Source organism: Yersinia similis (assembly GCF_001053095.1).
GTDB classification, from domain to species: domain Bacteria; phylum Pseudomonadota; class Gammaproteobacteria; order Enterobacterales; family Enterobacteriaceae; genus Yersinia; species Yersinia similis.
The window spans coordinates 1-57,671 of sequence record NZ_CGBP01000014.1 but is presented as its reverse complement, the minus strand read 5'-3'; the positions used below and the strand labels follow the sequence as shown (position 1 = coordinate 57,671).

The following is a 57,671-nucleotide window of genomic DNA, read 5'->3' as shown; positions in this document are numbered from 1 at the left end:
ATCCAACGGCGGCCCACATTCACTAAATGTGCTACCCCCAGCCCGGTACCTGCGCCATACACCGCCACCGGTTTGCCGGGCTGTGGTTGAGTGCCGCCAAATTGCAGAACGTCTTGGGTGGATAACACGGGGATCGCCATGGAGACCGCGGTGAAATCATTAATCACTTCCAAATTATCCAGACCCAGATTCTGTTGCATGGCCGCAATAGAAAATGCCCAAGTATGGTTCGTCATTGCGACCCAGTCCCCGGTAACCGGGCAGGCAATCGCGATGCAAGCGTCGGTGACCTTGGCCTGATGCTCTGATAGATATTGTTTGATTACATCCTCTAAACTTTCATATTCCAACCCTGAATATGTCTTTGCTTGCAATATCTCACCCGTAGCAACAGCGCAAAGCGCCAACCGGGCATTCGTACCGCCAACGTCACCCACCAGGGCATAAGTCGTCATCAAAATCTCTCCATTGCAGGATGCTTAGCTTTAATTATGCCCACTGTAAAATCACGCCAGAAAAACAACAATCTCAATACGGTAAACCACTTTGTTTTGTGACTGATATCTCATAAAAACGTTTCAGTTTTACCCAATCAACGCGATTGAGCAGCGTGAAAATAGGGACAAAGAAAAAATTTAGCGTGAGCTACGCCGATTTTCTGAGGCGAGTTTCAATTCAGTTGCCTGGCGGGAGCGAATAATCCGCATCCGCAAACTGTCATACATCCAGTTATAAAACATCGTATAGGGCAGGAAGAACAGGAAGAAACCAATCTCAAGCACTAACGCCTGCCACATTGAGACCCCTAACGCAAAAGCAGCAACAGGTAAGCCCATCAGAATAAAGCCACCTTCAAACCCCAGAGCGTGGAATACCCGTACCTTGAGCGTTTTTGTTACCCGGCTGACAGGCCAAAAATAGTCAAACAGGCTGTTGTAAACAATGTTCCACAACATCGCGATTGAAGAGAGAAGCACCGCCAGCGTACCCATTTGTAATATTGAACGATCTAATAGCCATGCCCCGACCGGCGCACAAATAGCGACGGCAATCACCTCAAAGCCGATAGCATGGATAACCCGTTCAACCAAAGATTTGTGATGGACTTGCATAAAATACCTACTTAAATAAGTTTAATAACACCTTGTTGCAGGTGATTATCATCGCTTTTTAAGATAGATTAAAAATAGAATCCATCGATAAAATAGATACATTATGCATTATTCTCCTGAAGCATTGATTGCTTTTGTTGAGGCTGCGGCCCTTGGCTCTTTCTCAGCGGCAGCCCGTAAGCTACGCAAAAGCCAATCAACCATCAGTACTGCTATCGCAAATCTGGAGGCGGACCTTGGCTTAACCTTATTTGACAGACAAGCCCGTCAGCCAGTGTTAACCGATCATGGCCGCCGAGTATTAGCTCACGTACAAGAGATTTTGGCCGCCAGTGAGCGCCTGACTGATTTATCTATCCGTCTGGCCGGTCAAGTTGAGACACGATTAACATTCGTCCTGTCAGACACTTATTATCAGCCAGCACATCATGAAAATCTGCTACACCGTTTTGAGCAGTGCTACCCTGATGTCGAATTCGAGTGTTTGGTTGCCGAAGATGAGGATGTCATTGACCTCTTGCAGCTCAAGCGCGCCCATATTGGTGTCGTGGAAATGCAGGAACGCTATCCCCCTGATATTGCGTCTATTCGGCTGGCCGCACAGACTGAAATGGCGGTGTTTGTGCTACGCGGTCATCCTCTGACAGCCCTTCCGCACCTGAAAAATGAGCAATTGGCCACCACGCGTCAGCTATGTCTGAATACCTATAACCGTACTGATCATAATCAATCTCAAGGTTTGACATGGTCCGCCCCCAGTTATTTGATGTTGCTAGAGATGGCTGAGCAAGGCTTTGGCTGGGCTATCTTACCCCGTTGGCTAGTCGAGCAATTCGGGCGTCAGAAACTGGTGACCTTGCCAGTGCAAGGTTGGCCAAAAATGATCTCTATTGATGCGGTTTGGTCGAAAAAAAACCCACCAGGACCTGCAGGCTATTGGCTATTAGATCAATTAACGGAAAGCACTAACTCACCACGCTAATTACGATAACGCTCTGATTAGCACTGTGATCGCCACAACTTACACAACCGACGAAAGCGCATACACTAAAATATTGCTTATTTTTATTATTGTTTGCTATCACTAATGCCGTTCGCTATCACTAATAGAGGCCATCATGGTTTATCAAGCAGGTTCCTCTCGCTATCAAGAGATGGAGTATCATCGTTGTGGCCGCAGTGGGTTAAAGCTCCCAGCCATTTCTCTCGGTCTTTGGCATAATTTTGGTGACAACACGCGGTATGAAAACAGCCGTAACCTGATCCACCGAGCGTTTGATCATGGCATCACCCACTTTGATTTAGCTAATAATTATGGGCCGCCCCCCGGCTCTGCTGAGCTGAATTTTGGCCGCATCCTACAACAAGACCTGCGCCCTTATCGTGATGAACTGATTATCGCCTCCAAAGCAGGCTATACCATGTGGCCCGGCCCTTACGGTGACTGGGGGTCGAAGAAATATCTGGTTGCCAGTATCAATCAAAGTCTGCAACGCATGGGGTTGGATTATGTCGATATCTTCTATCACCACCGCCCTGATCCCAACACGCCGCTGGAAGAAACCATGGCAGCATTGGACCTACTGGTGCGTCAGGGCAAAGCACTATATATAGGTTTGTCTAATTATCCCGCAGAGCAAGCACAACAAGCGTGTGAAATTCTACTCGCACTCGGCACTCCTTGCCTGATTCACCAACCGAAATATTCGATGTTTGAACGCGGGATTGAAGCAGACTTGCAAGATACGCTGGATGAATATGGTGTTGGCTCTATTGCCTTTTCTCCGTTGGCAGGCGGTTTATTGACCGATCGCTATCTGGCAGGTATACCAGAAGACTCACGTGCAGCCAGTAACAGCAAATTCCTGAGTCCTGAACAACTCACACCTGAAAAACTGCTCAAAATACGCCAACTGAATGAGTTGGCCCTCGATCGTGGACAAAAATTATCACAGATGTCTTTAGCCTGGGTGTTACGTGGTGGGAGAGTCACATCTGCGCTGATTGGTGCCAGCAAAATCAGCCAGATTGATGATGCTATCGGCATGTTAGCCAATACAGACTTCAGTGATGAAGAAATCAACGCTATCGAACGTATTTTAGCCTAGACACTTTCCCATCAAACATATTATTAGGGCACTTCAGGTGCCCTGACTGCTGGCTATCGCCCATGCAGATAAATCTTAAAACTTTATTTTACAGTTTTATCCGAACGTCAATCGTCAATGCACTGTTTAAGATGACATCATTGCCAATAAGGCCGAGCAAGGATAAAAGATGTTAAATACGGGTATTTTTAAACCGACAATATTGAAGCCAATAATGTTAAAGCCGTTATTATTGGCCACGATACTCGCCTGGTTACCGTTAACCCCCGTGGCGAATGCGGAAAGCATTGAATTGTTACCCAGCATTTCTTTGCAAATTGGTGAACAAGATCGTCGTGGTAATTATTGGGATGGCTATGATTGGCGCGATCGCCAATGGTGGCAGGACCATCAGGGACGAAATTTAGGTGAACGTAACCGCAATGGGCATTACTGGGATGGTCGCCGCTGGCAAGACAGGGGATGGTGGAAGAAAAATTATTACAACCATGAGGGCCGTTACTGGAAATACGACAAGCATGGCAACAAACATGGCAAAAAGCATTACAACAAGAAAGGGCGAGGTCATCGTCATGATGACTAAATAGACGTTGTCATGACTCGATAAAGACTGTCAGGCAGTTTTCATGGAATTATTACCGGGGCAACGCGCCTGACACGGTTTATTATTGGGTCTAAAGTAGGCTAATCAGTAAATAAGCATTTAATCCAACCACAACCAAGACAACCAGTTTACCCAAAACCTGGGTGGTTTTTGTATCAACCAGATCCCCCATCAATTCTTTATTACCGGTGAAAACCAATAATGGCACCAGTGCCAACGCAATACCAAAGCTCAGTAAAACCTGGCTCATCACCAATATTTGTGTCGCATCCATCCCGGCTAAAATGACGATAAAAGAAGGCAACATGGTGACCGTGCGGCGCACCCACATTGGTATATAAAACCGCACAAAGCCTTGCATGACCACTTGCCCCGCCAGCGTACCCACGACCGTTGATGAAAGCCCGGCGGCGATTAAGCTCAAACCAAAAACAGTGGCCGCAGCATTACCCAACAGAGGCTGCAAGGTTACATAAGCCTCTTCGATTTCAGCAATGCTCTCATAACCATTGAAATGAAAAGCCGCAGCGGCGGTCGCCATCATAGCTAAATTAACAAAGCCTGCAATCGTCATGGCAATCGCTACATCAAACTTGGTTGAGGCATAACGTTCAGCTTTAGACTCTTTCCCCCCTGTTTGTGTTAATGCTGAATGCAGGTAAATAACGTGCGGCATGATAGTCGCCCCTAACACCCCTGCGGCTAAAAATACGGCGTTACCATCAGGTAAATTTGGGATAAGCATCCCACGGCCAAGAGCCGCAATATCTGGCTGAGAGAAAATCAGTTCAATAATATAAGCCGCGGCGACAAACAATAGCAGCCCACCAATTACCAATTCGAGAGGCTTTTGCCCCCTATTTTGCAACATAAGAATAAGAAAGGTGGCAATACCGGTCAGCACCGCTCCTTGCAGTAACGTCACACCAAACAGTAACTTAAAACCAATAGCCGCCCCGATAAACTCAGCCAAATCGGTCGCCATCACGATAATTTCGGCCTGCACCCAATAAGCCCATACGACTGGGCGAGGGAACCGGTCACGGATATGCTCAGCCAGATTTTTACCGGTAGCAATACCCAGTTTGGCGGACAGCAGTTGGACTAACATCGCCATGACGTTGGCCCACACGACAACCCATAGCAAAGTATAGCCAAACGTGGCCCCCGCCTGAATATTAGTCGCGAAATTACCGGGATCGATATAAGCAATGGCAGCAATAAAGGCAGGCCCCATCAAGGAGAGTTTAATCTTCCTTAATGGGCGACGAGATGTATCGACAGCACGGCCATTCAGCATATCAGGCTTACCCCTTGGAAAGTGCACGGTTATTGTTTTACTCCTACTATCATTTAAATGAGAATAATTATCAAGCGCATTTGTAATGGTAAAATTACTTTTTTTTGCTAGTAGATGCCAAATGAATAGCCGCACTGAATAACTTGCCGTTCCTGATCGTTACTACCTGATTTTTGAAAAAATTATGTTAATTACTACATCGCTACTAGATCGCTATTTTCAGAACGGATTACTACAATTATTTATAACTACAATCATTTATAAATTGCGTGATTATGCTACTTACCATACAGATTATTAACATAATTTTTTATGTGATCAAGCCCACTAATTTGTTTGCATTTATGAAAGTGAGTTTTTATATTTGTGGCATACATCTCGTTTTTAATGTGGCCGTTACATAAAATGACCACCAAAATCTCGCCTGCCTCAAATTTGGAGCACATATGTCCCATATTCTGCAGTTTGCGTTAGCCCTCGTTTTGGTGGCTATATTGGCTTTGGCAATCTGTAAAGATCGTAAAAGCATCCGTATTCGGTTTGTTATTCAATTGTTGGTTATAGAAGTGTTGCTGGCATACTTCTTCCTCCATTCGGAAGCTGGACTGGGTTTTGTGAAAGGATTCGCAGGGTTTTTCGACACATTGCTAGGATTTGCAGCCGCCGGTACCGATTTTGTCTTTAATGATATGGGTGATAAAGGTCTCGCGTTCTTCTTCCTAAGAGTGTTGTGTCCTATTGTCTTTATTTCTGCATTAATCGGTATTTTGCAATATATCAAAGTCTTGCCAATCGTCATTCGTGTGATCGGTACATTACTGTCCAAAGTTAACGGTATGGGCAAACTGGAATCATTCAACGCCGTCAGTTCACTGATTCTCGGGCAATCTGAAAACTTTATTGCCTATAAAGATATTTTGGGCAAGATGTCTGAAAAACGCATGTACACCATGGCGGCAACAGCAATGTCGACCGTTTCCATGTCCATTGTTGGCGCTTATATGTCCATGCTGGATGCGAAGTTTGTAGTCGCCGCCTTGGTACTCAACATGTTCAGTACCTTTATCGTGTTGTCCTTGATCAACCCGTACAAAGTGGGCGAAGAACAAGATTTGCAACTGAGTAATCTGCACGAAGGCCAAAGCTTCTTTGAAATGCTGGGAGAATATATTCTGGCCGGTTTCAAAGTCGCCATTATCGTTGCCGCCATGTTGATTGGTTTTATCGCGTTGATTGCTGCGGTGAATGCTCTATTCACCTTACTATTCGGTATTAGCTTCCAGGGAATTTTGGGTTATGTGTTCTTCCCGTTTGCTTGGGTGATGGGTATCCCTGCCCATGAGGCCTTACAGGTCGGGAGTATCATGGCAACCAAACTGGTTTCTAACGAATTCGTGGCAATGATAGATTTGCAGAAAGTCGCTTCTCAACTTTCACCACGCAGTGTGGGTATTCTGTCCGTATTCTTGGTTTCATTCGCCAACTTCTCTTCTATCGGTATCGTCGCCGGTGCGATTAAAGGCCTGAATGAGCATCAAGGTAACGTGGTTTCCCGTTTTGGTCTGAAGCTGTTGTATGGCTCCACGCTGGTCAGTGTGCTGTCTGCTTCTATCGCGGGCCTTGTGCTCTAAGTACCGATGAACTATCTCTTAACGAGGCGCTACGGCGCCTTTTTTGTATCTATAATTCAGCATCAAATTATTTTTCCGAGTGATTATCCTCGGGGGCGAAAGGTTAGGGTATTTAGGTCGGTAAGCTGAAAATCATGGGGCAGTGAACAGGAAATAGGTAGAGACGGAATAAGTGAGATTGATAGGCTTTATAATAATGGGTCGTGCGGGATTACCCGGCCTCTGGCCTCGCCCTTCGGGTCAACGCTGACGCGTTGCTGTCTCGCTTCGCTCGGCTCGAACCTGAACGCAGGTTTTACTCGTATCATCCTGATACTCGCCCTGCGGGCCAACACAAGTGTTGTTCAAAATTGTTCCATACAATTTTGTCACCCACACGACATGTATAGTATGCGATTTTTAAGTTTGTGGGGAGTTTTTGAGGTACTAGATATAATGGTGGGTCGTGCGGGATTCGAACCTGCGACCAATTGATTAAAAGTCAACTGCTCTACCAACTGAGCTAACGACCCATTATATAATCTGATAGGTAAAAGAAGTGGTGGGCGATACCAGATTCGAACTGATGACCCCCTCCGTGTAAAGGAGATGCTCTACCAACTGAGCTAATCGCCCACTTCTACTACTTATTTCTTACTATTTCTATCAATGAGAGATGAGTGGTGGGCGATACCAGATTCGAACTGATGACCCCCTCCGTGTAAAGGAGATGCTCTACCAACTGAGCTAATCGCCCTCATCTATCTCATTCTACTGCACAACACGTCGAGCTTGGTGGGCGATACCAGATTCGAACTGATGACCCCCTCCGTGTAAAGGAGATGCTCTACCAACTGAGCTAATCGCCCCGCCGTGTTGTTGGAGTCGCATTATAGGGATAGTTCGAAGTGAGTCAACGGTTTTTAAAACGAAAACAATCGTTCGCCGCAAATTTAAACAGGATGCGAGATTTATCACCGTCACAGACGTCTCTTTAGCCATGTATGTCAGTAATCATCAATTGCAGGTCGGTAACGTCGTTGAGGAATTACCACACAGTGGTAGAATGTCGCCTACTTTTTAGAATTTCGAACAACTGTCAGCCTCTGCGGGCAGGCGTAGCGTAATAAGGCATCAATCCCAATGAAAATCAAAACCCGTTTTGCACCTAGCCCTACCGGCTATCTCCACGTTGGTGGCGCGCGTACTGCGCTCTACTCCTGGCTATTCAGCCGCCATTTAGGCGGCGAATTTGTGCTGCGTATTGAAGACACCGATCTTGAACGCTCTACACAGGAAGCTATCGACGCCATTATGGATGGTATGAACTGGCTGAACCTGGATTGGGATGAAGGCCCGTATTTCCAAACCAAGCGTTTTGAACGCTACAACGCCGTTATTGACCAAATGCTTGATGCCGGTACTGCTTATCGCTGCTATTGCTCTAAAGAACGTCTGGAAGCATTGCGTGAAGCTCAAATGGCTAACGGTGAGAAGCCCCGCTACGATGGTCACTGTCGTGACAGCCAATGTACTCATGGCGCTGATGAGCCGTCAGTAGTGCGTTTTCGTAACCCGCAGGAAGGCTCTGTTATTTTCGATGATAAAATTCGTGGGCCAATCGAATTCAGCAATCAGGAACTGGATGACTTGATCATCCGCCGGACTGATGGTTCCCCAACCTATAATTTCTGCGTGGTGATTGATGACTGGGATATGGAGATCACCCATGTTATCCGTGGTGAAGATCATATTAACAACACACCTCGCCAGATTAATATTCTAAAAGCATTAGGTGCACCAGTACCTGAGTATGCTCACGTCTCAATGATTTTGGGCGATGATGGCAAAAAACTGTCTAAACGCCACGGGGCTGTTGGCGTCATGCAATACCGTGATGATGGTTATTTACCGGAAGCGTTGTTGAACTATTTAGTCCGTTTAGGGTGGTCCCATGGCGACCAAGAGATTTTCTCTATTGAAGAGATGACCCAGTTATTTACCCTGGATGCCGTTAGTAAATCAGCCAGTGCCTTTAATACCGAAAAACTTCAGTGGCTGAATCATCACTATATCAACAGCCTGCCACCTGAACAGGTTGCAGTACATCTTTCATGGCATGTTGAACAACTGGGTATTGATACACGTAATGGCCCTGAACTCGTTGAGATAGTAAAACTGCTGGGCGAACGTTGTAAGACACTGAAAGAAATGGCGGAGTCCTGCCGTTACTTCTATGAAGAGTTTGACGAATTTGATGTAGATGCCGCTAAAAAGCACCTGCGTCCCGTTGCCCGCCAGCCTTTGGAAGCCGTTAAAGTTAAACTCGCCGCCATCACCGAATGGACCACAGAGAACGTCCACAACGCCATTCAGGGTACTGCGGATGAATTAGGTGTCGGTATGGGTAAAGTGGGGATGCCATTGCGTGTTGCCGTGACAGGCGTTGGTCAATCACCCGGCATGGATGTGACTGTTCATGCTATCGGTCAAGCGCGCACGCTGGCACGTATTGATAAAGCTCTGGCCTTTATCAGCGAACGCGAATCTCAACAGTAGAATTTATCATTTTCAGTGTTATCAGGCGGCCACGCTGGTCGCCTTTTTGGTATTTGATAGCAGCAGCGGTGTGACAGCAAAGTTGTGAACATCATTCCATTTATTATGTTATTTGCAGGCTGATTTGACCGCTTTTTCAGCGCTTAACGCGAGAAATCGATTTAGCCGTTGACACAGTTTCGGGTGTCTCATATCATGCGCCCCGTTCACACGATTTATTATGTGCGCATTGGGGCTATAGCTCAGCTGGGAGAGCGCTTGCATGGCATGCAAGAGGTCGACGGTTCGATCCCGTCTAGCTCCACCACATTTCTTGGTTTGATTGAACAATCAAATGAATAAATTGGGGACACATAGATAAATCAGTACGAACAACCACATTTGTGGGGCTATAGCTCAGCTGGGAGAGCGCTTGCATGGCATGCAAGAGGTCGACGGTTCGATCCCGTCTAGCTCCACCACCCTTTAAAAAACCGGCTTCTGGCCGGTTTTTTGCTTTTCAGCGCCGACAGGCCCTTCCCTCGTTACATCATCGATAAACGTAAAACCGAACCGCTAAAACTGACTGTGAAAATTAACCAGTCCTCTATACCGTTATCGATTACTGCTATCCTGTCTTCATATTAATGATATTGATTACTATGAGGATTAAGAATGGATCCACATCAACAAATTATTCAGTGGCTACGAGCTGACCCTTATCGTATGCAGGCACTGTATGCGGCTCGTGAACTAGGGTTAAACCAGTGGTGCCTGGCGGCAGGTTTTGTCCGTAATCTGGTGTGGGATCAATTGCATGGATATCTTTCCCCAACTCCACTGAATGATATTGATTTGGTCTATTTCGATAAGAAAGATATCAGTAAGCAGCATGATTTACAGCTAGAGGCGCTATTGCTTCATAAGCAAACGGCTCAGAAAAACAGATTACCTTGGTCTGTGAAAAACCAGGCGAGGATGCATCTGCATAGCGACCGCCTGCCATATACCAGCACTGAAGATGCCATCAGCTATTGGATTGAAATCGAAACCGCTATTGGCGCCAGACTCACAGATAAGGGCGACATTGAGTTAATTTCCCCTCTTGGTTTAGCTGCGCTTTTTGCCCTAACGGTCACACTAAATCCAAAAAATGGCGAACTAACGACCTTTTATCAACGGGTCAACAGCAAAAGCTGGCTACAACATTGGCCAAATTTACATGTAGTTCCTTAGCTATCCCCAAAATAGCCAAGTGATAAGATTGTGTAAAAGTCACTTCAAACGTTAAAGGTTAATATCTGCCCGTCGATAAGCATTATTCCACTCATGTATTTCTGAGGAATAATAATGTCGAATACAATCTCTGCATCATCAGTTTCAGTCACCAGTAGCAGCACTTCTGAGAGCAGTACAGCGGCACAAATTAAGTCCCTTAATCAGCAGCTCCAAAAACTGACAGAACAATTAAGTGCCTTAAAAGATACGGATCTGAGCACTGATGAATTACAAAAACAGCAGCAACTGATTGAGACCCAAATTGCTGCGCTACGCGCTGAAATTGCCAAAATTCAGTCTGATGACGTAGATAAAACCAAAGAAAGTGACAACAATACGGTGAGTACACCTACAGCTGATGGGGTAAATCGCCCCTCTGCGCAGAATCAGATTAACGTTTATATCTGATGGCGTTTTGTACCTTACTATGTGGTGAAGTACGATACTACGTGGTGAAATGGCGATGGCTGGCCTACTATAGTTCATCATTTCGAGTTGGTCTTTCCATCGCCATTTGTTAGCCAGATTTAGCCAATTTTCAGCGGATTCACTAAGCTGTCTAGCCCTTCTATCTTGATCGCTAATGTCATCTCCATCAGCATCCCCAGTTTGCCTTGCGGAAATTCACCTTTGCGCGCAAACCATAATAGGTACTCTTCCGGCAAGTCGATCAACACCCGCCCTTGGTATTTACCAAAAGGCATTCGGGTATTCGCAATCTCAATCAAATTCTCTTTTTCCATATCGCCCCCGGCGTTAGGATTATTCACCCAGCAAACGGATCATTTCAGCTTCATCAATAACTTTAATTCCGAGTTCCTGCGCTTTCGCCAGTTTAGAACCAGCCGCCTCGCCGGCGATCACCAGATGCGTTTTTTTAGAGACACTGCCACTCACTTTTGCGCCTAATGCTGTCAGGCGGTCTTTCGCTTCATCCCGTGAAAGGATCGTCAATGAGCCCGTCAGGACTACAGTTTTTCCAGCGAATGGGCTGTCGATCTCCTCGACTACGATTTGCTGCGGCTCAGGCCAACTGATCACTTTCTCCAGTTCTTCGATGACTTTCTGATTATGTTCCTCACTGAGGAAGTTCATCACATGTTTAGCCACCACCTCGCCGACATCCGGCACACTTTTTAACGCCTCAATATCTGCTGCACGCAGATTATCCAGAGTACGGAAGTGAGCGGCTAAATTCGCGGCCGTCGCTTCGCCCACTTCGCGGATCCCCAAGGCATACAAGAAGCGTGCAAAGGTGGTCTGTTTAGCCTTCTCCAGCGCCGCAATCAGATTTTGCGCAGACTTTGGCCCCATCCGGTCTAACCCCGTCAATTTACCCGCGGTCAGTTGGAATAAATCAGCTGGATTTTCAACATACTGTTTCTCGACCAGCTGTTCGATAATTTTATCGCCCATACCGTCTACATCCAGTGCTCGCCGGGAGACAAAATGTTTAAGTGCCTCTTTACGCTGTGCGGCACAGAACAGGCCGCCAGTACAGCGGGCAACAGCCTCCCCCTCCACCCGTTCAATATCGGAGCCACACACCGGGCATTGGCTCGGGAAGGTGATCTCCTTGGCATCATCAGGCCGTTGTTCCATGACTACACCAACAACTTGTGGGATCACATCCCCCGCACGGCGCACAATGACCGTATCGCCAATACGCAAACCAAGGCGCTCGATTTCATCGGCATTGTGCAATGTCGCATTACTGACAATCACGCCTGCAACCTGAACCGGTTCCAAACGAGCTACGGGAGTAATCGCACCGGTACGGCCCACTTGAAATTCTACTTCACGGACTTGTGTGATCTGTTCCTGCGCAGGGAATTTAAATGCCGTCGCCCAGCGTGGGGCACGCGCAACAAAACCCAATTGCTCTTGTAAAGCAAGATCATCAACTTTGATCACCACACCATCAATATCAAAGCCCAAGCCTGTACGGTCTTGTTCTATTTGACGATAAAAAGCAATCACCTGATCACTGCCAGTGCAGAGTTTCACCCGCTCACTTACGGGTAACCCCCATGCCTTAAATTGCATCAGACACTGAATGTGGCTACGGGGCATCTCGCCGCCATCCAGTAGACCAACACCATAGCAAAAGAAGGTTAGTGGCCGTTTGGCTGTAATACGGGGATCAAGTTGGCGTAACGATCCAGCCGCTGCATTTCGTGGATTGGCAAAAACTTTCCCTCCTTTGCGGCGAGCCTCTTCGTTAAGTTGTTCAAAACCGGCTTGTGGCATAAAAACCTCGCCACGGACTTCTACACGGTGCGGAACATTATCCCCATGTAGACGCAGTGGAATTGCGCGGATAGTACGCACATTAGCAGTAATATTTTCCCCCGTAGTGCCATCACCACGTGTCGCAGCCCTTACCAACTCACCATTTTCATACAATAAGCTGACAGCCAGACCATCTAGTTTCAGCTCACAACAGAATGTCAGTGGTTCCGCCGTTTTAAGCCGGTCATGTACCCGTTTATCAAAGGCCAGATAACTTTCTTCATCAAACACATTATCAAGAGACAGCATCGGTACTTCGTGCTTCACCTGTTCAAAGGCATCAAGAGGCGCGGCACCAACCCGTTGCGTCGGAGAGTCATTGGTCACCAGTTCAGGATGTTGTGCCTCTAAATCACGCAGTTGTTGCATCATACGGTCGTATTCAGCATCAGGGATCTCAGGGGTATCCAGTACATGGTATTGATGTTCATGATGGCGCAATGAAGTTCTTAGTTGATTAATTTGTTGGATTATCGATTCCATAGCTCATCACCAAAGATAAAAAACCCCCGGCATGCGGGGGTTCGGGTTAATTCGGTTTATTACGAGGCAATCGCTTTATAAAAAAAGATCATCAAGCAATTGTATTCGCATCCAGCACTTCACGGATACGCGCCTTATACGATTCCAATTTCTGCGGGGTCATCATGCGGCGTTCATCATCTAACACCACACCACCGACGTCATCGGCAATACGTTGGGCTGATTGCAGCATTAATTTAAAGTTCTGATTCGCATCGCCGTATGACGGTACCATCATAAACATTGAAACACCGGGCGTTGAAAAATCAGACATAGTGTCAGGGTCAAATGAACCTGGTTTTACCATATTCGCCAGACTGAATAAGACCGGCCCGCTGCCTGCAGGGCTAAGATGGCGATGGAAAATACCCATCTCGCCGAACTGGAAACCAGATTGAAGAACACTTTGCAGTAGTACCTCACCACCGATAACACCACCGTGATGCGCTGCGACGTGCAGCACCAAAACAGTTTCTTTTAGCTTTTGTGGTTTCGCTTCGGGTGCTGGAGCGACTGGCTCTTGCTGAGATTCCACATGCTGTTGTGAAGCCACCTGAGGTGCAGGTTTTTCCACATGCGGTGGCTCTGCGTGTTGCAGCTGTGAATAAGATTCATCAACCGTGCCAAGCAAAGGATCACGCGATAAGTCATGCGGTGGTTGTTCAGCAGATAGCCCCCCCAAAAGCGGGTCGTCATAATCTGTTTGTACTGAAGCAAAAGGCGTCTGACGAGATGCCGTCTTAGCCTGAGCCGGTTTTGTTTCAGCATGCTGAATAACCGGCACTTCATCGTCATCATCATCAAGATGATTAAATGAAGACTTTTCTTGTGGGTGAGACGTGCGGACGCGCACTTCTCCTACCCCTTCATCGAGACTCTCGATCGGGGTTTCAACACGTTCTTGTTTTGTACGTTTAACTGGGCGATCGCGAAAAAGTGAAGAGCGCTCTTTACGGCTGGTCCACAAACCATGCAATAACAACGCTATTATGGCGATCGCGCCAACAACGATTAATATCAGACGCAAATCCTGCATCATTACTATCTCTGTTGTTCCAATACATTGCCACCGCGGCAAACATTCACCCTTTAACTCTATTTCCCAACGAACACAAGTGCAAGTCCGTGCTCAATTTTCTTCGAAGAAAGATGATTATGCTAGGTGTTTCGCTTAATTTTTGCACAAAATACGACTATGCAGTGGGAAATCATACCGATATGATACACCGGTCAATAAGATTATAGTGAACGGAATGGCATGACATACGTAAAAAAGGCGGTAATAAAGTGAGTGGTTTCTCTTATTTTGCTCAAGGATGGCAACTAATCTCTCGCCCTGGCATCCGGCGATTCGTTATTTTACCTTTATTGGTGAATATTCTACTAATGGGGGGGGCTTTTTGGTGGTTATTCAATCGGATAGGTGATTGGGTTCCACAGTTAATGAGCCATATTCCCAGTTGGCTGCAATGGCTAAGTTACTTACTGTGGCCAGTGATGGTGATTTCACTACTGCTGGTATTCAGTTATCTGTTCAGTACACTCGCCAATATCATTGCAGCACCGTTTAATGGCTTGCTGGCTGAACAGTTGGAAGCCAGTTTGACCGGAAAGCCCCTACCCGATACGGGAATTTGGGGGATCGTCAAAGATTTACCCCGTATCATGGCGCGAGAATGGCGCAAATTGGCTTACTACTTACCACGAGCGCTCGTGTTGTTACTGCTCTATTTTGTCCCTGGCGTTGGTCAAACAGTGGCTCCAGTATTATGGTTCTTGTTCAGTGCCTGGATGCTATCGATCCAATACTGTGACTATCCTTTTGATAACCATAAAGTCAGTTTCCAACAGATGCGCATTGCGCTGCGTCAGAATAAAGTCGATAACTTGCAATTTGGTGCTCTGGTGAGCTTATTCACCATGATACCCTTCCTAAACTTGGTGATTATGCCAGTGGCCGTTTGTGGCGCTACCGCCATGTGGGTTGATCGCTATCGCAGCCAGTTTATTCAACTGCCATGATCATTTTCAGTGGGCGTGTCTAACACGCCCTTGTTATTGGGATTAAAACTTATTTCTTAATAACATATCGATATAACAATTACTTACTTCCATAGCCATACTGTTCGCGTATGATTTGAACGTTCCCTACATTTTCATAGAGTTAAAGGACGGGCTATGAGCAAGATATATGAAGACAATTCTTTAACAATCGGCCATACGCCGCTGGTTCGACTGAACCGTATCGGCAACGGACGTATTTTGGCGAAAGTTGAATCGCGTAACCCAAGTTTCAGTGTGAAGTGCCGTATCGGTTCCAACATGATTTGGGATGCTGAAAAACGGGGCATTCTTACTGCAGGCAAAGAACTGGTTGAGCCAACCAGCGGGAATACGGGTGTTGCCCTGGCATTTGTCGCCGCTGCACGCGGCTATAAATTAACCCTTACCATGCCTGAAACCATGAGTATTGAGCGCCGCAAGTTGCTGAAAGCACTGGGAGCCAATTTGGTACTTACCGAAGGTGCTAAAGGGATGAAGGGCGCGATTGCCAAAGCGGAAGAAATTCAAGCAACCGATCCAGAACGCTATCTTATCTTGCAACAATTCAGTAACCCGGCTAACCCTGAAATTCATGAAAAAACCACCGGCCCAGAAATCTGGGAAGATACTGATGGTGATGTAGATGTCTTCGTCTCTGGGGTAGGTACTGGCGGTACCCTGACCGGTGTCAGCCGCTATATTAAAAACACCAAAGGCAAAGCCATCACGACTGTTGCCGTCGAACCCACTGACTCCCCCGTGATTACCCAAGCGCTGGCCGGTCAGGAAATCAAACCTGGTCCGCATAAAATCCAAGGTATTGGTGCGGGTTTTATCCCCGGTAACCTCGACTTGAGTCTGGTTGATCGTGTAGCACTGATAACCAATGACGAAGCTATTTCGATGGCCCGCCGTTTAATGGATGAAGAAGGCATTCTAGCTGGTATTTCTTCAGGTGCTGCCGTTGCTGCCGCAGTTAAGCTTTCAGAAGAGGAAGGCTTTACTGACAAAACAATTGTGGTTATTCTTCCCTCCTCGGGTGAACGGTATTTAAGTACAGCATTGTTCGCAGATTTGTTCACAGAGCAAGAGCTGCAACAGTAGTCTGGGCTACCGCACTAAATGCAAAAAAAGCACCCTTTCGGGTGCTTTTTTTGTGGAGTACATCAAAGTTTTTACTACATAAAGATTGATTTTACCCTTCGGGTTTAGTATTTAACGGGTAATTATTTTGATACGCGAAATTAATCGCGTTTCAGTCACACCTAAGGCTGAATCGATTTATCTATTTTGCAGTACAACAAAAGATGGCATGACTAAACGCAGATTGAAGACATAATGCAAAGAGAGCATTATCCTTAGATACGATAGGGTCGTTTAGATCTGCACCCAAGTCAGAATCTAAAACTGTCTTTGTGAGTTGCCAATGGTTAAGGCATAGTCATGCGCAGGCCCTATATTGTTTAGTTATGCGTATCGTTAGTAATGCTAATTGTTAGTAATGCGCACACCAATACACAGGCTAAAGTTTATAATTTACACTAAACTTTAGCCTCACAACATAAATCCAATCAGTTGGGGAAACACAATGTTCCAGCAAGAAGTTACTATTACTGCTCCAAACGGTCTACACACCCGTCCTGCTGCTCAGTTCGTTAAAGAAGCGAAAGGCTTTACCTCTGAAATTACTGTGACCTCAAACGGTAAAAGTGCCAGTGCCAAGAGCCTGTTTAAACTGCAAACTTTAGGCCTGACCCAAGGTACTGTAGTCTCGATCTCTGCTGAAGGTGAAGATGAGAAAAAAGCGGTTGAGCATCTGGTAAAACTGATGGCAGAGCTTGAGTAATCAACGCGCTCTTTTTTAGTTAACACCAGTCAAGAGTAAGGTAGGGTTATGATTTCAGGCATTTTAGTATCACCGGGTATCGCTTTTGGTAAAGCACTTCTACTGAAAGAAGATGAGATTGTCATCAACCGGAAAAAGATCTCTGCTGACCAAGTGGAGCAGGAAGTCGAGCGTTTCAAAACTGGGCGCGCCAAAGCGGCTGAGCAGTTAGAAGCGATTAAGACCAAAGCTGGTGTAAGCCTAGGCGAAGAGAAAGCTGCCATCTTCGAAGGGCATATCATGCTATTGGAAGACGAAGAGCTTGAGCAGGAAATCATAGCCCTCATCAAAGATGAGCATGCCTCTGCTGATGCAGCCGCTTATTCTGTCATTGAAGGCCAGGCAAAAGCCTTGGAAGAATTAGATGACGAATACCTAAAAGAACGTGCCGCTGACGTACGTGACATCGGTAAACGCCTGCTGAAAAATATTCTTGGTCTGAACATTGTTGATCTGAGTGCGATTCAGGATGAAGTCATTCTGGTTGCCACCGATTTGACACCGTCAGAAACCGCACAGCTTAATCTGGATAAAGTGTTAGGGTTCATCACCGATATTGGTGGCCGTACCTCTCACACCTCGATTATGGCTCGTTCTCTGGAATTACCCGCCATCGTTGGCACCAGTAATGTGACCAAGCAGGTCAAGAATGATGATTACTTGATCCTCGATGCAGTTAACAACAAAGTGTATTTGAATCCAACTGCCGATGTGATCGAGCAGTTGAAAGCGGTGAAAAACCAGTACATCACCGAAAAGAATGAATTAGCTAAATTGAAAGACCTGCCAGCTATCACCCTTGATGGTCATCAGGTTGAAGTGGTTGCCAACATTGGTACTGTGCGTGATATCGCCGGTGCTGAGCGTAATGGCGCTGAAGGTGTTGGTCTGTATCGTACCGAATTTCTATTCATGGACCGCGACTCTCTGCCTACAGAAGAAGAGCAGTTCCAGGCTTATAAAGCCGTAGCAGAAGCTATGGGTTCTCAGGCAGTTATCGTCCGCACAATGGACATCGGTGGCGACAAAGATCTGCCGTATATGAACTTGCCGAAAGAAGAAAACCCATTCCTTGGCTGGCGTGCCATTCGTATCGCTATGGATCGCAAAGAAATTCTGCACGCACAACTGCGGGCAATCTTGCGGGCATCGGCGTTTGGTAAGTTGCGTATCATGTTCCCGATGATTATTTCGGTCGAAGAAGTCCGTGAACTGAAAGCAGAACTTGAACTGCTGAAAAGCCAGCTACGTGAAGAAAATAAGGCCTTTGATGAAACTATCGAGGTCGGTGTAATGGTTGAAACACCAGCGGCGGCGGTTATCGCTCGCCATTTAGCTAAAGAAGTTGACTTCTTTAGTATTGGGACAAACGATCTAACTCAGTATACTCTGGCAGTAGATCGTGGCAATGAGCTGATTTCTCATCTCTATAATCCAATGTCACCATCAGTATTGGGCCTGATAAAACAGGTTATTGATGCATCTCACGCTGAAGGTAAGTGGACCGGTATGTGCGGTGAACTTGCTGGCGATGAACGTGCTACACTGTTGTTATTGGGCATGGGGCTGGATGAGTTCAGCATGAGTGCAATTTCGATCCCACGCATCAAGAAAATTATCCGTAACACGAATTTCGAAGATGTGAAGGTGTTGGCAGAGCAGGCACTGGCTCAGCCAACAGCGAAGGAATTGATGGATTTGGTTACCACATTCATCGAAGAGAAAACACTCTGCTAATTCCACGATACTGGGACGCTGCCCAATATAAATACTTAGGAGAAGATCATGGGTTTGTTCGATAAACTGAAATCACTGGTTTCAGATGATAAAAAAGACAGCAGTGTTATTGAAATAGTTGCACCGCTGTCTGGTGAGATCGTCAACATTGAAGATGTTCCTGATGTTGTTTTTGCAGAGAAGATCGTGGGCGATGGTATTGCTATCAAGCCCTCTGGCAATAAAATGGTTGCTCCAGTTGACGGCACCATCGGTAAAATTTTCGAGACTAACCATGCTTTTTCTATCGAGTCAGATAGCGGCATTGAGCTGTTCGTCCACTTCGGTATTGATACTGTTGAACTGAAAGGCGAAGGTTTTACACGTATCGCTGAAGAAGGGCAACGCGTCAAGAAAGGTGACGTGGTGATCGAGTTCAATTTGGCCCTGCTAGAAGAAAAAGCCAAGTCTACATTGACACCAGTTGTTATCTCTAACATGGATGAGATTAAAGAACTGATTAAGCTTTCTGGTAGCGTGACTGTGGGCGAAACACCTATTATTCGTATCAAGAAATAGGCCGTATCAAGTAATAGCCCTCGTATCGATACCGATGAAAAACGGCGCTCAAGGGTGCCGTTTTGCTGCTTGTCTTTCTGGTCTATTATCTCCTTTATGTTTGCTCCAGCCTGATTGAGGTAATTTGGGGTTTCTTCCCAGCGAAAAGAGCGGCGGAGATGGACCCCATTAGGGCGTTAGAACGGGAGTAGTAACTTGGTCATCACGATGAGGTCGATGGCCTTCATCGTGATAGGTCATCCGTGACCTTTTATTGTTGTAATAACTCTATTTCAATAAAACTAAAAAACTTACCATCACTGGCTTTCCTCATTTATTTTTTGTTTCATCATGAGGTATTTTATACCCATCGACCTTCAAGCTGCAGGGGTGTTAACTGCCCTTGCCGCCTTCCTGCTACTCGAATTATTTTGGGTATAGATGCCCTTTTGATACAAAATAAAAATCAAGCATTAGCATAATTAAAGGTCAAATATCCCCCATCTAAATTAGCCACGGTATAGCCATATTGAGACAGGATCCTTGCGGCAATGTACCCTCTTAGCCCAACCTGGCAATTCACCAGTATCTTTTTATCTTGGGGTATTAATGCCAATTTTTGACGCAATCCAGGTAGAGGAATATTTACCGCAGTTTTTATACTGCCGGAGATAAACTCCGCCTCATCTCGTACATCAATAATAATCCCTCCATCAGCAATAAACGCATCTACTTCATGCCATTGCTTAGTTATGACATCGCCATTCGACATATTTTCCGCAATATAACCCAGCATATTGACCGGATCTTTTGCTGATGAATAAGGTGGAGCATAAGCAAGTTCTAAGTCGGGAAGATCATAGATAGTTAGCTTGCCTTTGATCGCGGTCGCCAACACATCAATCCGTTTATCTGTGCCCCCCTGACCGACAACCTGCGCGCCAAGAATACGCCCGTTCTCTGGCGAGAATAATAATTTCAATGAAATCTGATGAGCGCCAGGATAATAACTCGCATGTGACATCCCATGAATATGAACAACTTGATAAGGAATAGCCAAGCGCTTTAACAGACGTTCGTTGTTACCCGTACAGGCGGCACAAAGGTCAAATATTTTGGCAATCGCAGTGCCTAATGTTCCGTGATAGCGCACATCACGGCCATTAATAATATCAGCCAATAATCTGCCTTGCCGGTTAGCCGGCCAGGCCAGTGGAATATACGTTGCCTGACCATTGATATAATCGACAACCTGGATAGCATCACCGATAGCATAAATATCCGCTACACTCGTCTGTAATTTCTCATTAACCAAGATGCTCCCTCTGATCCCTAAATCCAGATGAGCTTTCTTTGCCAAGTCATTTTCAGGTTCGACACCTATCGCCAGAATGACCATGTCGGTGGTAATAATTTTCCCTGATTTCAAATGTATTTGATGTGCAGATTCATCGAATTGAACCACTGCGTCATTTTTTATCACATCAATGTCATTGTCTTTTAAATGCTTTTCGACAATCGCAGCCATTTCATAATCAAGTGGCGAAAGAATTTGGTTTGATAATTCAATAATAGTGACGTTTAGCCCACTACTCACCAGATTTTCCGCCATTTCCAATCCGATAAAACCACCACCAATAATAGTGACAGCTTCAGGTGTAGAGGAAATTAGATACTCTTTAATATTATCTGTATCTGACATATTACGCAGGGTGAATACAGGACCGTTTACTGACAGACCGGCAATATCTGGAATAAAAGGACGAGCACCAGGCGATAGAATTAATATGTCATATTTTATAAATTCTTCCTTACCCATCTTATGATTAATCACAGTAATGGTTTTACTCGCACTGTTTATATCTATGACTTCATTTTCAGTTCTGACATCAATATTAAATCTATCCTTCATTGTCTCTGGTGTCTGGATTAAAAGCTTATCTCTTTCTGTAATAACGCCACCAATATAATAAGGCAGGCCACAGTTGGCAAAAGAGATATACTCCCCTCTTTCTAGAATAATAATATTATCATATTCATTTAAACGGCGCAGGCGAGCAGCTGCACTGGCACCACCGGCAACGCCACCGACGATAACAATTGTTTTTCCCATAACTCTTTATCACTCAGATTAAGACGGCCACGTCCAGTTTGGAAATGGCCTATTGGTTATTAAACAGTGACTTCTTTATAATAGCTTCTTGTTAAATATGAGATTAAGAAAGTAACGATAAAGTTCATAGCAAAGGCGACAACCCCTATATTCATATACTCAAAACCATTAGTAATGAACGGGAAAATATCTGCTATTGAGATATGATAGACATAGGTGACCGCCAAAATAATGACACCGACCATAATCCCCGAAAAAGCACCCGCAGTAGTGATTGGATTCTTTTTGCAAAAGCTAAATATAAGCGCTGGAAAGAACTGAGCAATTATATTGACGCCAAGTAGCATTATAGCGACCAGCGTATCATTGCCATTAAAGATAAAATACAAAGAGACCAAGGCAACAACAGGCACCATATAGCGAGAAAGATTTCCCGATTTATTTTTCTCCACATCCAGGCGGAAAATCTTTTGGACGACACCGGCCAGCATATTTGCCGTCGCCAGTAATAACATAGAACCCGGTACCAGTGCTGTCAGCATACCTGCCGCACCAATAAACCCAACAATATAACTTGAGAAGGTTGATTTTGATATTTCAAATAAAGCCAGGTCAACATCTGGCCCTGTTAAGTCAGGGACATTTAAGATTGCCGCAAAACCGACAAAAAAGGCAAAGAGCATGACCAGACTGTAAGCCGGGATCAGAATGCTATTACGCTTTAATGAGGTTTCATTTTTGGCTGTAAATACAGCCGTCATATAGTGTGGCCAACAGAAATAAGCGGCTACGGATAGGAATACGGTAGAGATATACCAAGGTATGTTAAGTCCTTCTTTCGGGAAGACAAGATACCCAGGATTAACTGTTTCAATAGATTGAAACATGTTGCCGATACTACCATAGTAGTGAATTGGAATATAAATACCAATAAAAACAACCACAAATAAGATCATGAAATCTTTTAATACGGATGTCCAGGCAGAGCCATGAATTCCAGAAATCATCACAAAAATAGAGACTGAAATCACGCCAATCCATATTGCCATGTTGGACGATATAGAGCCATAAGATGCTTGTGATACAATGATCCCAAGTCCTTTTAATTGTAAAATGAAAAGCGGAACCATTGCTGCTATAGAGAATATGCTAATTAGCATACCTAATGATGAACTTTTATATTTCAGTGCGAAAAAGTCTGAAATAGACCGAACATTATTATCTTTTGCATACTTCCAAATAATAGGATGAAGCCAATAAAGTGATATCCCCATAAAGGCATTGACGGTGAGCGTATATAATATTGCTGGGCCTTTTCCATATGCCCAACCACTGCCCCCCAAAAATGTAAATGTTGTGTATATCTCCCCAGCACTCAGTAGAAATACTAATAAAGCGCCGTAGCTACGGCCACCGGTGGTCCACCCTTCATGGTCCATCTTCTTGCCTTTTTTAGAGCGAATGGCAAGATAAATACTAAACAGGAAGAATGTACATATTATGATTAATGGCGCATTCATACTTCCTCCTTACTGATTTTTGAATCCAATTTCGAGATTATGGCCATAATCACCGCGGTCAGAACTAACCAAATCACGATCCAGAACATAAGGAATGGCATACCTAATATAAAAGGCTCTACTTTGTTAACAAAGAAAATACCAACAGTTAATGATAATACAGGTAGCAACACGAGAGAATGATACCATTTCATAGTTAACTCCTACTGCGTAGCATATACCCGTCATACTTCAAGCTGCATGTGCGTTGGCTATATTTGTTACCTGGCCCATCCATGGGCCTCGCCTATGCGAGGCCGCTGCAACTCGAACTATTTAAGGTATAGAATACAGTTTTTAATTAAAAGAAACTAAATCCCTGGGTAACTTACTTAAAAACTCAACACCATTTTTATTTATTAAAATCATATCTTCAATCATAATCGAACCCAAATTATAGCCGTAGTAAGGTGTTTCTAAGCTTAGCACCATACCTGAAGTGAACGATTCTGTAGCATGAGTGCTAACGAAGGGACTCTCTTCTAATCCCAAAAATACACCATTACCATGCCCAAGATGCCCTCTATTATAATTGGGTAACCCGGACTTTTTGATGACGTCCATCGTTGAATCAAATACATCTTTCATTTTTACGCCAGGCGCAACCATACTCAGCATATGTTCATGCCCGGTTCTTATTATTTGGTATATTTTACGGGTGATCTCGGGAGGTTCCCCAACAACAAAGGTCCTGGCAATATCAGCACCATAACCATCAACATCGACGCCGCAATCAAATTTAATTAAATCGCCTGAACAGGCTTTCGTATTGCTTGGTATGATTTTGGGTGAAAAATCAGCTCCAACAGAGATAAGATGGAACCTTGAAAAATGAGTTTCAGATTTGCTCATTACTGCGGCCTTATATGCGGCAGTGAGTTCAGCTGATGTGCATCCTACCCGGATTAGCTTTGATGCTTCAGTGATCCCATATTCAGTAATTTCTGCGCTTTTTCTGAGTCTTTTAATTTCCCAAGGGCTTTTTATCACTCTTAGCTCGTTGAATATAGAGCTTGAGTCGACAAAATCAACATTAGGCATAACGGCATCAATAACCCGTTTACCACCGTTTGACATTATATTGAGGTCTATTGCTATTTTTTTATTAAGTACCCTGGCATCGTTCAATGCGTCTTTGAGTATATTACATACACTCTCAATAGGAGAACCTATCGGCCTCTCTTTATTATTATTTGCAGGATCGCGCATGTTAAACGGATCATCTACATCTACCCAAACAGGAAAGGTCTTTAATTCAGCATTTGGCATATCCAACGTTAAGCTGGCTGCTTCAAATTCATTCATAATGATTAGCGATGGAATTTTCACATCACGGAAGACAACGGCGATAGCCGTGCCCGTATTCCGAAAGGTATACATAAAAAAGCTGAAAATACCGGTAATATGATAAAAGTTATCACACGTTGTCACAATGACAGCATCAATATTATCACGTCCCATGATCGTTCTTAATTTTCTTGATACTGCATTAAGATGTTCTTTTTTTTCACTGTTCATTTTATCCCCTGCAAAATAACCTATACGCTATTCTAGTTTAAATCATCTACCGCGTATTTTAGTTGTATTAATGCACTGGTGAGTACTGATTTTGGACAACCAATATTCATCCTCATGAAGTTTTCACCACTTTCGCCAAAGATGTGGCCTTCGTTTAAGGCTAATTTTGCTTTTGTTAGTATGAATTGCTCCAATTCATACGGACTCAACCCTAGCCCACGGCAATCCAACCAGAGTAGATACGTTCCCTCAGGCTTAACCAATTTGATCTTCGGTATATATTTTTTAAAGAAGTCCACAGCAAAGTCTAAATTATGTTGTAAGTAACTAAGCAAGCTCTCTAACCACTCCTCACCTTCTTTATATGCTGTTTCCAATGCTATCACGCCAAAGGGATTAGGATTTCCTAATGCCAGGCTATTTAATTCGGTTTCATATTTATTACGTAATTCTTGGTTAGGGATAATGATAGCTGAAGTCTGCGTACCTAAAAGATTGAAGGTTTTACTGGGTGCCATGCAGGTAATTGAATTATTTTCAAAATCAGGTGAGATAGAAGCAAAAGGAGTGAATTTATTTCCTTTTAAAACAATATCACAATGTATTTCATCTGCGATGACAATCACGTTATGCCGTAAGCATATATTACCCATGGTCGTCAGTTCATCCCGTGTCCATACTCTTCCCACTGGGTTATGAGGATTGCAAAGGATAAATAGTTTTACGCCAGTGGCGATACACGCTTCAAAATGTGCAAAATCTATATCATATTTTTCGCTATCATAGCGTAATTCACTCGCGACGACTTCACGATCATTTCGTGTAATAACATTGGCGAAGTGATGATAAACAGGGGATTGAATGAGTACTTTATCTCCCGGTTTTGTTAACCCACGAATAGCCATTGCTAATCCAGGAACAACGCCAGGACTATGAGAGATCCACTCAGGCTTAATTAACCATTGATGTCTTTTTTTAACCCACTGTGCAATGGCATTTAAAAAACTATCAGGTCTGAAAGTATAGCCATAAATACCGTGGTTAACTCTTTCGGAAAGCGCACTAATCACTGATTCCGGAGACCTAAAATCCATATCTGCAACCCACATAGGCGTTAAATCAGTCATACCAAATCGAGCATTTAAATAATGAGCATCCCACTTTTCACATGCTGTATTACTTCTATCGATGACTTCATCAAAATTGTAGTCCATGTACTTTTCCTCACTGGTTCGACTTGTAAGGAAATTTAATACTATTATCTTGATAATTTCTTACTATTGATGCTACTTGTTGTCGGTTTTTTTAGAAAACTTTACCCTTAAAAGTGTATTGTACTAGCATTAATGATTTCGAAGAATCAACCATCATGCTTACAAAATCAACTTATTGATATTATTATAATTATTGTAATATTGAATAATTATATTAAGAAATTAAATGTGATATATCTCAATATAAAAATGTAATTAATCTATTTATTACTTTTATTTGTGATAAATATCCAAATGCCAAATGTGACTAACCTCAAAAAATAGCAAATAATTCTTTATTTATTTATGTGACAGAGTAATAAACCAACACACTTATAAGTTTAGGGATAAATAACCAGAAGATATCTATAAACGGGTAAAGTAAATAGTAATACATTGATTTTATAGAATAAATAATTAAATTCCTCTTTTCCTTCTTTCTCCCCGCTTGGGAATTTATTTTTCCTTTATTTTACCCCCAAATTCCGAGATGATCACTCATTCCTCTGACTAAACTACCGGCTATTCAGCACAGCATTCGTGACGATAATTAGCTGTTTTACAAAATTTTGACAACTTTATACAGCAAACAGACAACTTAGCGCATGATAAGATGAATAATCGTGGCACTACTCCCGAGTCTTGCACAGAGGTGCTATCGTGTTACTAAAACCAACCATTTTAATAAAAACAGACATGCTAATAAAACAGGCAGTTCGAATAAAGCAGACGGCCATATTATTGCTATTATTCCTATTCTCGCTGTTTGGGGTAGCAAAGGCAGCAACACAAGTGGTCAATGTCAAATCAGAGCTTGCTGCGCCAGTCATGCTGGTTAATAGCGAAGATAAAAATTACCTGAAAATTTCTCTTATCGGTTTTAATCTCGACAGTACGCGTCGCAGCCCAATCAATCTGGCGCTGGTCATTGATCGTTCTACGTCGATGAGCGGCGAGCGCATTGAGAAGGCCAGAGAAGCGGCGATTTTAGCCGTTAATATGCTTAACCCTACCGATACACTATCGGTGGTTGCCTACGATAACCACGCCGAAGTGATCATTCCTGCCACGAAAGTCACTAATAAACCAGCACTGATTGCCAGCATTCAACAGCACATTCACCCAAGGGGAATGACCGCCTTGTTTGCTGGTGTCAGTATGGGTATTGGTCAAGTGGATAAACACCTGAACCGTGAGCAGGTGAATCGCATCATCCTTATCTCTGATGGTCAGGCGAATACTGGCCCTACCTCAATCAGCGAGCTTTCCGATCTGGCTCGCATGGCGGCTAAAAAAGGGATTGCCATCACCACTATCGGGCTGGGCCAGGATTATAACGAGGATCTGATGACCGCCATTGCGGGTTATAGCGATGGTAACCACACCTTTGTCGCTAACTCGGCGGATCTGGAAAAGGCGTTCACCAAAGAATTCCAAGATGTGATGTCCGTCGTCGCACAAGATATCGTTGTTCAGATTAAGACTGGCGATAAGGTGAAGCCGGTACGACTACTGGGGCGCGATGGCGATATCCTCGGCAATACAGTGAATGTGAAACTGAATCAGCTTTACTCTAATCAGGAAAAATACATTCTACTGGAGGTTATTCCGGAAAAAGGTACTGACAAACAGCAAAAAGATCTGGCCGATGTCAGTATCAGCTACCTGAATCTCAGCAGTAAAAAGCAAGATCAGATTAATGAACGAGTGACCGTCAGCTACAGCCAATCCGTAGAAAAGGTCAACGATGCTGTACAAGAAGAAGTATTAGCGGAATCAGAGATTCAAAAAACAGCGCTGGCCAATGATGAAGCCATTAAATTGATCGACGCGGGGCGCAAAGATGAAGCGAAGAAAGTGCTAGAGTCCAATGCCTCAAAACTGGACAGCATGTCGTTCTCCAGCCCGGTTGCAGAGAAAAAAGTGCGAGAGAGTACGAATAAACAGCGTAAATTAGCGGATGACATTGACAGTAAAGATGCCGCCACTTACCGTAAAGAGCTGAAAGAACAGAACTACAACGTCAAACAGCAGCAGAAGTAAAAATAAAAGTAAAAATAAAAGAGGTTATTGATAAAGTGCCCGCGACGGAGAGAACAGGCAGATCGTAAAGACGCCGTAAATACATCCATGTAGGCTCGAGCCGCGCCATCCTTGGCGCGGACGCTTTACTCCTCTGCCTATCCTCACCGTTCAAGATCACGTCATCGGGGTTTGTCAGCAGTCTGAGTAAAAGTTCATTTATGCTGAGTCAGTACGCTGGCTCAGCGTTTACATGGGATATGGCATGAAGCCGTCAAAAAGCCTGTTTCTTTTTACCTCTATCACGTTCTTAATCTGCGCGGCTATCGCCTACTTCGGCTATCGCAGCCTCACCCATGAAACACTGCTGCGTCATTATCAAAACCAACGTCTGGCACAGAGTCATACCACACAGGTCAGTACATTTATTTTGGACCTGCTAAACCAGAATGCCGTGCGTCTGGGTTCGCTTGTTTCTTATATTCAGTTAGATAACGCGTCGCTAAACGCCCTGATCGCGCAAGAGAGTAGTATTGACGCCCTATTCGTATTGAAGAAAAACCAGCTCTTGTACCCCAATACTCAAGCAGCACTGACCGAGAAAGAGAAAGCCTGGATACTGGCTATCACCCCCATCATTCAAGACCCGAGTCTGCTCTACAGCCACCACTATACCGACGAACAGACACGGCCAACCTCAGGCTGGTACCTCAGTCGCGAACTCAGCGACCCACTGTTGATATATTGGCAGGCGCGGGATAATCAACTGATCGGTTTTAAAATCCCCTACGTCAAATTGCTGTCTGATGTGATTAACACCATGACATTTGACTCTGCACCGAACACACTGCAAGTGCTAGATGATGGGCGCTTGCTCTATCAAAGCGGCAATGAAGAGCTGTTGACCCAACAGGCCCCCTTGAATTCCCAACGCCTGCCTTATCCGCTGGGTGCCTGGCAGATAGACTATTACGCCAAGGCGGTGAACGGCGCCCCCCTTTATTTATGGGGCGGGCTGCTGTTATTACTGCTGATGGTGACAGTTGGGCTGGTCATGCTATACCTGTATCGAGAATATAACCGCCAGTTACGGCTTGCCCAACAGCAAGTGAGCTTCGTCGGTCAGGTATCCCACGAACTAAAAACGCCACTGACTAATATCACCCTGTACGCAGAGATGTTGCAGGAGTTGCAACCAGAGCAGGGCGTTCTCCCCTCCGCAGAGCAGCGCTATCTGGAGGTGATCCTCAATGAAAGCCGGCGGCTCTCACGCCTGATTCAGAACATCCTCAGCTTTACCAATACGCCAAAACTCGATCTACAAACGGTGGCACTGAGCCCATCGCTGAACAAAATTTATCACACTTTCATTCCCGCTTTTTCCACCAAAGATATGGAGCTGGTGCTGATCATTAATACCGATATTTACCTCACGACCGATGTCGATCGCTTAACGCAGATTATCAGTAATTTTCTCAGTAATGCCGAAAAATACGCCCCACAAGGAAAACGTGTGAAGCTGATTGGTGAACAGGTTGATGACCGGGTGTTGATCCACGTACGGGACTATGGCAGCGGCATCGCCGCAAAAGAGTTAAAGGCGATCTTCCAGCCCTTTTATCGAGTGAAGAGCCATATCACAGAAGGTGTTTCCGGCACCGGTATTGGTTTAACCATCGCCAGCCAATTAGCCGCCAGTTTGCAGGGCGAAATTTCCGTCACCAGTAGTCCGGCGGGTAGCTGTTTTACCCTAAAACTGCCTATGACGATTAAGCAAGATGCGGCCACAGACAAGGAGCAGTTCACATGAAAATATTAATTGCCGAAGACAATGCCCATATTCGTAATGGCCTTATGGAAGTATTGGCCCATGAGGGGTACCGCCCCATCGCAGCAGAAAATGGTGTGCAGGCACTGGCGCTATACCGCCAACAGCAGCCGGATTTTATCATTCTTGATATCATGATGCCGGAGCTTGATGGCTATAAGGTGTGCAGGGAGATCCGCAAACATGACTGGCAAATCCCCATTATCTTTCTGTCCGCTAGGGATGAGGAGATTGACCGGGTGATCGGGTTAGAGTTGGGTGCTGACGACTATATCAGTAAGCCCTTCGGTATCCATGAAATGCGCGCCCGAATCAAGACTATTGTCCGCCGTTGTCTACGAAAAATACCTGAATCCGCCGAAGACGCAGGCTTCCCGTTTGGCGATCTGATGGTGTTTCCCAATGAGTTGTGTGCGACTCGTGGAGAGACGCGCCTTGAGCTGTCACTGCGCGAGGTTAATATCCTGCGCTATCTGTATCAACATAAGAGCCGGGTAGTCACCAGAGATATGTTATTTGATGCGGTTTGGGGATATGACCATTTGCCACAGAGCCGTACGCTCGACCAGCATATTTCCAAGCTTCGCAAGACCATTGAACGGGATCCGGTTCATCCGGTATTGATCCGCACAGTGCACGGTGCAGGTTACCGTTATCAAGGCACGGCGCAAAGCCTGGAAAAATAGAACCAGCGGGATAAGTTCATGCATGGATCAAGTCATATGTGGATGAAATTATGTGTGAGTAACATGATGCGACTCGTTGCACAAGGCTCTGTTGCCGTGCGGATTGGAATGGCATAACACTTCACCATTCCAGTTGCAGGCTCAGTACGCTAGCTAGCGGAGGCCCCCTTACTTAAAAAACCCCAGTCGATAAATATCGGTCACCACGGTCACAGATAATCGCCACAATCACCGCATCAGGGTTATCTGCCGCGATACGCAGCGCCCCAGCCACCGCACCACCAGAACTGACGCCACAGAATATCCCCTCTTCTTTCGCCAACCGCCGCATGGTTTGCTCTGCAACACTCTGCGTGATATCCAACACCTGATCCACCAGCTCGGGGCGGAAAATACCCGGTGTATATTCCGCTGCCCATCGGCGGATCCCCGGAATACTGCTGCCTTCTGCCGGTTGCAGGCCGATAACTTTCACCTGCGGATTTTGGCTTTTTAGATACTGGCTGACACCGGTGATCGTGCCGGTGGTCCCCATACTGGAGACAAAGTGGCTCACTTTACCCGCCGTTTGCTGCCAGATTTCCGGCCCAGTCCCCGTAAAATGCGCATAGGGATTATCCGTATTATTAAATTGATCCAGCACGTTACCTTCGCCGTTCTCCTGCATGGTTAACGCCAGATCACGCGCCCCTTCCATGCCCTGTTCACGGCTAACCAGAATCAGTTCCGCGCCGTAAGCTCGCATCGCCGCCTGACGCTCCTGACTCATGTTTTCTGGCATCAGTAACTTCAAGTGATAACCTTTCATGGCGGCAATCATCGCTAAGGCAATCCCGGTATTACCACTGGTCGCTTCAATCAGGACGTCACCGGGGGCAATATCACCACGCAACTCTGCCTGCTGGATCATCGCCAATGCGGCTCTATCTTTAACCGAACCGGCCGGATTGTTACCTTCCAGTTTGACCCAAATCTCCGCACTCAGCCCTTGGCTTAAGCGTTGTAGTTTCACCAATGGTGTATGGCCGATGCAGTGTTCCAGGGTTGTCACATTCATTACCTTTAAATACCCTTGGTCCTTGACGTTGCAGCGGTGTTCGCCGCTCTCACAAACCCGAATGACGGACGCCAGTCAGTTCATCGGGATTTGCTCGTTAGCGGCCTTGCTGCAACAACAATGACTTTGGATAGGGTTCTTTATTTGCAAAAAGAGGAAAAACTTATCAGGCGCTTTGGGCTAAAGCAATGGGTTGCAATAATTGATTTCCAGAATATAAGCGTGCATTTAACCCGCCAACATAATAACGGTTGCCGCGTACCGGGGCGTCAATGTCCCCCTCTGGGAGCACCACACTGATCGGGTCCTGATGCCAGCCAATTGGTTGCACGGTTAATTGCCAGAAGTGACCACGGGGGCTAACTTCAAGCACCTGAACCGGCAGTGGGCAGCGATCACTTGCTTGCGTACTCACTTCCATCTCCCAAGGGCGCAGAAACAGATCGACACTGCCCTGATGCATCGGTGCAAGATCCAGCGGCCAGTGATGTGCGCCAATAAACAGCTGCGAACCGCGGATCTCCCCGCTCAGGCGGTTAACTTCACCCAGAAACTCCAAAACAAAACGGGTTGCCGGTTCACGCCAGACTTCATCCGGTGTCCCCACCTGCTCAATATTGCCCTGACTCATCACCACCACCCGATCTGCGACCTCCATCGCTTCTTCCTGATCGTGGGTGACAAAGACACTGGTGAATTTCAGTTCTTCATGCAACTGACGTAACCAACGGCGCAGCTCTTTACGCACCTGTGCATCCAGCGCGCCAAAAGGCTCATCCAGTAACAAAATCTGTGGTTCGACCGCCAATGCACGCGCTAAAGCAACCCGTTGTTTTTGACCACCTGACAACTGTGATGGAAAACGCTCGGCCAGATGCCCTAATTGCACCATCTCCAGTAATTGCCCCACTTTCTGCTTAATGGCCGCCACATTCGGGCGTTCACGGCGCGGCAACACCGTCAAACCAAAGGCGATATTGTCGAATACCGTCATGTGGCGGAATAACGCATAGTGTTGGAAAACAAAACCGACCCGACGATCACGGGCATGTAACTGGCTGACATCCGTGCCATGGAAACTCAAGCGCCCGGCATTTTGGTTTTCCAGCCCGGCAATAATCCGCAATAAGGTGGTTTTACCCGAACCAGAAGGGCCGAGCAAAGCCACCATTTGGCCTGAAGGAATATCAAGCGTAATGTCATTCAGTACCTTGGTCCGGCCAAAATACTTACTGATATTATTAATTTCAATGCTCATGCTTTTGCTCCTGTTCGAGACGGACAACCTGACGCGCCAAGCGCCATTGCAGGCCGCTCTTCAGAAAAAGGGTCACTATTGCCATCAGAGTCAGTAACGCAGCGGCAGTAAATGCCCCGGCGGTGTTGTAATCCTGATGCAGCAATTCAACTTGCAGCGGCAAGGTATACGTCTCGCCACGGATAGAACCGGATACCACCGATACCGCACCAAATTCACCAATCGCGCGGGCATTGGTTAACACCACGCCATACAACAACGCCCAGCGAATATTAGGTAAGGTGACCCGGCGGAACATCTGCCAACCTGAAGCGCCGAGTAATACGGCAGCCTCATCTTCCTGACTACCTTGGCTCATCATCACCGGTACCAGTTCACGCACCACAAAAGGACAGGTGACGAAAATGGTGACTAATACCATACCGGGCCAGGAGAACATCAACTGGATATCGTGAGCATCAAGCCAGCCACCGACCACCCCATTTGAACCGTAGAACAACAAATACATCAAACCCGCCACGACGGGCGAAACCGCAAACGGGATATCGATTAACGTCATCAACAGTTGGCGGCCAGGGAAGACAAAGCGTGTCACCAACCAGGCCAGTACCACCCCAAAAACCAGATTCACCGGCACAGTTATCAATGCCACCAGTACGGTCAACCAAATGGCGTGCAACATATCTGGGTTTAATAAATTCTGCCCGACTACCGCAATACCTTTAGAAAAAGCGGTGATAAAGATCCACACCATCGGGATCACCAGCAGCAAAAACGAGAACACTGCGCCAATGGCAATCAGCGTCCATTTGCCCCAATTGATCGGTGGGCGGGCTACACCGTTAAATTCAGAGATATCCACCATTAGTGCCCACCTATCCGCCGGCCAAAGCGGCTTTGTAACGTGTTAATGCTAAACAACAACGCCAGGGAGACTGCCAGAATCACCGAGGCAATAGCGCTGGCTGCTGGGTAATCAAATTCCTGCAAACGGATAAAAATCATCAGCGAGGTCACTTCCGTTTTCCAGGCAATGTTACCGGCAATAAAAATAACCGCGCCAAACTCCCCCAAGCTGCGGGTAAAGGATAATGCGGTCCCGGCCAATAGCGCGGGTGCCAATTCCGGCATCACCACCAGACGGAAGCTCTGCCAGCGGCTCGCTCCCAGCGTTTCTGCGGCTTCTTCGTACTCTGGCCCCAACTCTTCCAATACCGGTTGTACCGTGCGGACCACGAACGGAATGCTGGTGAAAGCCATGGCGACAGCAATTCCCAACCAAGTAAAGGAGACTTTGATACCGAACTCATTTAACCAAGCACCGTACCAACCCGTGGTGGAGAACAGTGTTGCCAGCGTCAGGCCAGCCACTGCGGTTGGTAACGCGAAGGGTAAATCCATTAGCCCATCCAGAATGCTGCGGCCGGGGAATTGATAGCGGGTCAGAATCCAAGCCATCAACATCCCAAACACCGCATTGAACACACTGGCTACACCGGCGGCCAATAAAGTCACTTTATACGCGGCAACCACTTGAGGGTTGGTGATCACCTCCCAGTACTGCGCCCAACTCATCTGCGCAACTTGCATCACTAACGCGCTAAGCGGTAATAGCAAAATCAAACAGGTGTAAAGCAGGCTACTCCCAAGACTGAGGGTAAATCCGGGTAAAACCCGTTTACTGGATGCCGACAACATTACTGGTGCCCTTCTGCTAACAATTTATCCAGTACGCCGCCGGTAGTAAAATGGGTACTCATCACCTGTGGCCAGCTACCGAATTGATCTTCAACTCGGAATAATTTGGTGTCAGGGAATTGAGACTTTGCCGCCTCCATCGCCGCTTTATCGTAAACACGGTAATTGAAACTGGTGATCACCTGCTGTGCTGATGGGCTATAGAGATAATTAAGATAGGCTTTGGCGGCTTTTTCAGTGCCATTCTTTTCTACATTTTTATCCACCCAGGCAACCGGGAACTCAGCCAAAATATCCACTGGCGGGACAATAACTTCGTATTTATCACTGCCGTACTCTTTGCGGATATTGTTGACTTCCGATTCGAAACTGATCAGTACATCACCCAAGCCACGCTCAACGAACGTCGTGGTTGCACCGCGGCCACCGGTATCAAACACTTCAACATTGTTCAAAAAGCGTTTCATCCAGTCGCGGGTTTTCGCCTCATCGCCGCCATCGGCCAGTTGGGTCGCGCCCCAGGCGGCCAGATAGGTATAGCGGCCATTACCGGAGGTTTTGGGATTAGGGAAAACCAGCTTGACGTCTTCGCGTACCAAATCATCCCAATTATGGATATTTTTTGGATTACCTTTGCGGACCAGGAACGCCATGGTGGAGTAGAACGGTGAGCTGTTATTCGGCAGACGGGCTTGCCAATCCGCAGAAATCAAATTGCCACGGTCATGAAGAATTTGCACATCCGTAATCTGGTTGTAGGTGACCACATCGGCTTTCAGACCTTGTAAGATAGCCAATGCCTGCTTGGAAGAACCCGCATGAGATTGTTTGATAGTCAGTTTGTCACCGGGGTTCTGCTGTTCCCACTGTGCCTGAAAACCCGGATTGAGCGCCGTGAATAATTCACGGGAAACATCATAAGAGCTGTTGAGCAACTCAGTGGCCGAGGCAGCGGCACTACTGAGTATCAGCGCACTAAATAATGCAATGCGAGTCAATCCGTTACGCGCATTTTTTTTGACCGAGTTCTGTTTCATTCTGCACCTTGTCCACTGAGTTCAACCAATAGGCATGTCATTCATTATGAACGGTGTGCCTTTAAATTATGTTCAGTGTATTTATAACTAGGCGCATACCTATAACGCTTTTATATACCATTTGGTGATGTTCAAGCATGAAATGCTCTAAGCCAGCAACCCCGCAGCTCACCAGCCACTCCGGTTAATTGCCCTCTGCGCTATTTAGCTGGGGTTATCGACAATAAAAAATAAACAAATAAACAAATAAAAAAACCCGGTCGTCGCGCACCGGGCAATAAAAACAGTTTATGGATGAAAAATAAATGATGGATGAAAAGTAAATTCTGGATGAAAAAACGTTATTTCTGTGTCACTACTCGCGCATGCTGGGCCGTAATGGCACCACTGAATGGTTTGCCATCGATGGCATCCACCATCCGTAAACCTGATGGGCGGACCCAACGCTGTACACGGGATGGCATATCAAAACCAATCAGTAGGATCACCACGAATGTCAGACTGAAAGAGAGCGATCCTAACGCTGTGCCTAAACTGAGATGTTGAGCAATCGATGCCCCCAGTATGGGGGCCAATGCCCCTCCCAATGCGCCGACGTTGTAGGTAAAGCCCAGCCCTGCGGCTCGCTGTTCGGTATCAAAATAACCGCCCAGCAGTTTCGGCAACAGGCCCGCAATCCCCTGCCCCAGCATCTGTTGTAAGAACAGTAATCCCCCCAGGAACAAAATACTGCTGCCCTGGATGGCAAACAGCGGGATGATCAAGAGCTGTGATATCAGCAAACTGGTCACATAGGCTTTGCGGGTACCCAACCAATCGCCAAGGAAACCGCCAACACAACAGCCCACGGCCGCACCAAAACCACTGAAGAACAATATATTGCCTACGGTGTGTGGGTCATAGCCGAGGTCCATTTTCAGGTAGGTCGGTAACAGCGCCTGGATCGGCCAAGAGTAGAGGAACGCACAGAACACCACGACCATCAGCATGACGCCCGTTGGCCAGCGATCGCCACTGGTTTGAACCATAAAATAGATAAATATTGCAGCGCAAAGAATACCGAGAACTATAACCAGCAACGTCGATACCATGCCAGTAAAACAGAGGTAAAGTGAGACGGCGGCAAATATCGTCAGGCCAATATTCAGATAACTGAGGTGACTGCGATACAGAATATCCACCATATTCCGGTCAGTGACCTGTTTACCTTTTTTCTGCTTACTCTGTGCCTTTTCCCAGTCCTCTGCTTCCGGTAGGTTTTTACGTAGCCACAGCGCAAAGATAATTGGCAATAATCCAATGTAGAACAACATACGCCAACCAAATGCAGGCACCACGTAGCTGTAAGCTTGCGCCGCTAATACCGCGCCGATAGAGAAGCCAGAAATCAGGAAGCCACTGGCTTTATTACGCATATTTTTAGGCCAGCTTTCCATCACATAGGTCGAGCTGGAACCATACTCACCCGCCATGCCAATACCGATAATCAAGCGGGCAATAAACAGCGTGGTGTAGCCAGGTGCCAAGCCACAGGCCAACGTACCGAAGGAGAACAACACAATACTGGTGATCATGGCCAGTTTACGGCCATAGCGATCCCCCATCGCTCCTAGTACCAGCCCACCGAACCAGCGTGAGATGAAGGCAGCAGAAATCAGGCTGGTCGCCTGAATCAGTGTCAGGCCAAATTCTTGTTTAATATCGGTCAGAACCAGAGTAATCAGAACAAAGTCAAAGCCATCCAGGGCGTAACCGATCCAAGCGGCAATAAAGGCCTTCCATTGCGCAGGGGTCAGTTGTTTGTACCAACGTGGTGGCTTAGCGCCACCCGATAATGGTTTGTCTTCACGAGATGGATCTACTGAAATGCTCATATCATCGCTCTCTCTTCCCCACTGGCAATGATGGCACCAGCAGTAACGGTTTTCCCCGAGGCATGTACAACCATAGCATGTGATTGTTTATAATCACTTTATTGATTGCTAATCGATGTTTATTGCCATGTTGGTATTTACGCGCCTTTAACTCCAAATTATTTTCAATAAAGGAGTTAAACTCCATTTGAGTATATAAGATCAACCCATCATTTCAATAGCAATATGTCTAAAACGTGACAAAGACAGCGAAATGCTGATAAGAGAAAGAGAAGCAATGGGATTACAAGGCGTTTACTACCGCTGACAGGATATCACTACAGCAAATAAACAAAGCACAGCAGAAAGTCTATATCCTAAATAATTCGAGCTGTAGGAAGGCGGCAAGTGAGTAAGTCCCCAGGAACTTACACAAGTCAGTGGCTGGGGTGACAAATCTGCCGGGAGCAGATTTTAACGCGGCTTGCAGCGGCCTCGAAGAGGCGAGGCCCATGGGCGGGCGGAGTAACGAAGGCCGTTAACGTACATGCAGCTTCAAATCTGCCGGGTATATTACCGGTCACCCATTCTGGCTAACCGCTTGAGTAGTTTTACGTTTAATACTCTCCGCCTGCGCTGGATCAGCTTTGACCAATAAAGCGTAAATCAGATCCAACACAAACAGTTGTGCGATTTTTGTGCCGATAGAATCCCCTTGCAACTGCCCCTGCCGGTTACCATTGATCAGGACATAATCGGCTAACTCAGTGATCCGTGACCCCATATTATGCGTCAGCGCCACCGTCGTCGCCCCTGCCTCTTTTGCCAATTTTAGGGCCTGTACAGTTTCAGCTGAGGTCCCCGAATGGCTGATACCAATGGCAACATCACCAGGATTCATAAGAGAGGCTTGCATATACATGAAGTGATTATTTGTCGCAGCATCAACCCGCAGGCCGATACGCATCAGTTTACCTTTGGCATCTTCCGCAGTGATCCCCGAGGAGCCAACACCAAAAATACAGATACGATCCGCAGGGCGCAGCAATTTGACCACCTGTTCAACACTCTCAATAGAAAGCAAATTAAGTGTTTCAGATAAGACATTATTGATAGCAGATTGTAATTTTCTGCCGATCGCCAGCGTATCGTCACCCTCTTGAACATCGGCATCTAACAGGCTGTTTTCACTGTTATGGCGGGTAGCCACTTCAATGGCCAGATCCATTTTAAAATCCTGAAACCCTTTATAACCCAGCGTCCGACAGAAACGAATAATGGTCGCTTCACCGGCCTGCGTGAGTGCAGAGAGATCAGCAATAGACAATTGGGTAACCTGGGTCGGTTGCGCCAAAATATACGCAGCAATACGCTGAGCAGAGCGAGTCAGGCTATTTTGCATCGCACCCAAGGCATCAAGAATTTTACCTGGCTTAAAACGGGGAGCACCAGTTTTCACGCGGACACCTCAAGGGAAATAAAATGACAGACAGGATGATATATTTGAAGCGCATCATTACATAGTTGATCTGATTCGTGAAGATCAATGGTGGAGGTGTACGGGATGAGATCAATAAAAAAACCCGGAAGACCGGGTAAAAATGTCAAAGACGCTGTTTTTTCTTATGATATAAAATCAGAAAGATAACTAGCTATTCAAAAGACTATAATGAACCTTCACGACCACCTTTTTGATAGCACCAGAACCGGCTATCTGGCAGCCTGGTTTATGTGGCTCTCCCGGTAAAAATACCGCAAACATGCCGGGCAACATATGTAACTGGCTTTTATCTGGAATATCGGCGATGAGCTGATAATCATCATCAGGGTGATAAGGCTCCAGATGTTCTGTCGGTGTCAGGGTCGAATACTCAATTCCCTCAATGCCGCTGATCAGCAATTGCACATCGGCGTAGGTACGATGCAGCTCTGCTTTCTTACTCTCTGCGGGTTGAGTATCAAACGCCATGACATTCATAAACATCAACTCACCGTCTATCTCATGCCGCCCACAGCTTAACTGCGCTAAAGGCATATCCGCCAGATAAGTCAATACCCATTGAAGACGTTCAGGTAAGCCACTGAAAAACGCCGGTTGTGCCAAGGATCCACTGATCATGTTATGCCTCGATATTGACTGATGACGGTATATTTACTGATAACGGTAAGTGACTCAATAACGGTATATCACTGATCGTGATCACAACGACGTTCTGGCCCACAGTGCCGCCCCGAGTAATCCACTATCCTGACGGTGATGTGCCTCTTGTACGGGGACGCGGTAAATACCCGGTAATGTCTTCTGGGCGGCAACCACCCTCTCCAGGTAGCCAACCGCCAACCCGACACTGCCCCCCAGAATAACCACCTCCAGATCCAGCGCCATCTTCATGTCGGCCAACATCTGAGCAATGGCTGCGGCAGAACGGTTAATGACTTTTCCCGCCTGCGCATCCCCTTGCTGCGCCATGTCAAACACCGTGGCAGCCGATACCGGTTGCTTCCACCCCAAGGTTTCTGCCCCAATAGCAGTGCCTGATGCCACGCTCTCGACACATCCCCGGCGACCGCAACCACACAAAACACCATGAGGATCAGACAGCGTATGGCCGATATGCCCTGCCAGCCCACGTTGCCCGACCAACAGTTTTTTATTCAAAATGATGCCGCCGCCCACACCGGTGGAAACGGTCACAAACATCATATTGTCATTTTTATCACCCAGCGCCTGGTATTCAGCCCATGCCGCAGCCTGACCGTCGTTCAGCAGGACACAAGGCAGATCACTGATAGAGCGAATACAGTCGTACAATGGGAAGTCAGCCAGCCCGCCCAAATTGGCCGGATTGAGCGCCGTCAGACGGCCCCCGCTGATAATGCCCGTTGACGCAACAGCAATAAAATCAACCTGATGGCGGTAAGGCGCTATCAGTGTTTCCAGTGCGGCAGCCAGTTGTCCGGCACCGCCTCGTGGTGTTGCTATTTGCTGGCGGCCAATCAACATGCCACTCTCAGTGACCACCGCGGCGGCAATTTTTGTTCCACCGATATCCAGTGCTAACCCTTTTCCCATCTGGCGTAACCCTCTTGTATCTTAACGAGTCTACTCACGCTGAATGGATAACTATGCCAATCTTTTAGCACTAACTCCATTGTTATTTTTAATTTGGAGTTAAACTCCTTAAAGGAAGGTTGGCTGAGCTAACGAAGCGACATGCCTAACAAATACAAACGCGGCAATTAGCGGTCAACGGCACAATAACTAATAACGTTCTCAGCGCCAGGAAAGCACTCTATTTGCTAAAGTTTCGTCATACATCACCCTTCTTATCGTTGCACCCGACGGATAAACGATCTAACATAATGGAGTTAAACTTCATTTATAATTTCACATCGGAGTTAAAGACCGTGAGCAATCTAAGCAATCTCCGCCACAAGCTCCAAAATGGCCTTATCGCCTCATGTCAACCGGTTCCCGGCAGTGCCATGGATACGCCTGAGATCGTCGCGGCAATGGCCTGTGCCGCACTGGCGGGCGGTGCTGTCGGTCTACGAATTGAAGGCATCAGCAACATCCAGGCAGTACGTCGGGCTACAGATGCCCCCATTATTGGCATTATTAAACGCGACTTGCCTGACTCCGAGGTCAGAATTACCCCTTGGCTGGAAGATATCGATGCACTAAGTGCCGCCGGAGCAGATATTATTGCTTTTGATGTTACCTGCCGTGAGCGCCCAGTCTCCGTGGCCGATTTATATCAGCGAGCGCGGGCAACCGGCTGCCTGACCATGGCCGATGCCTCCAATATTGACGACGGCCTGTTGGCTCATCATCTGGGGATTGATTTTATCGGCACCACCCTTTCCGGCTACACTCAAGCCACCGTGCCAACCGAGCCCGATCTGGCCTTAGTGACACAGTTAGCGCAAGCCGGGTGCAGGGTCATTGCCGAAGGGCGTTACCATTCACCGGCCCTGGCGGCGGCGGCAATATCAGCGGGGGCATATGCCGTTACGGTCGGTTCCGCCATTACTCGTATAGAACATATTTGCGGTTGGTTTTGCGATGCAATTAAGCAGTGTGAAACAGAAAAACTGACCGAATACTGATTGTCGTCATTATTGATTATGGCCCACAGGACCCTCCACTCTCCCAGTTTATAAGGATGCGTATGAAAAAGTTAACCGGCCTGATCGCAGCTCCGCACACTCCCTTTGATGAACAGGGCGAGGTCAATTATCCGGTCATTGACCAAATTGCCGAGCATCTGGTCAATGACGGTGTGAAAGGCGTTTATGTCTGTGGCACCACTGGCGAAGGCATTCATTGCTCAGTTGATGAGCGCAAGAAAATTGCTGAACGCTGGGTAAACGCCGCTCAAGGCAAACTGAGCATTACCTTACACACCGGTGCTCTCAGTATTAAAGATGCGGTTGATCTCTCTCGTCATGCGGAAACACTGGATATATTCGCAACCTCAGCCATCGGCCCCTGTTTCTTTAAACCGGGTAATCTGGATGACCTAATCGCTTATTGTCAGGCAATAGCCGCGGCAGCACCATCGAAGGGCTTTTATTACTACCATTCCGGTATGTCCGGTGTAAATTTGGACATGGAACAATTTCTGATCAAAGCGGAATCCAAGATCCCTAACTTGTCAGGAATTAAATTCAATAATGCTGATTTGTATGAGTTTCAACGCTGTTTGCGTGTGAGTGGCGGTAAATTTGATATCCCGTTTGGCGTTGATGAACATCTGCCAGGTGGCCTGGCTGTCGGGGCTATTGGCGCTGTTGGCAGCACCTATAACTATGCCGCTCCGCTGTTCCATAAAATTATCGCTGACTTTAACGCGGGTGATCAGGTTGCGGTACAGCGTGGAATGGATCACGTCATTGCGCTGATCCGTGTACTGGTTGAATTTGGTGGTGTTGCCGCCGGTAAAGCCGCTATGCAATTACATGGTATTGATGCTGGTAACCCACGCCTGCCACTGCGTGCCTTGACCAAAGAACAGAAGCAAACCGTGGTTAACAGAATACGTGACGCTATTACGTTGCAGTAATTATTTCTCTCTATCCCCTGAGTGATAAATAATAAAAGGCCGGATTTCATCAATCCGGCCACAGACTGCTGACAAACCCCGATGACTCACTCTTGAACGGTGAGGATAGGCAGAAGAGTAAAGAGTCCGCGCCAAGGATGGCGCGGCTCGAGCCTACATGGATGTATTTACGGCGTCTTTACGATCTGCCTGTTCTCTCCGTCGCGGGCACTTTGTCAATAACCTCAGGCCGGATTTCATCAATCCGGCCAACGGGGATATATCTTGCTCGACAAATCATCCCCGATTTACAGGGACAATAAAGCCGTCAGTGATGGTGCAAAATAATAGCTGCCGGTAACCGGTTTGCTAAAACGCAGCAACTGATCGTGCTTACCATCTATATCACCAAACATACTCAACAATTGCTGTTCGATATTATGTAAGCGCGCGCAATAGGCGATAAAATACAGCCCATGTTTACCACTGGCGAGACCATAAGGCAGGCTTTGGCGCAGAATTTTCAGGCCCTTGCCATTTTCTTTCAGATCAACACGGCTGACATGAGAGGTATCCGGGCGCTGATCTGATGGCAACTCTTGGCTGTCGAGTTTGGTGCGGCCAATAATTTTCTCTTGCTCATTTTCAGGAATACGCTGCCACTTGTTCAGATTATGCTCATAACGCTGAACCAGCACATAGCTGCCACCGGCATCTTCTTCGCCATCGGCAATCACGGCCACTTCGGGGCGCTTATCGCCTTGCGGGTTCTCGGTTCCGTCGATAAAGCCGGTAAAATCACGCTCCTCAACCCAACGGAAACCATGCGTTTCTTCTTCAACCGCAATGGCGCTACCAAAAGCCGCCACCGCAGCTTGTGCCAACGAAAAATTAATATCCTGACGCAGTGACTGAATATGAATCAGCAGGTCACGCTGAGTGGCGGGAGCTAAGCCTTTCCCCAATGGAACAAAAGGTTTTAGCTCTTTCGCGCCCTGTCCATTGGATAAGTCGTGCCAGACATTGGAGCCAAAGGCGATCACCGCACCTAAATGCTCATCTGGAAATTGTTGCTGTAACTCTTGCAATGATTGACAGAATTTTTTGCATCCTAGGCGAATGGCATCTAACTCCCCCTGTACTTTTGCTTCCATAAAGATGGCAAAACGACAGTGCTCCAACAGAATGCCACTCTGAACTTGAGTCATGCTTTTCTTCCTCACTAAAACTTCAGTATTGGTTACGCTGAATATCATAACTGAAACGATTAAAATTACCTTGCGGCAACGCAAAATAAAGCGGGAAGAGAATGTAATATAGGGATAGGAATAATATTAAGGCGCTAGAGGTAGCGCCCAAGTGATAATAGCAAAAAATACAATTAATTCTTATTCGCCTTTTGCGCGCCAAATAATCTTACTCACCGTCCAACGCTGCAAAGCATCATCTGATGGCATTAACTCTTCAGGACCATGCCAGTTGCCATTAAATAAATAGCTGACGTGTTTACTCTCTGGTGCCACGCACTCTACTTGATTGACATCATCACCACTGCCTTTATGGCAGACACCAAATGCTTTTTTGTACAAATCGCTGAATGGCGTTCCGATGGTAACCCCCCATTGGCTAGGGATACTTTTATCCATAACATCGATACGTTCTACCAGCCCTTTAGGCTGCCCAGAGATAACCAGCTTAATCTGATCCTCTTTCAGCGCCTGATAGAAAGAAACGAGTTTTCCATCGTTGGTGGCCATGCCGCTACGTAAACGGTAACCACCTTGCAACCCAGCGTTGATATCATTCTCCGTCAACAATGTACTGGCAGTGATCCCCCCAACCCCCTGATCAGTCACCTGCATACTGCTACTGCCGCTAAACCAGTTAAGTGGCGATAAACTTGACCAAGAGAAACCAGACACCGTTGAACACCCGGCCAACAACAAGGGGGCACTCAGTAATAGCAAACGCACCCCAGACAACCTTGGGCGAATATTCATCTAACGCTCCTTAAAAATAACCCCGACATCCAATCAGTGTTTCTGCAACTCAGAGCACACAGAAGCCCAATATGAATCGCTAAAAAGTGATAACCAGTGGTTTGAGTGCGAGCCAGTAGAAAAGTGCCATTATCTTGTTGCCTTAATAACCATAACAAGTAAGACACCATAATTAATCGGCTTTTTTCCTAAAAAATCCACTGTGGCACTATTGATAAAATCTACGTCAATCCCTATTAACCAGTCAAATAGTGATGTTCCAGAAACTCTTACTAAGATTTTAGTCTATCATTGAGTACCAAAGAGGCCTCTACAAGTCTCAGGCCTCAGACGAATTATTCATTCATTGAAGGAGCAATAAGATGAAAAAACTAACCTTGGCAGCAACTCTCATTATGCTATGTGGCACCCCATTGCTGGCCCAAAGCGCTAGCAACACCACACAAGGCGGCTTTGATGGCCCGGCCACCACGCAAACTCAACCCGCTACCCAGGGGGGATTCACTGGCCCGAGCGCCTCCAGCACTACAGTAGATAAAGTCAAAACCATGCGTGATGATGCCCGTGTCACCCTGCAAGGGAACATCGAAGCTCGTTTGGGCCACGATACTTACACTTTCCGTGATAGCACCGGTACTATTACTGTTGAGATTGACGACAAACGTTGGAGAGGCCAAAGCATTACGCCACAAGATAAAGTGCAAATTGAAGGGAAAGTAGATAAAGACTGGAACTCAGTGGAAATCGATGTAAAAAACATCACCAAGATTAAATAATTAATTTCCCCACTCCCTACTCTCAGCAAGCGTTTCTCGGTACTGAGAGTAGGATTAAATCTATATCAGCGCCCCTAAAATTTCTTTTACTCTTGGTGTCGTATTATTATCAATACATAACACCTGAGAAACATCCCCCTTTCCGCCATGATCTTGATCAATTTTTATTGTGATAATTGCGAGAATTTATCATTTAAAAAACCTGTCCAAATAAAATTTGGGCCAACACAAGATTTTTCCTACAACAATCCGCATGCGTTCCCATATTTCACCCTACATAATTTTGTTAAAATCCTTATAAGAAGAAAATAAATATTTAATTGTTTACTCTCTATTAAAACAATTAATTACACTCATTAATGAGCAATGTAAAATTATAGCGTATCAATGTGGAATACGTAAATTTAATGAAATTAAAAAATAAATTGGAGTATTATTACATTGAAATACAATATTAAAAAAACCTATCTTAGCATTGCCATTTCATCCATTCTTTACACCTCAACAGCAATGAACGCAAACGCCGATTCATGTACTGATTATACTGTCACTGACATTTGTGAACAGAGTAAATATGGTGCGGGTGAATTTCATAATATTAAGCTGGGTGATGGTGTTACTACTGGTAGTGAAGATCACCATTTTGTCTTTAATGGTGAAGGATATGAATTATACAATTCTAACGCGAATTTCTCTGCTCAAATTGCCTCAGGTACCATTCGCTATACCGAAGTGAACAACAGTCACTTTACTGTAAGCGCTCACCATTTTCCGGATGATACAATCTATGCTGGCCGTGCAGAAAATACCACGCTGAACGATAGCCTGATGTGGGTGGCAACATCGGCTGATCAGACGCTGGCTAAAGGCAATTCAATGGTCGTTGTTTCCACCCAAATGGCCATGACTGATCAAATTTTTGTTACGACGTTGAATGATGGTAGCCTTCCATTTGATCCCGTCATTACCAATAGCCGCTATGAAGATACGTCATATGAAATGTTATGGGGTATGAAAAACGAGGCAAAAGGGTGGGATACCAAAGCCACATCACATGACTCCGTATTTGTTGATGCCAGCAAGCAGTCTATCGAAGCCAATGGTCACAGTATTGGTGCCACATTTTATGATAGGACCACTCAGGTGGTCAAAGCTGGCGGTGAGTCACAGGATACCCACTTATTTGATCACAGTTATTCCTGGGTATATGCCGAGGCTAAATTAACCGGTCTGACGGAGGTTAATGACGCTGCCACTGTCTATCTGAATGCCGCAGCAACTCATGGTGCTTACGCTGAGAATGTCGTTCTCAACGGTGAAGATACAACATTGATGGTGCGCGCGAGTCTGGATAACAATGCCTATGCCACAGTGGATAACCTAATATTGAATGGCGGTGAAGTGGTTTTCCAGCAAAGTTCTGGCGACCAATATGCTTCATTAAACATCGGCACGCTTTCCGGCTCTGGCTCCTTCCTATTCAATACCTCTATTGCTGAGGGAAAAGGCAACTTCATGACCATCGCTAACGCCAGTGGGGAACATAAGGTGATAGTTAACGACTCTGGTCATGAGATCACCTCACCTGATATGACCACATTGGACTTGATTCACGATCTCAGTGGTGATGCAACATTCACACTGGCTTCTATTTCTGGAGCTAACATCATTGAAGTCGATGGCGGTACTTACGTGTATAGCTTGAATACATGGGATAATTCCGCACGGGCTGGCGGAAATCTGTGGTATTTAGGCTCAGGTTTGAATACAGGCACTGAACTTGAACCCGAACCTGAAGAGAAAACAACCCCATCAACGGAAGCAGTGTTGAGTATGGCCTCATCCAACCAGTTTATTTTCGATGGTGAAATGCAGAATCTGCGTTTTCGTAAAGGTGATTTAAATAATAATAAAGATGATGGCGCCAGTGTTTGGGGGCGTTATTTAACCAACAATACTCGGGTCAATGCTGCTCATGATGCCGCTTACCGTTTGCAGCAAGATGGTTTTGAAATTGGCGCTGATAAAGTGCTAGAAATGTCTTCAGGCCAATTAGTCTTGGGCGGTTTTACCTCTTATAGCAATAACCGAGTGAAACATGCTCGTGGTGGGAACAGTACTGTTGATAGTTATAGCTTGGGTGCCTACGGTACTTATTTCGATAACAGTGGTTATTATGTCGATGCCGTCGTTAAAGCAAACCGTTTTAAAAACTCACTGAATGCCCATATGACCAACGGTGGTTCAGTACAAAGTGATTATAACCAGAATGCAATCGGTGGCTCACTGGAAGCTGGTTATCACTATAGCCTGTCTAATAATTGGTTCGTAGAGCCTTATGTTCGTACCAGCTATTACACGGCACAGGATAAAGATATTGCACTGAACAATGGTATGACAGCGAATATTGATAATAACCGCTCAGCTAAAGGTGAAATAGGTACACATCTGGGAACGAAGATTGACCTGAATAATGGGTCTGTCATCCGCCCCTACGCCAAAGTCGCTATTGAACGAGAGTTCATCAAATCAAATACCGTGACGATCAATCAGGTTAACGACTTTAATAATGATTTATCAGGACATACCGCGAAGTATGGTTTAGGCATGGATATCAACCTGACGAAACAGACTTCCGTTTATGCCGAAGCCAATTACCGCAACGGGACTCATGTAGAGTCACCTATCATGGCTAATATCGGTTTCCGGATTAATTTCTAAAGAACATACCCGATGAGTGGTTTCCCGCGATAATGCGGGAAACCATTTTTTTGCTCAATAGATTAAACATGTCTACCCACGTTACTTCGAGCTACATCTTCCTGGCAATAAGCAAAGTGTAAATTTTTAAACTCTCAGAAATAACAAGTAAAAATAGATTAGTCACTAATATAGTCATACCGAGTGCATTGATAAATGTAGGTATCAATGAAATAGAGTACACGCCAAAAATAAGTCTAAAGGGCTCTTGTATAAAAGCGGCCATTATCGCTATCTTTTTATTTTTTAAAAAGAAAAAAGCAGTAAACAACACTGAAATGGTGGTTAGCATCGAACCTATAACAATAACTCTATATATAAGTAGATCAGAAAAGTCCATGGGCAAAAAATTATTAATATCACTGACAAAGGGAATTTTACCGACAGAGAGGCTAACCCATATATATCTAACGATATAATAGAGATCCATCATTCCCCAAAAAATAAAGATTTTACTTTTTAAGTTCATAAATATTATCCAATGTTACTGGCATCCCGTGCCATGATTTCCCTGAAACCGGCCAAAAGGCATAGCCCTCATCAATAACCACCCAATGACCAGGTCCATACTCCGATGTCTGGGGCTGATAATTTCCTGTATCGGTTGATTTATCTAAAGGATCTGATACAAAAAATTGGGGTCGATATTGTCTTAAAATGCACTGACTACCGATACTTAATCCTTACTCTGCACTCTTTTATTTCTAACTGTGGCAAGAGTGTGGCAAAAAAGATTTTACTTATCTATGCGCATGGATAAGTTATGGCAATAAGGTCGATTTAAGGAGAGAAACAGCAGAAAACAGAAAGGTTGGCGGCTAAAAACCTTGAGATAAGGCCAAAATCACCTTTTCTATTTCTCGGTCATTTCAGCCAATAGTGCTATCGAATCTAAAGTGAATTTAAAATTAACACTCTTTACATTCAACCAACTAAACCCTCAATACTCCTGATCCACAATCAGCCTTTTGCCCAGCATAATCGTGTCTTGGGTTTCGTAATCGAGCTTTTCATACATGCCAATTACCGCGTCATTGTCTTCGCGCACCATAATATTCAGCTTCGGGCAGCCACGGGCAATCAATTTCTTTTCCAGGCGGCTGATCAATGCATTGGCAAAGCCAATTTAAGCTCTGGTGCAAACTGGGGTTAAGACTATATTTTCAATAAAAATCAAAACATTATATAAACAAAGAATTGCAGAACACAAGGTTGAATTGCAGTATTGTGCGTTATAAGTGTGGCGTAAATAAAGAAAACCTCCATACTAATAAATGGTATATGTCACAAAGTTCTCACAATCACTTTGCATATCCAGAGTTTTTTCCTCTGATAAGTTAATTCTTAGTACACTAGCATCGTCTTCAAGTTTTTCCCAGGCGATACGCTCACCTATATGCTCAGCCCAGTAACCATCTGTAGATAAAATAAGCTGTTCCATGTCGGTTATAGGGAATTCATTCAGTTCAGGTGTATAGAAACGTCTGGCATTTAGATAGCGAGTAAGCGTAAAACGTGAATATGCATGAGAGTGGCACTGACAACCTGCTGCCAGTAATTGCATATGTTGTTGATGTGTATTATGTGGCTTAATTAACCAGTTTATCGAGGGTGCATTTTTTTGGCTTCCAAATAAGCAATCCCCACAATGTAGAGTCGTCACAACTTGGAGTTCTTTATCCAAAAAAACGACGGCATAGCTTGCAGTTTCATGTAAATAGCTATGGCGTAAGTTTTTTTGTTTCTCTCTCAATATAGCAACAATTTCATTTATATCGATCTTTAACATTGAAGTACTATCTATACGAAATTTGCATTCAGCTATTACTGCATTTGCCCAATATTTTGCCAGGTCAGACTCATGCGATATATTATTTTTTCCGCAGCATCTACTGCTATCGCAATAAATATTTTATTATTTTCATACAAAGCCACTGCGTCATTATTTTTAAATCTTTTCAAACCCTTGCGGCTAACCCATGTTATTAGCATAATTACTTACCAATTTCTATTATCTTCTCTAGCCTTTCATAGATCTCATCTTCTCGCGCTTTATCACCATATGTATGACTTTGAATTGCATAATCGAAGTCACTCAATTTAATAAGGACTTCAATTTGTTGACTAATATATATTTTTAAATCATTTTCCGCTGTAGATATTTCATTTACAAGCTCTGGTCGGCCATCAACTAAATTGAGAATATCTTCAATATCGCGACTTTCTAGAGGATCACCTTTTCCACGGCCATTGTATGCTTCCAATTTAGTAGCAATAAAATAAACAGGACTTATCAAATTAATACTTAGTTCAGGTGCTAAATTAAAATAGGTACTTGTTTCCATTGCTTTCCTATACCATCGGTTAGTAAAACCTAATACATTTTCATCATCTGGCATAAAGTCAACTCGCAAATCACCGAGTTTCATTGCACAAATGCGCACCATCGTCATCAGGTACCTCAATTTTAAATCCATGTGCTTGAAGCTCTTGCTGAAGTGCTGAATAACTTGTATAGCTCATGACATGCATAATGAGATCAACATCATCGGTGTGGCGTATTTGTTCCCGAGTAAACTCATCGGTGACTAAAAGACCTGTCGTACCCCCCCCGACAAAAGTCATTTTTTCACGTAAATCAGGCCCTAATGCTTCAGCAACACGTTGGAGCATATCTAATTGAATATCACTATTAATCATCGAGTTACTTCCATCCGTTTCATCAACATATCTGATGCAAAATTACGTTCACGCGGTTGCCCAATACGCACACCATCTATGAGTGCTAACAAAGCATACATTTCAGGATCTCGTCGAACCGCATAAGTTGCTGTTTTAAATAGAGGCTCAACCGACTGGCCCTTGGTATTGCCTTTCGCATCAGGCCAAACAGGGATGACATCTCCCGCGCCCATCAGCTTTCCTTGCAGTACCGGAGCACCAATTGATGTTGCAATGCCTCGAGTCAATTCTCCTATTCTGGTTGGGAATATATATCTCAGTCCATATATAATGAGTTCAAAAAGTGCTTTAACATTGGTCCGTGGTACACCTAATTTTCTGTCCCGTTTTACCAGACCCACTGAGATCATATCTTGTAGAGATAAACTTACCTGACTTTTACTTATTCCCGTTTCCGCAGCCAAAGCCCTAACGCTGTAGCGCTCCACAAGCCAGTCATCAATAGAAGTATCAGGCGTCAGTAGATTAGCTGTAGGCGTATACAAATCCTCTGCGGCTTCCCAATCCCACCAAATATTGGAAGCTAACGCGAATGACTCTTGCTGTTTTTTTAGTCGAACCTCTTGCTTTTGCAAGCAAATGAGTTTTAGCATCAAACCGATATCTTGACTTTTCATTTTCACCACCCAATCATCGTCCTGCGTCCCAGGACGAAGGACAATTTATTTGTTAATTCACTCTAGAGTCAAGTGATAAATTTATATTCCACGTAGGAGGAGCGTGGCGCAAATTAGTAGCAAAATTTAGTTTGGGTCAAATAGTCGAATACGAGCCACCTAAATCTTAGTCATTGCAAATATGAGTAACTAAATAATCTTTATATTTTCAAACCGTTCAATAGGGCAAAAAAACGCCTAGTGCTCTATCCGATCAGTTCCTTCACAGATCTGACCTGCTCCCCAACAATTTCACCGCTCGCATAGCCGTTTCCAACGCCAGGCAAACCGCTGATGGCAATATCGGAGATTGAGTATTGGTAATAATCCGCTCGATTTCGTCCTGAGCAGTGTTTCTTGGCGTTTTAACCTCATTATCTTCGTCTATGGCTGGCACAACTTCAACAGCGATACGCCGTGTACAGGCATTATCGGGTTGGGGTTTACGGATCAGGTCAACAGGATTAATCAGGCTTTCCATTCCCCACTCTTTGCGGGAAATATTAAATAAGTGAGAAAGCAGAGATAGGCGGCGTAACACCGTGGCCGGCGCATAGTCTTTTAGCCATTCGTCTCTTAATTTGGCGACATCGGCACTACGAATACTGGCCATATAACATCTGGCTAATGGTTGCCGCTTAAAGATGCGGATAATAGACCTATCTTGCACCGCTCCCTTTTGTTGGCGACAATTTCATTTTCATAACGCACAAGCGAGTCATATAGCGTTGTCGATTCCGATTCACTACGACTCAGCCACACGCCGCGAGCCATTTCCGACTCAACTATTTTTGCCCAGGCATCAGCCTCGGCTTTGGTATTAAAGGTTTTAGTTTGTGACGGGAAGCCACGCTGCGGATCGTCGCCATTCTGCACTCTTTTATTTCTAACTGTGGCAAGAGTGTGGCAAAAAAGATTTTACTTATCTATGCGCATGGATAAGTTATGGCAATAAGGTCGATTTAAGGAGAGAAACAGCAGAAAACAGAAAGGTTGGCGGCTAAAAACCTTGAGATAAGGCCAAAATCACCTTATCTATTGCTCGGTCATTTCGGCCAGTAGCGCTATTAAATTAAAAGTGGGTTTAAATTTACTATCCTTTAAATTCAAAACGCTAAAACCTCAATACTCCTGATCCACAATCAGCCGTTTGCCCAGCATAATCGTGTCTTGGGTTTCGTAATCGAGCTTTTCATACATGCCAATTACCGCGTCATTGTCTTCGCGCACCATAATATTGAGCTTCGGGCAGCCACGGGCGATAAGTTTCTTTTCCAGCCGGCTGATCAATGCATTGGCAAAGCCACGGCCACGGTAATCTGGGTGAACCCCCAAATAATAGGCAGAGCCTCGGTGACCGTCATACCCGCCCATCACTGAGCCGACAATCGTGCCATTCACTTCCGCCACCAAGAATAATTCAGGATCGTGATTTAACTTACGTTCAATATCCATTTCCGGATCGTTCCAAGGACGCAGTAAGTCACAATGCTCCCACAGCAGAATCACTTCTTCAAAATCGTCTTGCTGAAATATGCGGATTTCCATGGCTGTTCACACCGTCGAGTAAAATGGATAGGCTGATTATCGCGGGAATATGATATCACGCAATAATAAAATGATATTTCCCGCAGCGATACCCCTTTGTACTTGAATAGCGTCAAAGGTTACTATTCGCTTACCCACATCACTCACATTGGGTAGATAAAAACAACGCTCACCCGTTCAATAAAAGTAAGCGGCCGCGCGGATCCATACTGGCAATACAAAAATAGAGGAAAATTGGGGTATACTTAGCGCCTGAAAATTTCCACCAGTGAACCCCTCTGATGAACTCACCCAATATAGCCCTAATCAAAACCTACCTGCTCACTTTGCAGGATAACATCTGTGCGGCCTTGGATCAGGCCGATAGCCACTCCGAATTCACGGAAGAGTGCTGGATCCGCGAAGAAGGTGGCGGTGGCCGCAGCCGGGTCTTGGTTAATGGCGCTGTATTTGAACAAGCTGGGGTTAACTTCTCCCATGTGTCCGGGGCGATGTTACCTGCCTCTGCCACTGCTCACCGTCCAGAGTTGGCGGGCCGCAGCTTTCAGGCGCTAGGTGTGTCACTGGTGATTCATCCGCTAAGCCCCTATCTGCCCACCAGTCACGCTAATGTGCGATTCTTTATTGCTGAGAAACCCGGTGAAGACGCCGTGTGGTGGTTTGGCGGTGGTTTTGATTTAACCCCGTATTACGGCTTTGAAGAAGATGCCATTCATTGGCATCAGACAGCACATAACCTTTGCCAGCCATTCGGCGAACAAATCTATCCGCGCTATAAGAAATGGTGCGATGACTACTTTTATATTAAGCATCGCCAGGAAGCGCGGGGTATTGGCGGCCTGTTTTTTGACGATCTGAATAGTCCTGATTTTATGACCTGCTTTAATTTCACCCAAGCCGTTGGCGATGGCTTCCTGGCGGCTTATATGCCAATCGTCGCGCGGCGTAAAGCGCTGGGCTGGGGTGATCGAGAGCGTCAATTCCAGCTTTATCGCCGGAGCCGCTATGTCGAGTTCAATCTGGTCTGGGATCGCGGTACGTTGTTCGGCCTGCAAACGGGTGGGCGCACTGAATCTATTTTGATGTCCCTGCCGCCGTTGGTGCGCTGGGAATATAACTATCAGCCAGAGGCAGATAGTGCAGAAGCCGCGTTGTACCGCGATTTTCTGCCGGTAAAAGACTGGTTAGCGATTAAAGGAGAAACACACTAATGCAGATTTGGGTCGATGCGGACGCCTGTCCCAATGTGATTAAAGAGGTCTTATTTCGCGCCGCTGATCGTACCGGCATGATGGTGACATTGGTCGCTAATCAGCCACTGAAAACCCCGCCGTCGAAATTTATCCGCACAGTGCAGGTGGCTTCCGGTTTTGATGTGGCTGATAACGAGATTGTCCAGCGGGTGGAAAAAAATGATCTGGTGATCACCGCAGATATCCCACTGGCAGCAGAAGTGATTGAAAAAGGGGGGATTGCCCTAAACCCTCGTGGCGAGCGTTATACCCCAGATACTATTCGTGAGCGGCTGAACATGCGTGATTTTATGGATACCCTGCGCGCCAGCGGTATTCAGACTGGTGGCCCAAATACCTTGAATCAGCGTGACCGCCAGCAATTTGCTAATGAGCTGGATAAGTGGTTGCAGCAAGCCCACAACCAAGCAAAATAAGCACGAAGAGTGATGGAGACTGCAACACCAAGAAGAAGAGGATTACTCAACGTCATTGGCGTTGCAGCAAGGCAGCAAGGCAGCAAGGCAGCAAGCGAGCGTATCCCGATGAGCTGATTCATTTTAAAATCAACGACCAGTAAGTGATTCGGGTAAATAAGCGCCGCTAACACAGCTGCGGCGTCAAGGACGAAGAGTAATCGCCTCCACTGCCGCCAACGCCACCATATTCACAATCCGCCGCACCGATGCAATCGGTGTCAGAATATGGACCGGTTTCGTTATTCCCATCAGGACCGGGCCTACGGTCACCCCTTCTGACGACGTGACACGCAACAGGTTGTAGCTGATACGTGCAGCCTCCATGTTCGGCATAATCAAGATATTCGCTGAACCTTTCAGTGGGCTATCTGGCATCAGGTTATGGCGAATACTCTCCACCAGTGCCGCGTCACCGTGCATTTCACCGTCAATTTCCAATTCTGGTGCCATCTGATTCACCAGCGCCAGCGTCTGACGCATTTTACGGGCCGCCGGGCAATCTGATGTACCAAAGCTGGAATGGGACAACAACGCCACTTTTGGCTCAATACCAAAACGACGTACGGTTTCAGCCGCCATCAGGGTAATTTCTGCCAGTTGTTCCGCTGTCGGATCATTATTGACGTAGGTATCAGCGATAAAGGTATTGCCGCTCGGCAGCAACAATGCATTCATCGCCCCGGCCACATGTGCCCCTTCACGGAAGCCAAACACTTTCTCGACCACATCGTAGTGTTCGTGATAGGTACCAATGGTGCCACAAATCATCGCATCAGCCTCGCCGCGATGAACCATGATTGAGCCAATCAGCGTCGGATTACCAATCACCGCACGGCGGGCCTGTTCCTGCGAAACACCACGACGTTTCATGATTTGATAATATTCGTGCCAGTATTCATTAAAGCGCGGATCGGACTCATTATTGACCACTTCAAAATCTTTCCCGGCACTGATTTGCAAGCCCAGTTTTTTCAACCGAGTCTCAATTACGCTTGGGCGGCCAATCAAAATAGGATAAGCCAGCCCTTGTGAAATCAGCTCTTGCGTGGCATGAAGCACCCGCTCCTCTTCCCCTTCCGCCAGCACAACCCGTTTCATCTCTTTCTTCGCCTGCGAGAAGATTGGCTTCATAAACAGGTTGGTTTTGTAAACGAATTCAGACAGTTTTTCGACGTAAGCATTGAAATCAGTGATTGGGCGAGTTGCCACTCCTGACGCCATCGCCGCTTTGGCCACTGCGGGAGCAATTTTCACGATTAAGCGCGGATCGAAGGGTTTAGGAATAATGTATTCCGGGCCGAAGGAGAGGTCTTGCTCCCCGTAAGCGGAAGCCACCACATCACTCTGCTCAGCCAGCGCCAGATCAGCAATAGCATGGACACAAGCTAGCTTCATCTCTTCATTAATGGTGGTTGCACCGACATCCAACGCGCCACGGAAGATAAACGGGAAGCACAGCACGTTATTAACCTGATTAGGGTAATCCGAGCGGCCAGTACAAATAATTGCATCGGGACGCACCGCTTTTGCTAACGGCGGTAGGATTTCCGGTTCCGGGTTTGCCAGGGCCAGAATCAACGGATTCGGTGCCATGGTTTTCACCATCTCTGGCGTTAAAACACCGGGGCCAGAGCAGCCGAGGAAAATATCGCTACCCGGCATGACATCACCTAATGTGCGCTGGCCGTTATCATCGATAGCATAGGCCGCTTTGGTTTCGGCCATATTCGCTTCACGGCCTTTATAGATGACACCTTTAGAATCACATGCAATGATATTGTGCTGTTTTAACCCCAGCGCCACCAGCAAGTTTAAGCAGGCGATAGAGGCCGCGCCTGCGCCGGATACCACCAGTTTCACATCGCTGATATCTTTCTTCACAACCCGTAAACCGTTCAGTACTGCGGCGGTGCAGATGATCGCCGTACCATGCTGATCGTCATGGAATACTGGGATTTTCATGCGTTCACGGAGTTTCTTTTCAATATAAAAACACTCTGGCGCTTTGATATCTTCCAGATTGATACCGCCAAAGGTTGGCTCCAAAGATGCAATAATATCGATCAGTTTATCTGGATCGAGTTCATCCACCTCAATATCGAAAACATCAATACCTGAGAATTTCTTAAACAGAACGCCTTTACCTTCCATCACGGGTTTACCGGCCAATGCGCCGATATTACCCAACCCCAGCACGGCAGTACCGTTAGAGATAACGGCCACTAAATTGCCACGGGCGGTGTATTTGTAAGCAGCTAAAGGATCTGCAGCAATTTCCAGACAGGGTGCAGCAACGCCGGGAGAATACGCCAATGCCAAATCCCGTTGGGTCGCCAGCGGTTTGGTTGGCGAAACCTGAATTTTCCCTGGAACAGGAAATTGATGAAAATCAAGCGCACTCTGTTTCAATTGTTCGTCCATCGTAGGTTCCCTTTGTTTTTATGTTCTTATGCATTGAAGTGGAGAGGTATGACCAATAACAGAACCAGTATAGTGAGTGATTTATCACAATCTATGAACCAGCCCATACTCTGCGTAACATTTTTATTAACTGACGTTTTATTGATCAATAAGATATAAAAGCAGGGGAAAGGCGATTCGGGTAAGCAAGTGCCGCTAACACCGCGGTGGCGTCAGGATCGAAGGGGTTTCCCAAAGTCATTGGCGTCACAGCAAGGCAGCAAGCGAACGCATCCCGATGAGCTGATTCATTTTAAAATCAACGACCAGTAAGTGATTCGGGTAAGTGAGCGCAGCTAACACCGCTGTGGCATCAGGATCGAAGGGATTTCCCAAAGTCATTGGCGTCACAGCAAGGCAGCAAGCGAACGCATCCCGATGAGCTGATTCATTTTAAAATCAACGACCAGTAAGTGATTCGGGTAAATGAGCGTAGCTAACACCGCTGTGGCATCAGGAGCGAAGGGATTTCCCAAAGTCATTGGCGTCACAGCAAGGCAGCAAGCGAACGCATCCCGATGAGCT

Annotated in this window: 52 protein-coding genes, 6 tRNA genes, 1 other RNA gene and 2 pseudogenes (1 of these 61 running past the window's edge); 23 read left to right on the top strand and 38 right to left on the bottom strand. The window is 45.9% G+C overall.

The genetic code is table 11. The features are described from left to right. Both glk and AC971_RS12125 read right to left on the bottom strand, forming a co-directional pair. Nucleotides 1-455, bottom strand: partial view of a glucokinase gene (glk, locus tag AC971_RS12130; protein WP_025384413.1) — the 5' end (the start) only. The gene continues 517 nt to the left of window position 1, outside the view; only the first 455 of its 972 coding nucleotides appear in the window; it begins with the start codon at nt 453-455; the stop codon falls past the left edge of the window. Nucleotides 456-635: 180 nt separating this feature from the next. Continuing rightward, nucleotides 636-1,112: a multidrug/biocide efflux PACE transporter gene (locus tag AC971_RS12125; protein WP_025384414.1), complete on the bottom strand. Its 477-nt coding sequence runs from the start codon at nt 1,110-1,112 to the stop codon at nt 636-638. A gap of 103 nt (nt 1,113-1,215) precedes the next feature. Between AC971_RS12125 and AC971_RS12120 the strand changes: the two genes are divergently transcribed. The 3 genes from AC971_RS12120 to AC971_RS12110 all read left to right on the top strand — a co-directional run bounded on the left by AC971_RS12120 (nt 1,216) and on the right by AC971_RS12110 (nt 3,803). Continuing rightward, nucleotides 1,216-2,094, top strand: coding sequence for a LysR family transcriptional regulator (locus AC971_RS12120; protein WP_025384415.1), 879 nt, complete (start codon nt 1,216-1,218; stop codon nt 2,092-2,094). 136 nt (nt 2,095-2,230) lie between these two features. Next, nucleotides 2,231-3,220 carry an aldo/keto reductase gene (locus tag AC971_RS12115; RefSeq protein WP_025384416.1) on the top strand — a complete coding sequence of 330 codons (990 nt, stop codon included), beginning with the start codon at nt 2,231-2,233 and terminating at the stop codon, nt 3,218-3,220. Nucleotides 3,221-3,434: 214 nt separating this feature from the next. Next, entirely contained in the window at nt 3,435-3,803 is a 369-nt protein-coding gene (locus tag AC971_RS12110) for a DUF2502 domain-containing protein (RefSeq protein ID WP_328286610.1), read from the top strand. Between the two features lie 91 nt (nt 3,804-3,894). Here AC971_RS12110 and AC971_RS12105 read toward each other — a convergent pair whose 3' ends face one another. Further along, complete coding sequence (locus tag AC971_RS12105; RefSeq protein ID WP_025384418.1) at nt 3,895-5,124, bottom strand: Nramp family divalent metal transporter; 1,230 nt, start codon at nt 5,122-5,124, stop codon at nt 3,895-3,897. 446 nt (nt 5,125-5,570) lie between these two features. On the opposite strand from AC971_RS12105, the gene AC971_RS12100 reads away from it, so the two are divergent. After that, complete coding sequence (locus AC971_RS12100; RefSeq protein ID WP_025384419.1) at nt 5,571-6,755, top strand: NupC/NupG family nucleoside CNT transporter; 1,185 nt, start codon at nt 5,571-5,573, stop codon at nt 6,753-6,755. Between the two features lie 194 nt (nt 6,756-6,949). Here the strand turns inward: AC971_RS12100 and AC971_RS23075 are convergent. The 5 genes from AC971_RS23075 to AC971_RS12080 all read right to left on the bottom strand — a co-directional run bounded on the left by AC971_RS23075 (nt 6,950) and on the right by AC971_RS12080 (nt 7,603). Beyond that, nucleotides 6,950-7,074: non-coding RNA, RtT sRNA (locus AC971_RS23075), on the bottom strand. A 117-nt stretch (nt 7,075-7,191) separates the two neighbouring features. Next, nucleotides 7,192-7,267, bottom strand: a tRNA-Lys gene (locus tag AC971_RS12095). A 27-nt stretch (nt 7,268-7,294) separates the two neighbouring features. Beyond that, nucleotides 7,295-7,370: transfer RNA gene (locus AC971_RS12090), tRNA-Val, on the bottom strand. A 45-nt stretch (nt 7,371-7,415) separates the two neighbouring features. Continuing rightward, a tRNA-Val gene (locus AC971_RS12085) sits at nt 7,416-7,491 on the bottom strand. A 36-nt stretch (nt 7,492-7,527) separates the two neighbouring features. Beyond that, nucleotides 7,528-7,603: transfer RNA gene (locus tag AC971_RS12080), tRNA-Val, on the bottom strand. A 274-nt stretch (nt 7,604-7,877) separates the two neighbouring features. Between AC971_RS12080 and gltX the strand changes: the two genes are divergently transcribed. The 5 genes from gltX (at nt 7,878) to AC971_RS12055 (ending at nt 10,958) form a co-directional block, all read left to right on the top strand. Continuing rightward, nucleotides 7,878-9,293, top strand: coding sequence for a glutamate--tRNA ligase (gltX, locus tag AC971_RS12075; protein WP_025384420.1), 1,416 nt, complete (start codon nt 7,878-7,880; stop codon nt 9,291-9,293). A 231-nt stretch (nt 9,294-9,524) separates the two neighbouring features. Then, nucleotides 9,525-9,600, top strand: a tRNA-Ala gene (locus tag AC971_RS12070). 78 nt (nt 9,601-9,678) lie between these two features. After that, nucleotides 9,679-9,754 (top strand) — tRNA-Ala (locus AC971_RS12065). Between the two features lie 193 nt (nt 9,755-9,947). Then, the gene (locus AC971_RS12060) at nt 9,948-10,508 is read left to right on the top strand and encodes a nucleotidyltransferase family protein (protein ID WP_025384421.1); all 561 of its coding nucleotides are present in this window, start codon (nt 9,948-9,950) and stop codon (nt 10,506-10,508) included. 114 nt (nt 10,509-10,622) lie between these two features. Further along, complete coding sequence (locus AC971_RS12055) at nt 10,623-10,958, top strand: FlxA-like family protein (protein WP_025384422.1); 336 nt, start codon at nt 10,623-10,625, stop codon at nt 10,956-10,958. A 119-nt stretch (nt 10,959-11,077) separates the two neighbouring features. On the opposite strand, the gene AC971_RS12050 is transcribed toward AC971_RS12055, so the two are convergent. The 3 genes from AC971_RS12050 to zipA all read right to left on the bottom strand — a co-directional run bounded on the left by AC971_RS12050 (nt 11,078) and on the right by zipA (nt 14,403). Then, on the bottom strand, nt 11,078-11,293 hold the full coding sequence (locus AC971_RS12050) for a DUF3820 family protein (RefSeq protein ID WP_025384423.1): 216 nt from the start codon (nt 11,291-11,293) through the stop codon (nt 11,078-11,080). A 19-nt stretch (nt 11,294-11,312) separates the two neighbouring features. Continuing rightward, nucleotides 11,313-13,325 (bottom strand): NAD-dependent DNA ligase LigA, encoded by a 2,013-nt coding sequence (ligA, locus tag AC971_RS12045; protein ID WP_025384424.1) that lies wholly within the window; start codon nt 13,323-13,325, stop codon nt 11,313-11,315. A 91-nt stretch (nt 13,326-13,416) separates the two neighbouring features. Further along, entirely contained in the window at nt 13,417-14,403 is a 987-nt protein-coding gene (gene zipA, locus AC971_RS12040) for a cell division protein ZipA (protein WP_025384425.1), read from the bottom strand. Between the two features lie 248 nt (nt 14,404-14,651). On the opposite strand from zipA, the gene cysZ reads away from it, so the two are divergent. From cysZ to crr, 5 genes are all read left to right on the top strand, one after another. Further along, nucleotides 14,652-15,386 carry a sulfate transporter CysZ gene (gene cysZ, locus AC971_RS12035; protein WP_025384426.1) on the top strand — a complete coding sequence of 245 codons (735 nt, stop codon included), beginning with the start codon at nt 14,652-14,654 and terminating at the stop codon, nt 15,384-15,386. A 156-nt stretch (nt 15,387-15,542) separates the two neighbouring features. Continuing rightward, complete coding sequence (gene cysK, locus AC971_RS12030) at nt 15,543-16,511, top strand: cysteine synthase A (RefSeq protein WP_025384427.1); 969 nt, start codon at nt 15,543-15,545, stop codon at nt 16,509-16,511. 484 nt (nt 16,512-16,995) lie between these two features. Continuing rightward, nucleotides 16,996-17,253: a phosphocarrier protein Hpr gene (gene ptsH / locus AC971_RS12025; RefSeq protein ID WP_002208488.1), complete on the top strand. Its 258-nt coding sequence runs from the start codon at nt 16,996-16,998 to the stop codon at nt 17,251-17,253. A gap of 48 nt (nt 17,254-17,301) precedes the next feature. Then, on the top strand, nt 17,302-19,029 hold the full coding sequence (gene ptsI, locus AC971_RS12020) for a phosphoenolpyruvate-protein phosphotransferase PtsI (RefSeq protein ID WP_025384428.1): 1,728 nt from the start codon (nt 17,302-17,304) through the stop codon (nt 19,027-19,029). A 48-nt stretch (nt 19,030-19,077) separates the two neighbouring features. Further along, a complete protein-coding gene (crr, locus tag AC971_RS12015) occupies nt 19,078-19,587 on the top strand; it encodes a PTS glucose transporter subunit IIA (protein WP_002208491.1) in 510 nt (169 codons plus the stop codon). Between the two features lie 445 nt (nt 19,588-20,032). On the opposite strand, the gene AC971_RS12010 is transcribed toward crr, so the two are convergent. From AC971_RS12010 to AC971_RS11990, 5 genes are all read right to left on the bottom strand, one after another. Further along, nucleotides 20,033-21,679, bottom strand: a complete 1,647-nt coding sequence (locus AC971_RS12010; RefSeq protein ID WP_025384429.1) for a CoA-disulfide reductase — start codon at nt 21,677-21,679, stop codon at nt 20,033-20,035. 59 nt (nt 21,680-21,738) lie between these two features. After that, nucleotides 21,739-23,199 carry a sodium:solute symporter family protein gene (locus AC971_RS12005; protein WP_025384430.1) on the bottom strand — a complete coding sequence of 487 codons (1,461 nt, stop codon included), beginning with the start codon at nt 23,197-23,199 and terminating at the stop codon, nt 21,739-21,741. Further along, nucleotides 23,196-23,393, bottom strand: coding sequence for a DUF3311 domain-containing protein (locus AC971_RS12000; protein ID WP_025384431.1), 198 nt, complete (start codon nt 23,391-23,393; stop codon nt 23,196-23,198). The genes AC971_RS12005 and AC971_RS12000 overlap by 4 nt, the downstream gene beginning before the upstream one ends. Nucleotides 23,394-23,535: 142 nt before the next feature. Next, entirely contained in the window at nt 23,536-24,756 is a 1,221-nt protein-coding gene (locus AC971_RS11995) for a M24 family metallopeptidase (protein WP_025384432.1), read from the bottom strand. A gap of 32 nt (nt 24,757-24,788) precedes the next feature. Continuing rightward, the gene (locus AC971_RS11990) at nt 24,789-25,970 is read right to left on the bottom strand and encodes a MalY/PatB family protein (protein WP_025384433.1); all 1,182 of its coding nucleotides are present in this window, start codon (nt 25,968-25,970) and stop codon (nt 24,789-24,791) included. Nucleotides 25,971-26,669: 699 nt separating this feature from the next. On the opposite strand from AC971_RS11990, the gene AC971_RS11985 reads away from it, so the two are divergent. The 3 genes from AC971_RS11985 to AC971_RS11975 all read left to right on the top strand — a co-directional run bounded on the left by AC971_RS11985 (nt 26,670) and on the right by AC971_RS11975 (nt 30,545). After that, a complete protein-coding gene (locus AC971_RS11985) occupies nt 26,670-28,052 on the top strand; it encodes a vWA domain-containing protein (RefSeq protein WP_025384434.1) in 1,383 nt (460 codons plus the stop codon). A gap of 244 nt (nt 28,053-28,296) precedes the next feature. Continuing rightward, nucleotides 28,297-29,841, top strand: a complete 1,545-nt coding sequence (locus AC971_RS11980; protein ID WP_025384435.1) for a sensor histidine kinase — start codon at nt 28,297-28,299, stop codon at nt 29,839-29,841. Continuing rightward, nucleotides 29,838-30,545: a response regulator transcription factor gene (locus AC971_RS11975; RefSeq protein WP_025384436.1), complete on the top strand. Its 708-nt coding sequence runs from the start codon at nt 29,838-29,840 to the stop codon at nt 30,543-30,545. The genes AC971_RS11980 and AC971_RS11975 overlap by 4 nt, the downstream gene beginning before the upstream one ends. A gap of 172 nt (nt 30,546-30,717) precedes the next feature. On the opposite strand, the gene cysM is transcribed toward AC971_RS11975, so the two are convergent. The 9 genes from cysM to AC971_RS11930 all read right to left on the bottom strand — a co-directional run bounded on the left by cysM (nt 30,718) and on the right by AC971_RS11930 (nt 40,521). Then, entirely contained in the window at nt 30,718-31,596 is an 879-nt protein-coding gene (gene cysM / locus AC971_RS11970; RefSeq protein ID WP_025384437.1) for a cysteine synthase CysM, read from the bottom strand. Nucleotides 31,597-31,768: 172 nt separating this feature from the next. Beyond that, entirely contained in the window at nt 31,769-32,860 is a 1,092-nt protein-coding gene (gene cysA / locus AC971_RS11965; protein WP_025384438.1) for a sulfate/thiosulfate ABC transporter ATP-binding protein CysA, read from the bottom strand. Continuing rightward, complete coding sequence (gene cysW / locus AC971_RS11960; protein ID WP_025384439.1) at nt 32,850-33,725, bottom strand: sulfate/thiosulfate ABC transporter permease CysW; 876 nt, start codon at nt 33,723-33,725, stop codon at nt 32,850-32,852. Before cysW ends, cysA begins: the two co-directional genes overlap by 11 nt. Next, complete coding sequence (cysT, locus tag AC971_RS11955) at nt 33,725-34,558, bottom strand: sulfate/thiosulfate ABC transporter permease CysT (protein WP_002208511.1); 834 nt, start codon at nt 34,556-34,558, stop codon at nt 33,725-33,727. The genes cysW and cysT overlap by 1 nt, the downstream gene beginning before the upstream one ends. Continuing rightward, nucleotides 34,558-35,595, bottom strand: coding sequence for a sulfate ABC transporter substrate-binding protein (locus AC971_RS11950; protein ID WP_025384440.1), 1,038 nt, complete (start codon nt 35,593-35,595; stop codon nt 34,558-34,560). The genes cysT and AC971_RS11950 overlap by 1 nt, the downstream gene beginning before the upstream one ends. A gap of 341 nt (nt 35,596-35,936) precedes the next feature. Continuing rightward, on the bottom strand, nt 35,937-37,469 hold the full coding sequence (locus AC971_RS11945; protein ID WP_025384441.1) for an MFS transporter: 1,533 nt from the start codon (nt 37,467-37,469) through the stop codon (nt 35,937-35,939). A 559-nt stretch (nt 37,470-38,028) separates the two neighbouring features. Beyond that, nucleotides 38,029-38,850: a MurR/RpiR family transcriptional regulator gene (locus AC971_RS11940; RefSeq protein WP_462511182.1), complete on the bottom strand. Its 822-nt coding sequence runs from the start codon at nt 38,848-38,850 to the stop codon at nt 38,029-38,031. Nucleotides 38,851-39,096: 246 nt separating this feature from the next. Beyond that, on the bottom strand, nt 39,097-39,567 hold the full coding sequence (gene nanQ, locus AC971_RS11935) for an N-acetylneuraminate anomerase (RefSeq protein WP_025384443.1): 471 nt from the start codon (nt 39,565-39,567) through the stop codon (nt 39,097-39,099). 81 nt (nt 39,568-39,648) lie between these two features. Then, nucleotides 39,649-40,521: an N-acetylmannosamine kinase gene (locus AC971_RS11930; RefSeq protein WP_002208516.1), complete on the bottom strand. Its 873-nt coding sequence runs from the start codon at nt 40,519-40,521 to the stop codon at nt 39,649-39,651. A 290-nt stretch (nt 40,522-40,811) separates the two neighbouring features. Between AC971_RS11930 and AC971_RS11925 the strand changes: the two genes are divergently transcribed. Continuing rightward, complete coding sequence (locus tag AC971_RS11925) at nt 40,812-41,558, top strand: N-acetylmannosamine-6-phosphate 2-epimerase (protein WP_016255872.1); 747 nt, start codon at nt 40,812-40,814, stop codon at nt 41,556-41,558. Between the two features lie 62 nt (nt 41,559-41,620). Next, on the top strand, nt 41,621-42,514 hold the full coding sequence (locus AC971_RS11920) for a dihydrodipicolinate synthase family protein (RefSeq protein ID WP_025384444.1): 894 nt from the start codon (nt 41,621-41,623) through the stop codon (nt 42,512-42,514). Between the two features lie 287 nt (nt 42,515-42,801). Here AC971_RS11920 and AC971_RS11915 read toward each other — a convergent pair whose 3' ends face one another. Next, nucleotides 42,802-43,701, bottom strand: coding sequence for a Dyp-type peroxidase (locus AC971_RS11915; protein ID WP_025384445.1), 900 nt, complete (start codon nt 43,699-43,701; stop codon nt 42,802-42,804). Between the two features lie 180 nt (nt 43,702-43,881). Then, nucleotides 43,882-44,493 (bottom strand): RpoE-regulated lipoprotein, encoded by a 612-nt coding sequence (locus AC971_RS11910; RefSeq protein ID WP_025384446.1) that lies wholly within the window; start codon nt 44,491-44,493, stop codon nt 43,882-43,884. Between the two features lie 362 nt (nt 44,494-44,855). Here AC971_RS11910 and AC971_RS11905 point away from each other — a divergent pair, with 362 nt between their 5' ends. Both AC971_RS11905 and yapL read left to right on the top strand, forming a co-directional pair. Continuing rightward, entirely contained in the window at nt 44,856-45,269 is a 414-nt protein-coding gene (locus AC971_RS11905; RefSeq protein ID WP_025384447.1) for a YgiW/YdeI family stress tolerance OB fold protein, read from the top strand. 441 nt (nt 45,270-45,710) lie between these two features. Beyond that, nucleotides 45,711-47,990 (top strand): autotransporter YapL, encoded by a 2,280-nt coding sequence (yapL, locus tag AC971_RS11900; protein ID WP_038402313.1) that lies wholly within the window; start codon nt 45,711-45,713, stop codon nt 47,988-47,990. A 91-nt stretch (nt 47,991-48,081) separates the two neighbouring features. Here the strand turns inward: yapL and AC971_RS11895 are convergent, their stop codons facing one another. The 9 genes and pseudogenes from AC971_RS11895 to AC971_RS11865 all read right to left on the bottom strand — a co-directional run bounded on the left by AC971_RS11895 (nt 48,082) and on the right by AC971_RS11865 (nt 52,975). After that, nucleotides 48,082-48,498 (bottom strand): hypothetical protein, encoded by a 417-nt coding sequence (locus AC971_RS11895; RefSeq protein WP_025384449.1) that lies wholly within the window; start codon nt 48,496-48,498, stop codon nt 48,082-48,084. 471 nt (nt 48,499-48,969) lie between these two features. Further along, a pseudogene (locus tag AC971_RS11890) lies at nt 48,970-49,152 on the bottom strand (GNAT family N-acetyltransferase); the annotation flags it as partial. A 144-nt stretch (nt 49,153-49,296) separates the two neighbouring features. Next, nucleotides 49,297-49,818: a hypothetical protein gene (locus AC971_RS11885; RefSeq protein ID WP_231573015.1), complete on the bottom strand. Its 522-nt coding sequence runs from the start codon at nt 49,816-49,818 to the stop codon at nt 49,297-49,299. A 35-nt stretch (nt 49,819-49,853) separates the two neighbouring features. Next, entirely contained in the window at nt 49,854-50,021 is a 168-nt protein-coding gene (locus tag AC971_RS25180; RefSeq protein WP_231573014.1) for a hypothetical protein, read from the bottom strand. 2 nt (nt 50,022-50,023) lie between these two features. Then, nucleotides 50,024-50,458: a hypothetical protein gene (locus AC971_RS25175; protein WP_231573013.1), complete on the bottom strand. Its 435-nt coding sequence runs from the start codon at nt 50,456-50,458 to the stop codon at nt 50,024-50,026. After that, on the bottom strand, nt 50,445-50,729 hold the full coding sequence (locus AC971_RS25170) for a hypothetical protein (protein WP_231573012.1): 285 nt from the start codon (nt 50,727-50,729) through the stop codon (nt 50,445-50,447). The genes AC971_RS25175 and AC971_RS25170 overlap by 14 nt, the downstream gene beginning before the upstream one ends. After that, entirely contained in the window at nt 50,726-51,388 is a 663-nt protein-coding gene (locus AC971_RS11875) for a helix-turn-helix domain-containing protein (RefSeq protein ID WP_025384450.1), read from the bottom strand. Before AC971_RS11875 ends, AC971_RS25170 begins: the two co-directional genes overlap by 4 nt. A 298-nt stretch (nt 51,389-51,686) precedes the next feature. Continuing rightward, nucleotides 51,687-52,303, bottom strand: a pseudogene (locus tag AC971_RS25750) (site-specific integrase); the annotation flags it as partial. Nucleotides 52,304-52,549: 246 nt separating this feature from the next. Next, nucleotides 52,550-52,975, bottom strand: coding sequence for a GNAT family acetyltransferase (locus AC971_RS11865; RefSeq protein WP_002208525.1), 426 nt, complete (start codon nt 52,973-52,975; stop codon nt 52,550-52,552). Nucleotides 52,976-53,256: 281 nt separating this feature from the next. Here AC971_RS11865 and hemF point away from each other — a divergent pair, with 281 nt between their 5' ends. Continuing rightward, nucleotides 53,257-54,186, top strand: a complete 930-nt coding sequence (gene hemF, locus AC971_RS11860) for an oxygen-dependent coproporphyrinogen oxidase (protein WP_025384452.1) — start codon at nt 53,257-53,259, stop codon at nt 54,184-54,186. Beyond that, nucleotides 54,186-54,644, top strand: coding sequence for a YaiI/YqxD family protein (locus AC971_RS11855; RefSeq protein ID WP_025384453.1), 459 nt, complete (start codon nt 54,186-54,188; stop codon nt 54,642-54,644). The genes hemF and AC971_RS11855 overlap by 1 nt, the downstream gene beginning before the upstream one ends. A 183-nt stretch (nt 54,645-54,827) precedes the next feature. Here the strand turns inward: AC971_RS11855 and maeB are convergent, their stop codons facing one another. Both maeB and AC971_RS25510 read right to left on the bottom strand, forming a co-directional pair. Continuing rightward, on the bottom strand, nt 54,828-57,107 hold the full coding sequence (gene maeB / locus AC971_RS11850; protein ID WP_025384454.1) for an NADP-dependent oxaloacetate-decarboxylating malate dehydrogenase: 2,280 nt from the start codon (nt 57,105-57,107) through the stop codon (nt 54,828-54,830). Nucleotides 57,108-57,353: 246 nt separating this feature from the next. Then, a complete protein-coding gene (locus AC971_RS25510; protein ID WP_268869950.1) occupies nt 57,354-57,488 on the bottom strand; it encodes a hypothetical protein in 135 nt (44 codons plus the stop codon). Nucleotides 57,489-57,671: the final 183 nt, after the last annotated feature.

Excerpts from the sequence above, each read along its gene's own strand:
- AC971_RS12125 (WP_025384414.1), bottom strand. The coding sequence starts at position 1,112 with ATGCAAGTCCATCACAAATCTTTGGTTGAACGGGTTATCCATGCTATC.
- AC971_RS12120 (WP_025384415.1), top strand. The coding sequence starts at position 1,216 with ATGCATTATTCTCCTGAAGCATTGATTGCTTTTGTTGAGGCTGCGGCC.
- AC971_RS12115 (WP_025384416.1), top strand. The coding sequence starts at position 2,231 with ATGGTTTATCAAGCAGGTTCCTCTCGCTATCAAGAGATGGAGTATCAT.
- AC971_RS12110 (WP_328286610.1), top strand. The coding sequence starts at position 3,435 with ATGTTAAAGCCGTTATTATTGGCCACGATACTCGCCTGGTTACCGTTA.
- AC971_RS12105 (WP_025384418.1), bottom strand. The coding sequence starts at position 5,124 with ATGCTGAATGGCCGTGCTGTCGATACATCTCGTCGCCCATTAAGGAAG.
- AC971_RS12100 (WP_025384419.1), top strand. The coding sequence starts at position 5,571 with ATGTCCCATATTCTGCAGTTTGCGTTAGCCCTCGTTTTGGTGGCTATA.
- gltX (WP_025384420.1), top strand. The coding sequence starts at position 7,878 with ATGAAAATCAAAACCCGTTTTGCACCTAGCCCTACCGGCTATCTCCAC.
- AC971_RS12060 (WP_025384421.1), top strand. The coding sequence starts at position 9,948 with ATGGATCCACATCAACAAATTATTCAGTGGCTACGAGCTGACCCTTAT.
- AC971_RS12055 (WP_025384422.1), top strand. The coding sequence starts at position 10,623 with ATGTCGAATACAATCTCTGCATCATCAGTTTCAGTCACCAGTAGCAGC.
- AC971_RS12050 (WP_025384423.1), bottom strand. The coding sequence starts at position 11,293 with ATGGAAAAAGAGAATTTGATTGAGATTGCGAATACCCGAATGCCTTTT.
- ligA (WP_025384424.1), bottom strand. The coding sequence starts at position 13,325 with ATGGAATCGATAATCCAACAAATTAATCAACTAAGAACTTCATTGCGC.
- zipA (WP_025384425.1), bottom strand. The coding sequence starts at position 14,403 with ATGATGCAGGATTTGCGTCTGATATTAATCGTTGTTGGCGCGATCGCC.
- cysK (WP_025384427.1), top strand. The coding sequence starts at position 15,543 with ATGAGCAAGATATATGAAGACAATTCTTTAACAATCGGCCATACGCCG.
- ptsH (WP_002208488.1), top strand. The coding sequence starts at position 16,996 with ATGTTCCAGCAAGAAGTTACTATTACTGCTCCAAACGGTCTACACACC.
- ptsI (WP_025384428.1), top strand. The coding sequence starts at position 17,302 with ATGATTTCAGGCATTTTAGTATCACCGGGTATCGCTTTTGGTAAAGCA.
- crr (WP_002208491.1), top strand. The coding sequence starts at position 19,078 with ATGGGTTTGTTCGATAAACTGAAATCACTGGTTTCAGATGATAAAAAA.
- AC971_RS12010 (WP_025384429.1), bottom strand. The coding sequence starts at position 21,679 with ATGGGAAAAACAATTGTTATCGTCGGTGGCGTTGCCGGTGGTGCCAGT.
- AC971_RS12005 (WP_025384430.1), bottom strand. The coding sequence starts at position 23,199 with ATGAATGCGCCATTAATCATAATATGTACATTCTTCCTGTTTAGTATT.
- AC971_RS12000 (WP_025384431.1), bottom strand. The coding sequence starts at position 23,393 with ATGAAATGGTATCATTCTCTCGTGTTGCTACCTGTATTATCATTAACT.
- AC971_RS11995 (WP_025384432.1), bottom strand. The coding sequence starts at position 24,756 with ATGAACAGTGAAAAAAAAGAACATCTTAATGCAGTATCAAGAAAATTA.
- AC971_RS11990 (WP_025384433.1), bottom strand. The coding sequence starts at position 25,970 with ATGGACTACAATTTTGATGAAGTCATCGATAGAAGTAATACAGCATGT.
- AC971_RS11980 (WP_025384435.1), top strand. The coding sequence starts at position 28,297 with ATGAAGCCGTCAAAAAGCCTGTTTCTTTTTACCTCTATCACGTTCTTA.
- AC971_RS11975 (WP_025384436.1), top strand. The coding sequence starts at position 29,838 with ATGAAAATATTAATTGCCGAAGACAATGCCCATATTCGTAATGGCCTT.
- cysA (WP_025384438.1), bottom strand. The coding sequence starts at position 32,860 with ATGAGCATTGAAATTAATAATATCAGTAAGTATTTTGGCCGGACCAAG.
- cysW (WP_025384439.1), bottom strand. The coding sequence starts at position 33,725 with ATGGTGGATATCTCTGAATTTAACGGTGTAGCCCGCCCACCGATCAAT.
- cysT (WP_002208511.1), bottom strand. The coding sequence starts at position 34,558 with ATGTTGTCGGCATCCAGTAAACGGGTTTTACCCGGATTTACCCTCAGT.
- AC971_RS11950 (WP_025384440.1), bottom strand. The coding sequence starts at position 35,595 with ATGAAACAGAACTCGGTCAAAAAAAATGCGCGTAACGGATTGACTCGC.
- AC971_RS11945 (WP_025384441.1), bottom strand. The coding sequence starts at position 37,469 with ATGAGCATTTCAGTAGATCCATCTCGTGAAGACAAACCATTATCGGGT.
- AC971_RS11940 (WP_462511182.1), bottom strand. The coding sequence starts at position 38,850 with ATGCAAAATAGCCTGACTCGCTCTGCTCAGCGTATTGCTGCGTATATT.
- nanQ (WP_025384443.1), bottom strand. The coding sequence starts at position 39,567 with ATGATCAGTGGATCCTTGGCACAACCGGCGTTTTTCAGTGGCTTACCT.
- AC971_RS11930 (WP_002208516.1), bottom strand. The coding sequence starts at position 40,521 with ATGGGAAAAGGGTTAGCACTGGATATCGGTGGAACAAAAATTGCCGCC.
- AC971_RS11925 (WP_016255872.1), top strand. The coding sequence starts at position 40,812 with ATGGAGTTAAACTTCATTTATAATTTCACATCGGAGTTAAAGACCGTG.
- AC971_RS11920 (WP_025384444.1), top strand. The coding sequence starts at position 41,621 with ATGAAAAAGTTAACCGGCCTGATCGCAGCTCCGCACACTCCCTTTGAT.
- AC971_RS11915 (WP_025384445.1), bottom strand. The coding sequence starts at position 43,701 with ATGACTCAAGTTCAGAGTGGCATTCTGTTGGAGCACTGTCGTTTTGCC.
- AC971_RS11910 (WP_025384446.1), bottom strand. The coding sequence starts at position 44,493 with ATGAATATTCGCCCAAGGTTGTCTGGGGTGCGTTTGCTATTACTGAGT.
- AC971_RS11905 (WP_025384447.1), top strand. The coding sequence starts at position 44,856 with ATGAAAAAACTAACCTTGGCAGCAACTCTCATTATGCTATGTGGCACC.
- AC971_RS11895 (WP_025384449.1), bottom strand. The coding sequence starts at position 48,498 with ATGAACTTAAAAAGTAAAATCTTTATTTTTTGGGGAATGATGGATCTC.
- AC971_RS11885 (WP_231573015.1), bottom strand. The coding sequence starts at position 49,818 with ATGTTAAAGATCGATATAAATGAAATTGTTGCTATATTGAGAGAGAAA.
- AC971_RS25180 (WP_231573014.1), bottom strand. The coding sequence starts at position 50,021 with ATGCTAATAACATGGGTTAGCCGCAAGGGTTTGAAAAGATTTAAAAAT.
- AC971_RS25175 (WP_231573013.1), bottom strand. The coding sequence starts at position 50,458 with ATGAAACTCGGTGATTTGCGAGTTGACTTTATGCCAGATGATGAAAAT.
- AC971_RS25170 (WP_231573012.1), bottom strand. The coding sequence starts at position 50,729 with ATGATTAATAGTGATATTCAATTAGATATGCTCCAACGTGTTGCTGAA.
- AC971_RS11875 (WP_025384450.1), bottom strand. The coding sequence starts at position 51,388 with ATGAAAAGTCAAGATATCGGTTTGATGCTAAAACTCATTTGCTTGCAA.
- AC971_RS11865 (WP_002208525.1), bottom strand. The coding sequence starts at position 52,975 with ATGGAAATCCGCATATTTCAGCAAGACGATTTTGAAGAAGTGATTCTG.
- hemF (WP_025384452.1), top strand. The coding sequence starts at position 53,257 with ATGAACTCACCCAATATAGCCCTAATCAAAACCTACCTGCTCACTTTG.
- AC971_RS11855 (WP_025384453.1), top strand. The coding sequence starts at position 54,186 with ATGCAGATTTGGGTCGATGCGGACGCCTGTCCCAATGTGATTAAAGAG.
- maeB (WP_025384454.1), bottom strand. The coding sequence starts at position 57,107 with ATGGACGAACAATTGAAACAGAGTGCGCTTGATTTTCATCAATTTCCT.
- AC971_RS25510 (WP_268869950.1), bottom strand. The coding sequence starts at position 57,488 with ATGACTTTGGGAAATCCCTTCGATCCTGATGCCACAGCGGTGTTAGCT.